This is a genomic window from Paraburkholderia sp. BL27I4N3 (assembly GCF_003386115.1).
In the GTDB taxonomy this organism is placed as follows: domain Bacteria; phylum Pseudomonadota; class Gammaproteobacteria; order Burkholderiales; family Burkholderiaceae; genus Paraburkholderia.
This window is the reverse complement of record NZ_QREJ01000001.1, coordinates 1669702-1724362: the sequence shown is the minus strand read 5'-3', so window position 1 is coordinate 1724362 and position 54661 is coordinate 1669702. Positions and strand designations below refer to the sequence as shown.

Genomic DNA, 54661 nt, shown 5'->3' with positions numbered 1-54661 from the left:
CAATCAGCTTCGCCGGTGTAAGGAAGTCATATGGCGACAAGATCGTAGTCGACGGATTGTCGTTCAGCGTCGCGCCTGGAGAGTGCTTCGGTCTGCTAGGGCCAAATGGCGCGGGCAAGAGCACGACGCTGCGTATGGTTCTCGGCATGGCGCCGCCCGACGCAGGCAAGATCATCGTGCTCGGGGAGCCGGTGCCGGCGCGCGCTCGCTCGGCACGTATGGGCATCGGCGTGGTGCCGCAATTCGACAACCTCGAGTCCGGGTTCACCGTGCGCGAGAACCTTCTGGTATTTGGGCGCTACTTCGGCATGAGTACACGTGAAATTGAAACGGTCGTGCCGTCGCTGCTCGAATTCGCCCGCCTCGAAAGCAAGGTCGATGCGCGCGTCACCGAACTATCCGGTGGCATGAAGCGGCGGCTGATGCTGGCACGCGCGCTGATCAACGATCCACAGTTGTTGGTCATGGACGAGCCTACAACGGGTCTCGACCCGCATGCGCGCCACCTGATCTGGGAACGCCTGCGTTCCCTGTTGGCGCGCGGCAAGACGATCCTCTTGACCACCCATTTCATGGAAGAGGCCGAGCGGTTGTGCGACCGACTGTGTGTGCTGGAGGAGGGTCGAAAGATCGCCGAAGGCGGGCCTCGCGCGCTGATCGCAGAACAGATCGGGAGCCACGTGGTCGAGATCCACGGCGGCAATCCGCATGAGCTGCGCACGTTGATCGCGCCGCACGCGCAGCGTATCGAGGTCAGTGGTGGGACCCTCTTCTGCTATGTGTCCGATCCGGAACGGGTGTGTGTACAGTTGCGCGGGCGCGCGGCGCTGCGCCTTTTACAGCGTCCAGCAAATCTCGAGGATGTCTTTTTGCAGTTAACCGGGCGCGGGATGAAGGAGTGAACGATGAGAGAGTTTTATGCAGCGGCCCTGCCCGCGAACGTGTGGAACTGGGTTGCAGTGTGGCGCCACAACTATCTGGCATGGAAAAAAGTCGCGTTTGCCTCGATTCTCGGTAACCTTGCCGATCCTATGATCTATCTGTTCGGCCTCGGCTTTGGTTTCGGGATAATGGCAGGTCGCGTCGATGGCGCATCTTATACCGAGTTTCTCGCAGCGGGTATGGTCGCGACGAGCGCGATGACCGCCGCGACCTTCGAAACGATTTACGCAGCTTTCTCTCGCATGCATGTTCAGCGCATGTGGGACGCGATCCTGTGCACACGGCTCACGCTCGGCGATATCGTTCTTGGTGAACTGGCATGGGCCGCCACCAAGGCCTTTTTTGCCGGCATCGCCGTCATGGTGGTAGCCACCGTGCTGGGTTATGCAGCGTGGTCATCCATTCTCTACGCGTCGCCTGCCATCGCCCTGACTGGCCTCGCCTTCGCGAGTCTGGCGATGATCCTCGCGGCGCTTGCACCCAGTCACGATTACTTCGTGTTCTATCAAACGCTCGTTCTCACGCCCATGGTGCTCCTGAGCGGCGTGATCTTCCCGATCAGTAAGTTACCTGCCGTTTTTTGCGACGTAGCGCGCTTCTTACCGCTGGCGCATTCCGTCGACCTTATCCGTCCCCCGATGCTCGGACACCCGGTGGTCTCTGTTGCCCTGCATATTGGTGCTCTCTGCATTTGCACGGTGTTGCCGTTCTTCCTGTCGGTGGCACTGTTACGTCGACGCCTCATGTCTTAATGCCTGCTATGGCCAGTACGAGTGAGTAGGAACAACACCATGTCGTACAACGCGAACGCTTCGTGTATCCGCGCACGCGCCTCATCCGCCGACGGTATCCCCGCACCCGATATAGCACCGGAAACGAGTCGCGATGTGGGCAAACAGCAGCGTCAGCGCGCTGCTGATCGCGTACGACCTGTAGTGATGGTCGGCGAGCCACACCTCGTGGTAGCCGAACGTTTGGGCGGCCGGCGCATTACGCACGGTTTGCGTCAGCGCATCGCGCGTCGCCGTCGGGGTTCTCGACGTTGAGGAAAAGGCCGTAGCGTTGTGCGGAATCCGACATGGCCGGCCCTCTCGTGGAAAGACCACGTCAAAGGCAATTTTGCGCCCACATCTCGCGCTATGTAAAGTCATGACGACGTCAGCCATGCCTCAGGCAGAAGCGCGACGCTGCGACCACGCCGCGCGGCTGGGCAGGCCGAGCCCGCAACACGCCCGCAATGAAGCTCGTCACGCTCGACGAACGCAAAGCAGACCACGGCGCGCGGTGACGCGCGCACAACCGCCGCAGCGCGACCAGCGAGTCCGGGTCGATCAGATCCAATGGGCACAGCACCCGGTAGGCGCCTGACAGCAAAGCCGCGAAGCCTTCGGCACGGCCATCGTCGTCGATGGTCCCGGTGTGATGAACGAACTCGCCTCCGGCCGCTTCCACCAGCGCACGCAGCACGGCGTTGATGCTTGGCCGCCCGCCTACATAAACCCATCGACGCCCGCTCAATGCGCGCGTCAATACGCGGTCGTCAAGCAGCGCCTGCTCAACCGCGAACAACTCGTGCTGCAGGCTCGCGACATGTGCCCGCGCGCGCTCCAGCGACAGGCTCGCACTGCTGTCGGGAAGGCATGTGCCGCGGTTCTGATTCATGACGGGCTGCGCTTCGGATCGCACCGTTACGGCAACGGCAGACGGCATGGGTCTCATGGCGAGCGCCTCGTGGCATGGCCCGTAAGCCGTTCGCCCGCTGCCGGAGTGAGAAACCAGCTACGCTCCGTGTCGTACGTGTAGCGCGTCCGACCGGCATGACGCGCGTGCGGCGCCAGCCGATGCTCGGACAGCGGCTTTGCCCGGCCCCAGGAGTCGGCGCGCAGCGCGGGCGGGAAACCGACGTCGTCGAACGCGTAGCAAAGTTGAACCAGCCAGGGTTCGCGGCCCTCTTCGTCAAGCAGCAACGGCGGCCTGGTGCCCGCCTGCAGATGCGCATGCCATTCGCCGTAATACAGCAGCTCGCCGCAGGACTCGACCACGAAGTCGGCCACCCGCGACGCGACACAATCGAAGCGGTGACCGACGCGTGCAAAAAGCAGCATAAGTCTGAGCCGCTGCAAGTAGCACAGCGCCAGATCGCGCAACCCCGCTTCGTCGCTGATCGCGAGTAGCCGGCGCGGCGGTTGCGGCAGGGCGGGCACGCAGGCGGGCGTCAATGCCCGGGCGCACGGCCCCTGCTGCTGCGACTCCGCAACGGGCCATTGCAGCGTCAGGTAGCAGGCCCGGGTGCAGGGTGTACAGCGAGGGCGGCGCCCCGGGGACGCAGCAGATTGGAACGAATCCATAGGTGCGTAAGGTTTGTGGTGCGATTTCTCGGTTAGATGCCAGAATAGATAACGATGAGCATGCTTGAGCAAGTCCGGCTCCTTCTCACTGTGGATCTACCGAAGAAGCCTGGCAAAGCGGACCGGCGACGCACCTGCTCAACGGGGGCGCGGGCCGGCCATTTTTGCCTACTCCGCGCCAAAGCAAAGCGCGTGGTCCGAACAGACGTCACAACTCGGTGCCTTGCAGATGAACAGGCCCTCGCGCTCGCAGAGTTGCTTGTAGAAGAACTTCTTCCACTTCATGTCATGCGTATTCTTCGCGGCCAGTCGCGGAAACCAGTGGCTGATCAACGCGGACAACTCGCGCCGCGACGGCAGAAGCAGGTCTTGCCAAAGGTGGTTTTGCCCGAGGCTCGCGCAGGCCAATGCATGGGCGACGCAGTTCGCCTCGTCTGCCGGCCCGGCGGGCGGATCGGCATGGTGATTGAGCAACGCCACCAGGTCTTCCAGTTCGTCGTCACGCGGCATCGTGGCGGGCGGCAACGCACACGTAAGACCGAGCGCCGGCCCGGCACCCGGGAACCAGCGCGCGAGCATCCGGCGCGTCTGGTCGGCGTCCAGTCCGCGCATCGGTAGCACATGGAGGCCGTGGTGCTCGAACCCGCTCGACAGCACGCCGGCCAGTGCCAGCACGGTGGGATCGCCCGCATCCACCGCGCACGCCATCAGGGTTGCATAGGCGTTCATCGCGTCATCGCTCAGAGAACGGCCGCCGTGTGCGTGTAGCACTTTTTCGGGCAGATCTTCGCGCATGCGGTGCAGCCGACGCACAGTTCCCGATGCACGACAGTCATCACCTTCTTCTCGTACTCGTCGTCTTCATCGTCGCCGTCCAGTGCGATGTGCGCGCCGTCCTCGTCAAGCCCGACGAGTTGCAGCACGCCACGCGGACAGACACGGAAACAACGTCCGCAACCAATGCATTTTTCTTCGTCGAGCCTGTTGACGAAGGTCGGCGTCCAGGTGGCGCCGCTCGGCAGCGTAACGCTGAAGATATCGCTCATGGTGTGGCTCCGTGGCTTCGCTGGTTCAGGCCGCTGCCGCAGCGGCAGCCTTGCGGGCTGCCATCAGCGCGGCGTGGGCGTCATGGCAGCGCCGGGCGACAGCGAGAATGTTCTCCCAGTTGGTCGGGAGTTCCTCTGAGAGGTCGTGCAGGTCCAATTTCGCCCGGGTCGCTTGCGCGTTGAGTTTCTTCAGGTGCGCCTTGAGTTCATCGGCATCGGTGCTCATCGTCTCGGCCCCCTCACAATTCCTTCAGGCACTGTACTGTGCGACGGCGGGGTACGTCCGCATCAGCTCGACCGCTTCGCCGAGTAGCTTTGCGCCAGCCTCGCCGAGCTTCTCCAGCGAAGCGAAGCCGAACCGGTGTACGTCGCGCAACTGCTTGTTGACGACAACGAGCCGCCCCGCGAGCAAAACCATGCGGCCGAAGCCCTCGTGGCTCATCTTCATCATCGGCGAAACCATTTGGCCGGTCTCACGCTCGATCGCCACCGCAATCGCGCTATAGAAAAGCTCGAGCCGCCACAGCGTTTCGGGGTCGGGGTCGCCCATGATCGGAATCGCGCGGCGTTCCTCGGGCGTGTGGATGTACGGCTTGAGCAGTTGCAGGTCGGTCTTTCCGTCCCACACGCCGTGGGCATCCTGCGCGCGCAATTGCCTGACGAGCTGCTGCACGAACGGTGCGCGCAGCAACATTTCGTCGCTGGCCTCGGACGGAATTGCGGATGATTCAGTCATGGGATACCTCATCGTCTTCAAAGTCGTATACTCGTTCGCCATCCTTCGCCAGCGCCTTGCGCAGCCACGGCGGCGGCGTGCCCTTCAGCACCTGTTGCAACTTGCCGAGAATCTCCTCGATGGACTCGGGCCGCGGCACCTTGATCGGGTGAATCTTCAGCGCAACCACTCGCGCCGCGGCCGAGCCGCCGATTGCGGCGACGTACAGGATCGCGCAATCCTTTACGGCTTCGAGCTTGGGCGCGAGCTTGTCCTCGTCGCCGTCCTCTTCGAGCTTGCCACCAAAGTCGAACGCCTTGACGAACCGATAGCCGTCCGGTGTGACGTTGTAGGTGACGATGCTTCTCGCCCAGCCAAAATGCGCATCGACGAACTGCCTGTCCTGGGTGGCGAACGCGATCTTCATGCTGTGTGCTCCTTTAGGTGGGTCAGGCACCGGCCGCGACGACAGGAATGTTCGCTTCCCGCGCCGGATCGCGCGCGGCCAGATCGATAGCGGCCTGCGGCAGCGGCCAGTCGCCCGGATCGTGATGCGGAATCTGCTCGATCATCAGGTTGGCGATCTCAAAGATCAGGTTCATCGTGCCGCGGTAGCCGACGTAGCGTCGATGTGCGTTTCCAATCCGGTCGAAGACCGGAAAACCGATCCGGAAGAGCGGCTTTTGCAGGTGCTCGGCCATCTGCCTGCCGTGCGAATGGGTGATCAGCAGGTCGCAGTCCGCCGCGGCGCGCTCCATATCTTCGAGATCGCCGATCACGACCTGATCAGCGGGCAGCAACGCGTGCGCGGGCGATCGCGTCGTGCTGATGCAGCAGCGCAACTGCGCGCCCATCTCATGCAGCATGCTGCCCACCGCGAACAGCAGATCGGGCTCTGCGCCGATCGCGACCTTGATGCCTCCAGTGTAGAAATGGCCGTCTAGCATCGCATCGAGCAATTGGCTGCGCTGACGCCGGTATTTCGCGGGAACGGGTCGTCCTGCGCGCTGCGCGAGCAAGTGCAACAGACGGTCGTTGGGTTCCAGTCCGGTGAGCCGCCCGAACACTTCGAACGGTGTGCCGGCGATAGCATGCAATGCCTCCGCACCGTCGCGCGTCTGCTCGCCCACACCGATCGTAAATGCCGATGCACCCGCGGCCCGGATCTCCGCGAGCGTGGTACCGCCCAGTGTGGTGCCGCGCCAGTCCGGCGCGATATGGCCGTCGAGCGAGCCGGAAATGTCGGGCAGCACAATGACATCAAAGCCGAACGCTTCGATGATCTCGCGCAGTTCGTCGATGTCGCCAGGCGACAGATGGCTGCCGGGCAGCAGCGTCACCTGATTGGCCACCGTTGGCAACGCCTTGACCAGCGCGTTGACGATGCCGGTAATCGCATGCCGGTAGCCGTCTTCGAATGCGCCGACATAGTCGGGGGTCGACACATAGACGATCTCAGTGTCCTTGAGTTCGGGCTTGCGTTTGCGCACGGTAACGAGATAGCCGGCCACGTCGTCGCCCTCGGTCTCGGTGAGACCTGTTGAACAGATCGCGATGACCTTCGGCGCAACGCGCTTGCGGATGTTGAGCAGCGCGGCCTCGATGTTCTCGTAGCCGCCGAGCACCGCGGTGACTTCCTCCATGGCCGTCGTCTGCAGCGGGATCGCCTCCCTGAAGTGGCGCACCAGCAGCACGAGGCCGAACGACGTGCAGCCCTGCGAGCCGTGCATCACGGGCATGCAGGCATCGAGCCCAAGGAACGCGAGGCTCGCGCCCAGCGGCTGGCTCATCTTGAGCGGGTTGACCGCACAGGCTTTCATAGATTCGACGACATCGGCCATGGCATGTTCTCGAGTTCAGGGGGCGTCAGGTCGGTATACCGGGTTCGAGGCTCATCGCCCACGCCGCGACGCTCGACAGTGGGCGCGCGGCTTGCGTTTGGACCACACCGAGCGCTCCCCCGTCTTCACCCCACGGAGCAGCGATGCGCACCTGTTGCCACACCGGGTTGTAGATCGCGCGGTCGATCTCGTACACCAGCTCGACCATCCCCTCGTAGCCGCCATAAGGGTGGTGGCGTTCCTGGTTCATGTCGAGCCACGGTATGCGGGCCTTCAGTGCGACGAACTGTGAGCGGCCACCGGACAGCATGATGTCGGCCCGCGCGTCCCGGAGCATCGCGTACATCTCGCGCGGCGCCATGCCGTCGATCATGTGGGCGTCGTCGCCCATGATCTCCCTGATCTTGTCCTTGTCTTCCTTAGTGCTCTTCTTGACGCTGGTGCCGACGATTTCGAGCCCTGCTTCCTGCAGCGCGGAAACCACCGACCAAGACTTCACGCCACCTGTGATAAGCAACACCCGCTTGCCGGTAAGGCGCGCTTTGTAGTGTGCGATGCGCTCCCACGCGCGCGCTTCCTCGACGGCGATCAGGCGCTCGGTCCGCTCGAGCAGATCGTCCGGCGCGCCCTGCCGCACGAGCAGGCTGGCGATATGGCGCAGCGTGTCGCTCATGTCGCCGATCCCATAGAACGAGCCCTCAAAGTAAGGGATGCCGTAGCGCCGCTGCATCTTTGTCGCGATGTTGATCATCGACTTCGAGCAGACCATCATATTGACCTTGGCGCGATGCGAACTTGCGATCTCGTTGTAGCGCCCGTCGCCGGAGATGCACGAGAGGATACGGATGCCTAGCGCGTCGAGCAGCGGCTTGGTCTGCCAGAGTTCGCCCGACAGGTTGTATTCGCCAATGACGTTGATGTCATACGGCGTCGTGTACTCGGGCTCGCGCGTGCCGATCACATAGTTGAGGATCGCCTCGCCGCCAAGCTTGTTGCCCAGATTCTTCGGCCCGGCGAAACCGGGGGAAAGGACCGGAATCACCGGCTTGCCAAATTGTTCGGTGGCGCGCTTGCAGACTGCCTCGATGTCGTCGCCGATCAGCGCAGTGACGCAGGTCTGGTAGACGAACACTGCGGGCGGATCGTATTTCTCGATGATTTCGCGCACGCTCCTGAACAGGCGCTTCTCGCCGCCGTACACCACGTCGAGTTCGTTGATATCGGTGGTGAAGCCGATGCGATAGAGTTGCGAACCGGATGAAGCGGCGTGCCGGTTGTCCCACGAGTTACCTTCACAGGCAATCGGCCCGTGCACGAGGTGTGCGACGTCCACCACCGGCTGCAAAGCGATCTTCGCGCCGTCGAACGCGCACCCGCCTGCGGCCGAACCCGGCGAAAGCTGCTTCGTGCAGCCCCTTTTGCGTTCCTTCTCGCTCTTGCCTTGATTCTTGTCGCAACCCGGCTCGTCGAAAACTTCGGCGATTTGGGCATTGAGCGAAACAGACATGACATGCTCCTGATGGATGGACGTTTCTCTAGTGGCAAGTTCCATACCACCGGGAAACGCCTTGAAAACGTGCCAATTGGCGCTGAAGCGCGTCGCTCGCGCGCATCGCCATGGCGGGTTTGAACGGTTTGCGACAGACGGTTCGCGACACAGAAAACGACAACACACGTTCACTGCCTGCCTTGCCGTTCCGTATGGAGCAGGACCCGTGCGATCGCATTCGCGCGCGCCTCCAGCAACGCATCCGGCCCCAAGGGTTCGCGAACCGCCAGGTAAGCAGTCAGCACGCGGCGCATCCGTGGAGCTTTCGCGTAGTCCGTCTACCATGACCGGGATACGCCGCGAAGTCGCAGAGACAGACTTCCAGCAAGCGCTCGAAGCGCTCAGGCCTGATCTCGGCCGGTACGCGTTCGAGCAATGCACCGAGCGCGCCTGCGCGCATATCCCATGCGCTATTTCAGTGTGCATGCGCCATTCGGGCTCCTGCCCCGCTGGGCGGCTCAGTCGTCGTCGGCCAGCACTTCGAGCGCCGCCAGTTGCTCATACTCGTCGCCCACCGCGCAGATCGACAGGTACTCTGCCCGTCCGTTCGCATCGGAAACGTCGTTGACCAGCGCGAGCAGTTCGTGCGCCGTTACCTCGTCATTGATCTCCGCGAGGCTCAACGGGTCGAACGCCGCCACCTCGCGCTCAAAGTCGTCGTAAGCGAACCACGCACGCAGCGCACTGAGTCACACTGCTCGACTACATAAATCATGCCCCGCTCCCTCGCTGAGGTTCGTCACGCAGGCTAGCTACATGCAGCGCAGCAATTTCGTTTTCAGCGGTGCCCCGCTACTCGACACCCTCCGCCGCAATCTTCGCCCACACCGCTCGAGGTAACCACGGCGCGATGCCCGCCGGGCTCGCGCCGAACTGCCGCCGAGCCGCCGACATCGCGCTCTGTGCAATCGCAATCTCCTCGTGCGTCAACGGCAACCGGCGGCCACATGCGCGGCCTCCCGGCAGCACCTGGGCGATCACCTGCCGGTTCGGGTGTTCGAGCAGCGGGACGAGGTGGTCGGCCTCGCCCACACCGGCCAGGCAAACCTAGCCGCTGATGACCTCGACGTTACGGCCGTCCTGCGTCATCTTGACCAGAACTTCATCTGCCACGCCCGATGTATCTGCTGTGTCTGCCATCGCCGCGCTCTCCTCGTCAGCGAATGATGTCGTAGCTGTAGTCGGTCTTCGCCACGTCGATCGTGTTGGCGTCGAGCGCTTCGAAGAACTCGTCCAGCAGCGTGACCAGCACCCGCAACGCACCTTCATAGCCCCAGGTCGGAAAGCGATGGTAATGGTGGCGATCGAAGATCGGGAACACCATGCGTATCAGCGGCGTTTTGGTATCGCGCTCGAGATATTTGCCGTAGGTGTTGCCGATCAGGAAATCCACCGGCTCGGTAAACAGCAGTGAGCGCATGTGCCACAGATCGCGTTTCGGATACACCTTGCAGCCGGCGCCGTAGGGCGACGCGTCGAACACCGCCTGCACCTTCGCAGCCCAGGTTTCGTTGCCGTTGGTCGCCAGAACGTGCGCCGGCTCGGCGCCGAGTTCCAGCAGGAACTGCGTGTAGCCCAGCATCTGGTCCGGGTCGCCGTAGAGCGCAAAACGCTTGCCGTGCAGGTGAGCCTGGCTGTCGGCCATCGCATCGACGAGCTGGCCTCGCTCCTTCTCCAGTTGCACCGGAATCGGCTTGCCGATCACGCGCGAGATTTCCATCAGGAACCGGTCGGTGCCCGCGACGCCAACCGGCGAGTTCAGCACCACCACTTCCTGGCCATGCTCGCCAATGAACTTGCTGGTCCTCTCGCAGCAGTATTCCTGGAACACGAAGGTCGCCTTCGCGTTCAACGCGCGCTCGACCTCCTCCTTGGTCGTGCCGCCTTCGTACATCCGGAACTCGCCGTCGGTCGGCGTATTCCACGTTTCGGATGGGTCGCAGATGATGTTCACCGTCACGCCGAACAGATCGAAGATGCGGCGAATTTCCTTCATGTTGCCGACCACGTAGCCGTCGAAGCCACCGATGAAGTTGACGCTGTCGTCGGGCACGCGCTCAAGCGGCGTCGCTGTGCCGGCCTTGCCGTCCCAGAAGTGCTTGAGGATGCCGAGGAGCGCGTTGTCGTAGCCGGTCACGTGGCTGCCGACGAAGGCCGGCGTGTGCGCGAACGGCACGTCATAGTCTTCCGGCACGCTGCCCTTCTGCTTGCTGTTCTTGATGAGCGCGTCGAGGTCATCGCCGATCACTTCCGCCATGCAGGTAGTGGAGACCGCGATCATGTCGGGCTTGTACAGGTTGTACGCATTTGCGAGGCCGTCGATCATGTTGTTCATGCCGCCGAACACCGCCGCGTCTTCGGTCATCGACGAGCTGACGCACGAGGTTGGCTCCTTGAAGTGACGCGAGAAGTGCGAGCGGTAAAACGCTACACAGCCCTGCGAGCCATGCACAAAACTGAGCGTCTTGTGAAAGCCGATGGCCACGTACACTGCGCCGAGCGGCTGGCAGGCCTTGGCCGGGTTGATGGTGAGCGAGTCGCGTGCAAAGTTCTTTTGCCGGTAGTCTTCGCTCTTGGTCCACTCGACGATTTGCTTGACCTGCTCGTCTGAATGGTTGAACTCGAAATTTTCCTTTTTCGCCTGGAAAATTTTCTGGTACTCGGGCTCACGGAACAGGAATTCCTGGTCGAGAATGTGGTCTGCGGATTGGGGCACGGGATGCTCCTGATATTCAATTCAATGGCCTGCCGGCCGCTGATCAGTCCGGTGATCGGTGCGGTGGCCGGCGCTTAGGGGGTTTTCTTCCAGGGCGCCTTGGCGAGCCCCCACACCGGGCTGGAAATAGCCATGTCCATGTCGCGCGCGAAAATGGCGTAGCCGTCGTAGCCGTGATATGGACCGGAATAGTCCCAGCTGTGCATCTGGCGAAACGGCACGCCCATCTTCTGGAACACGTACTTTTCCTTGATGCCGGAGCCGACCAGATCGGGCTGGACCTGTTCGACGAACCTCTCAAACTCGTAGCCGGTCACGTCGTCGTAAATCAGTGTGCCGTCCTTCACGTAGTGCGTGGTGCGCTGATAGTCGTCGTTGTGGCCGAATTCGTAGCCGGTGCCGACCACGTTCATGCCGAGGTCTTCGTAGGCGCCGATCACGTGGCGCGGACGCAGGCCGCCAACGAACAGCATTACGGTCTTGTCCTGCAGGCGCGCTCTGAACTTCGCGTTCACCGCATCGACCAGGGGACGATACTTGGCGATCACCCTCTCCGCGTTGGCTTTGATGGTGTCGTCGAAGTGGCTGGCGATCTCGCGCAGGCTCTTCTCGATCATCGACGGGCCGAAGAAGTTGTATTCCGTCCATGGAATGCCGTACTTCTCTTCCATGTGCCGGCTGATATAGTTCATCGAGCGGTAGCAATGCAGCAAATTGAGCTTGGCCTTGGGTGTATTCTCGAGCTCGGCGATCGAGCCGTCGCCCGACCATTGTGCGATCACACGCAGGCCGATCTCTTCGAGCAGAATCCGGCTCGACCAGGCATCGCCGCCGATGTTGTAATCGCCGATGATCGCAACATCATAAGGCGTCGAAACAAATTCGGGCCGCTTGTCCGGATCGGCCTTGTCGAATATCCAGTCTCGAATCGCATCGTTAGCCAGATGGTGGCCCAACGACTGGCTGACGCCGCGAAAACCTTCGCAGCGCACCGGCAAAATGGTGTGCCCTTCATACTGTGCACTCTTCTTCTTCGAGACGGCCTCGATGTCGTCGCCGATCAGGCCGATCGGGCATTCACTCTGGATCGAGATGCCCTTGTTCAGCGGAAACAGTTCCTGAATCTCGTCTATGATCTTGTCGAGCTTCTTGTCGCCGCCGAAGACGATGTCCTTTTCCTGGAAGTCCGACGTGAACTGCATCGTCACGAAGGTGTCGATACCGGTAGTGCCGATGTAGTAGTTGCGACGCGCGCCCCACGAGTACTGGCCGCAACCGACCGGACCATGACTGATGTGGATCATGTCCTTGATGGGCCCCCAGACCACGCCCTTTGAGCCGGCGTACGCGCAACCGCGAATCGTCATCACGCCCGGCAATGACTTGATGTTTGATTTCACGCCACAGTCGGGCTTGCCGTCCTCGAAGGTGCCCAAATGCTTGGCGCGCCGTTTGGCCATTTTCTCCGGATAGGCCGTCAGCACTTCATCGATCAAGGCCTTGTTCGCGGCCTTGCGCTCTTCAACTGTGACGCTCATGGGAATGCTCCATAGTGTGGGTATCAAGCCTGGCAGCGGGTAGCCGGCACGGCCCGGTTCATCGCGTGAAGAAGAACACCGTGCCGCGCGCAGCGGCGCTCGCTTAGGCGGTCAGTTCCGCTGCAGGCTTGCCTACTTGCGATTCGTCGATGGACGTCATGATTCCGTGCTCCATTAACAGGTCTTCCAGTTGATCCATTGTGATCGGCGTCGGGATCGTGCCGTTGCCCGCGTTGTTGTGCACCTTGGTGGCGAGCTGCCGATACTCTTCCGCCTGTTTGGATTCGGGCGCGAACTCGATCACCGTCATGCGCCGCAGCTCGGCGTGCTGCACGATGTTATCGCGCGGCACGAAGTGGATCAGCTTCGAGCCGAGCATCTTCGCCAGCGCTTCGGCGAGTTCGAGTTCCTTGTCGGTCTGACGCTCGTTGCACACGAGCCCGCCGATCCGCACACCGCCGCTGTTCGCGTACTTCAGAATGCCCTTTGAAATGTTGTTGGCCGCATACATGGCCATCATTTCGCCGGACATCACAATGTAGATTTCCTGCGCCTTGTTCTCACGAATCGGCATTGCGAAACCGCCGCACACCACGTCGCCGAGCACGTCGTACGACACGTAGTCCACGCCGTCATAGGCGCCGTTTTCTTCGAGGAAGTTGATCGACGTGATGACGCCACGGCCCGCGCAGCCGACGCCCGGTTCCGGGCCGCCGGACTCCACGCAACGGATGTTGCGGTAACCGATCTTCATCACGTCCTCGAGTTCGAGGTCCTCCACCGAGCCGGCTTCGGCCGCTAGCGACAGGATGGTGTCCTGCGCCTTTGCATGCAGGATCAGGCGGGTAGAGTCCGCCTTGGGATCGCAGCCGACGATCAGGATCTTCTGCCCGAGCTCAGTCAGGGCTGCCAGGGTGTTCTGCGAGGTGGTCGACTTGCCGATACCGCCTTTGCCGTAGAACGCGATTTGCCGAAGTTTAGACATTGCATTTCTCCATTCAGGAAGAAGGGTTGAAACCAGGGTTGCGTAACCGCGACCATGTCAGCCTGTCGTGCCTGTATGGGTCTTCTTATATCGAGTCACGCATCGGCCGGACCTGTGTCCGCGCTGGACTCCAAATGCAGCTTCTGTGCCACATCACCAGCGGTACTGCGTCGCGTCCGCCCCGCCGCGCTGCGGCGGTTGGTTCGGGACTTTTGCGGACTCCTCCTGTGTCTTGTCGATTTCGCGACAAACCACGTGAACTTCGTCGCCAATGAAACCATTCGGCGCGTTTGTCGTGCGATTTCTGTCGCATTGGCCTGCGTGCAGCCGGACAATCGCCGGGTTGCCGCCTGGTTCGGTTATTGCTTTGATGGCATCATGGACACACCAACCACCCAACCTTCGCGACCCGTGCCGCGCGAGACGCACTTCGACCGTCTAGGCGGCGAGACCGACGTCAACCGCCTGGTCGACGCGTTCTATCGGCACATGGATACGCGGGCCGACGCGCAGCGCATTCGCGCGATGCATCACCCCGACCTGTCTTCGACGAAGGCCGTGCTGGTGCTGTATCTGTGCGAATGGCTCGGTGCCGACAAGCGATACTCGGCACAGCATGGCCAACCACGGCTGCGCACGCGTCATGCCGCATTCGCGATCGGCACCGCCGAACGGGATGCGTGGCTAGCTTGCATGCGCGCCGCGTTCGACGAGACAGGTGTCGATCCGGCGCTGCGCGACGAACTGATGCAGGCTTTTTTCAAAATCGCCGACCGGATGCGCAACACGCAGACGTGCCCCCCCTTCAACTCTGTTCAACCCGAGGATCTGTGATGACCGAAACGCTCGCCCACAAGGATATCGACGACACCGCGTTCGCCCGTCTCGAACATGAAGGCCGTCTGCTCAACCCGGTACTCAAGGGGCTGACGAACAAGTTCGGCCGGGTCGGCTTCCGCGGCGAACTCGCGCTGCGCTTTGCCCCGAAGCTCGCCGACGAAGCGCGGCCGCCGGAGCTGACCTGCGATCAGGTGATGGCATGTGCGACGATCGGCCATAAGCACTTGCCGTTCTTCGTCGGGTATCTGCTGAGCTTCGAGCATCTGAAGGACGTGGCCGAGGTGCTCAGCGACACGCTCTCGGCGGGTGGCAAGTACTTTCTTTTTTGCGACAACGTCGACCTGAGCAAGCGATATCAGGTGCCATACAAGGGCGCGATGTTCTATGTTCTGCCGATTATCGAGTCCACCGTCTACAACGAGATGCTCGAACTGCTGTACCTCGAAAAGAACGAATTGAAGAAGAAGGACTTAGGCGGCAAGCTGGATGCGGTAGCGGACGCGGCCATCAAGTTCGACGTGACCTTCGACATGATCACCTACAGCGAAGGACTTGAATTGATGGGGCCGGTGCGCAACCCCAACGAGAACCGGCCCGTCTGAAGCGCGGATCCCAACGGCTGCCGCCCGTGCCGCTGCGCCAACCGATGTTCCCTTGCACCCGAAGGCGACCATGATCATGCATACCGACACTGCTTTCGTCGTCCGCGAACGCCTGGCCTCGCGCGTTGTCCGGAACGCCGATGCACAACTCGAAACGAACGTGCCTGCCGCACTTTCCACCTGGCTGGCGTACCACGGCTTCCCTGATCCGCATTCGCGCTGCGTGAACGGCGAAACCCCGTTGATGCGCGCCGCGCAGCATGGCGAGGACGCGGTGGTCGAAGCGTTGCTCGCATTCGGCGCACGCGCCGACGCGCTCGATGACGACGGCAACCATGCGCTCTGGTTCGCGTGCCTGCACGGCGGCCCCGCGACCATCCTGCGGCTGATCGACGCCGGCGCGCCGATCGACCATGTGAACGACGACGACATCACATGCCTGATGCATGCAGCCGCGAGCGGTCGCCTCGACGTCCTGCAGATGCTGCTTGCGCATGGGGCGAACGCAGAACTGTGCGCACCGGATGGCCGCAGCGCGCTCGACATGGCAGCCGACCTCGGGTTGCAACTGCTGCGCACGGCCCGACAGATGGAAGGAGCGGGCACGCAACGTATCACTACAGCACCGGTCCTCCTCTGAGATGTGAGCCGTCGGTCGACGAGCCCATCGGCAGCGAACCCGGTACGGCCGGCATCGTCGACAGGAGATCACAAGATGAATGGCCAACGCGTGTTTCCTCGCGACCGCGCCAGCATCGCCGCATGCAGGCGAGCCCGCACGCCATCGTCCTGCCATTCCCGCAACCTTCGCGAGCAGGTCATACCGCTACCGAAGTCCATCTCCGGCGGCAAGTCTTTCCACGGTATGCCGGTGAACAGCACGAACAGGATGCCATTCAATGCAGCAGCGCGTTCATCAACGCGCGGGCGTCCGCCCCGGGGCGATACCCGTCGCTTTGGCAGCAAGGCTTCGAGCGTTGGCCATAACTCTTCGCCGATTCTTTGTCTTGTCATCCAACCTCAAACGTATACCCCTTGCTTTCGGATGATAGGCTTTGTTAGCGAGCCTTAAGAGGGACGTGCGTCGCGCGACCAGCGAAATCGGTCCACAGATCAGTCGAAAAATCGTATAGTTTGCAGCCTCGTGCGGTGTCGAAGTACCAACGTCACGAAAACCGCTGCACGACGATCCGTTCCGGAAGCATCGCTTCGAGCATTCGCTGAGCACCGACGAGCCCGTATAGAGGGAGACTCATGTCGACGTGATGCGCGGTGTGCTCCATGATGTGATGAAACAGCGCGCCAAAACGCCAGCGAAAGGTCAAGTGCACCGTCGTGGATACGAACGGATCCGAACGCCCCCATTTCGCGCGATCATCGTACCAGTGGATTTGCGGATGCGTGTGGTGCGCGTACACGACGAAACCGACCATCGCGCACCAGAACAGGAACGGCACCCCGAACCCGCATGCGATTGACGGGATCACCCCCCGCTGCGTCGCGCGAGCGATCCACGCGAGCGCGCCGATCCATAGCAGTGCGAACACCGATACCAGCGTGCAGTCACAGAAGAATACCGGGCGCCGCGTCGGCATTGCGGCACGCGACGGGAAAAACATCTTCGTCCACCAAATTTCGATCATGTAGTAGAGACCAGGCGCGCAGCCGCTGCGATAGATCCGTTCCAGTGCGCGCCGTGGCCCACTCAAGGCGCGATATTCTTGGATCGTCAGCGGTGCCCACACAAAATCGACGCCTTTCAGGTTCGTGTAGCCATGATGCACCACGTTGTGACCCACTTGCCACAGGCTATACGGCGTGAGCGACGGCAGGAAGGCGATCCGGCCCAGCCAGCGGTGGAGCGTGCGGTGCCGGGTCAGGCTCTCATGACATGCGTCGTGACCGATGACGAAGAGCCGTCCGATGACGAAGCCCGCCATGCATCCGAATACGGTCTTCAACACGAACCCGTGCGCGAACACGCTCGCGGCGAGCGCACACAATAGTAAAACGTAGTCGAACACGAGCAGCAGAAGCGCGTAGGCGGTGCGGCGTTCGGCGAACGGCGTCAGCCACGAGCGGATGGCCTTGCGATGGGGCAATGGCTCATTGGCGGGAACAGGGTGATTCGGGCTGTTCATGAAGAAAGACCGGTAGAACGGTGCAGCACAACACTACGCATGCGGTCGACGGCTGCATGGCGTGTCCGCGATGATGTGACCAGACCGTTTCGCGCTGGCGGGGAGTCAGCGCGACATCATGTTCATGCTGACATTGTGCATCACCCAGATCGTGCCGAAGATCAGGAACAGCGCGGCGAGCGCGGTGTAGCATAACGCCAGCACGTTCCAGCGCTGGCCGCGCGACAGGTCGAGATGCAGGAACGTCACCAGTTGCACGACGATCTGCACGAACGCCAGCAACGCGAGCGCCATAATCGCGGAGCCGGACGGCAGCAACCGTTGCGCGACGATCGAGAATGAGCCAGCCGTCAGCAGCACGGCGAGCACGAAACCGGTGATATAACCGGCGACGTCACCACGCGAGGCGATCGTGGACGTCGAGTGTGAATGGACCATTTAGAGCATGCTCCCGAGATAGACAAACGAAAACACGCAGATCCACACGATGTCGAGGAAGTGCCAGAAGAGGCTCAAGCATGTCAGACTCGTGAGGTCGCGACCGGACAGTTCAGGCGAGCGGACGACCTGCACGACGAGCACGGCCATCCAGACGAGGCCGGCTGTCACGTGCAGGCCGTGGGTGCCAACCAGCGTGAAGAACGACGACAGGAAGGCGCTGCGACTGGGCCCAGCACCGTTGGCGACCAGGTGCGAGAACTCGCGCAGCTCGAACGCGAGGAACAGCGCGCCAAGCACGAACGTCACGAGGAGCCAGCCGATCACGGCACCACGCCCCTGGCGCTGCGCGCCGAGCACCGCGAAGCCGTAGGTGGTGCTGCTCAGCAGCAGCGCGCCGGTTTCAAGTGCGACACCCGGGATGTCGAACAGGTCCCGTCCGGACGCGCCACCCGCGAACTGGTGCGCCATTACGGCGAACACGGCGAACAGCGACGCGAACAGCATGCAGTCGGTCATCAGGTACAGCCAGAAGCCGAACACGGTGGGCGTTGGGCCGTGGTCAGCGCTCGACCTGCCGTGATGGACGAGTAATGCAGATTGCGTCATGGATCAGGTCTCCGCAGATTCGGGCAATTCAAAGTCGGCCGGGGTGGGTGCGCTGCCGCGTCGTGCTTCGATTTCGCGCACGCGCGAGGCCGGAATCACGTAGCCATGGTCGTCGCGGAAGCTACGCGCGATCAGCGCGGCGACGATCGCGACGAAGGCCAGCACGGCGAGCCACGTGATGTGCCAGACGCCGGCGAAGCCGAGCACGAGGCTGAATGCGCCGATCAGGAACCCGTCCGCGGTGTTCGACGGTAGGTGGATGTCCTCGTAATGCGCCAGTGCGGCATTTGCTGCGCCGCTCTCCTTCATGTGCGCGAACGCGTCGAGCTGGTGGACGACCGGTATGCGCGCGAAGTTGTAGACAGCGGGCGGCGACGCGGTGGCCCATTCGAGCGTGCGGCCGTTCCACGGGTCGCCCGTCAGGTCGCCGTATTCCGGCTCGTTGCGATGGATCACGCTCACGACGACCTGGGCGATCTGGTGCACGACACCGAGTGCGATCAGCACCACGCCGCATGCCGCGACGAACAGCCAGGGATGCCAGGTCGGATTGTCGTAGTGATTCAGGCGCCGGGTCATGCCCATGAAGCCGAGCACGTAGAGCGGCACGAACGACACGTAGAAGCCGACGAACCAGCACCAGAACGCCCGCTTGCCGAGCTTCTCGTTAAGCTTGAAGCCGAACGCCTTCGGGAACCAGTAATGGAAGCCTGCGAGATAGCCGAACACGACGCCGCCTATGATCGCGTTGTGAAAGTGCGCGATCAGGAACAGGCTGTTGTGCAGCACGAAGTCCACGCCCGGGATCGCCATCATCACGCCCGTCATGCCGCCGATCGTGAACGTGACCATGAAGCCGATCGTCCACAGCACGGGTGCGGTGAACTCGATGCGACCGCGGTACATCGTGAACAGCCAGTTGAAGATTTTCACGCCCGTGGGGATCGCGATGACCATCGTCATAATGCCGAAGAACGCGTTAACGTCCGCGCCGGAACCCATCGTGAAGAAGTGGTGCGCCCACACGAGGAATGCGAGCACCGTGATCGCGCACGACGCGTAGACCATCGTTCTGTAGCCAAACAGCGGTTTCTTCGCAAACGTCGCGATCACTTCCGAGTAGATGCCGAACGCGGGCAGCACGAGGATGTACACCTCCGGGTGGCCCCACGCCCAGATCAGGTTCAGGTACACCATCGCGTTGCCGCCGAGCTCATTTGTGAAAAAGTGCATGCCTGCGTAGCGGTCGAGGCCGAGCAGTGCGAGCGTCACGGTTAGGATCGGGAACGTTGCCATGATCAGCACGTTCGAGCACAGCGCGGTCCACGTGAACACCGGCATCTTCATCAGCGTCATGCCGGGCGCGCGCAGCGTGACGATCGTAACGAAGAAGTTGATCGCGGTAATCAGCGTGCCGACGCCGGAGAGCTGCAGACTCCAGATGTAGTAGTCGACCCCGACGCCGGGACTGAACTGCAGCTCCGACAGCGGTGGATACGCGAGCCAGCCTACCTGCGCGAACTCGCCGATCACGAGCGACAGATTGATCAGGATCGCGCTGATCGCCGTCATCCAGAAGCTCAGCGAATTCAGGAACGGGAAGGCGACGTCGCGCGCGCCGATCTGCAGCGGCACGACAAGATTGAAGAGGCCGACCATCAGCGCCATAGCCATGAAGAAAATCATGATGACACCGTGCGCGGTGAATATCTGGTCGTAGTGGTGCGGCGGCAGGTAACCGGGGCCGTGAAACGCGATCGCGAGCTGAAGCCGCATCATTACGGCGTCGACAAAACCGCGCATGAGCATCAGCACCGCGACGATGATGTACATGATGCCGATCTTCTTGTGATCGACGCTTGTCAGCCACTCGGTCCAGAGCCACTTCCAGCGGCAGAGCTTCGTGAGCGTGGCGATGACCGCCAGCACGATGAGCGCCATGAACGCGGCCGCGCCCATGATGATCGGCTGATCGAACGGAATCGCGCCGGGCGTGAGTTTTCCAAACATGGCTTACTCCGTGGTCTGTGTGCGACATGCGGCGTCGCGGAAGGCCGTGACGTTGCCGTTGTTGTATCGGGCAACGATGTTGCGGAACAGGTGCTGGTCGATCGATGAGAAGTAGCGTACCGACTGCTTCTCGCTCGGCTTCGCGACTTCGGCGTATTCGTCCATGCTCAGGCGGTCCGGCGAAGCCTTGACCTTCCGCACCCATGCGTCGAAGTCGGTGGGGCTCGTCGCAAGCGTGCGGAATTTCATGTCGGCGAATCCCTTGCCGCTGAAGTTGGCGGACATGCCTTCGAAATTTCCCGGTGCATCCGCGATCAGGTGCAGACGGGTCTGCATGCCGACCATTGCATACACCTGGGTGCCGAGTTGCGGGATGAAGAATGAGTTCATCACCGAGTCCGACGTGATCCGGAAATTCACCGGCGTATCGACTGGCACGGCGAGCTGGTTCACCGACGCAATGCCGAGGTCCGGGTAGATGAAGAGCCACTTCCAGTCGAGCGCGACCACCTCGACATCGATCGGCTTCACGCTCGACTGCAGCGGCCGGTACGGGTCGAGCTCATGCGTGGTGCGCCACGTCAGGATACCGAGGTACAGGATGATCAGGGTGGGGATCGTCCAGACGGCGATCTCGATCGCCGTCGAGTGCGCCCATTTGGGTGCATAGACCGCGTGACGGTTCGACGCACGGTAGCGCCACGCGAAGAACAACGTCAGCAGGATCACCGGGATCACGACGATCAGCATCGCCCACGTGGCGGTGGCGATCAGCGACTTCTCGGCCGCGCCCACGCTCCCTTTTGGATCAAGCACAGTCAGATCACATCCCGATAGACAGGCGCTCAATGTTGTGACGATGGCTATCGACCGTTTCCTTAAGGCTTTTCTGTCTATCATGGTAGTTAATCTGGGTTGTGGCAGCTTTGACCTGAAGCTCGCTTGACGCATGCGGCATCACACTCGCAGCGTCATGGTCCAACAACCTGCCAGCTTTGTGATTGATGCCGATCAAGGATGAACAAAGCGGCGGGGTGCGGTGCACTGACGCAGTGCGCGGGCTAAATCAGGCGATTGCCCATGTCTTCATGGCTGAACTGAAGCAGAGCCAGGCTGCGAGGGATGGCCTCGATCTGGCAATCGAGGGTCGCAACGGGGCACGTGGCGCGGAACGAAGGACAGACTTTACGGCGTCCGTGTGAACAGGGGAACACCTTGCTGACGGTGCGGTTTGCGGGTAATGCAACGCTCGCAGCATTCTCGATGCGCGGGACAATCTGATCCGGATCAGCGAATACGCACCCTGGCGTTGCTATTTCGGAGTTCGACGAACACGCCCCGTCGCGTTGTTTGCGCCAGCCACCGCCGTCGTGCCGCTAGATCAGTTTTGACCAGGACGCGCTCGAGGGTCGCTCCAGATAACCGTCGAACACCATGGCCACTGCGCGCACGAAGAACCGGCCTTTTGGGGCAATCGAGATGCCGTTTCCATCGATGCTCACCAGTCCCGCCTCCCGGTATGGTTCCAGGGCAGTAAGCTCACTTGAGAAATAGCGGACGAAGTCGATCTGATGCGCTAGCGAGATCGCCGCGAAATTCAGCGGCACGCTGCACATGAGCGTCATGATCACCTCCCGACGCAACGCATCGTCAGGCGATAGGGCAATTCCGCGTTCGACCGGCAGCCGGCTGGGTACCGGTCAATGCGGGTGAAGGCCAATAGTCCGGCCTCAAGGCTCCCGCTATCTCGACATTCCGACGCGTGACCCGATGTCGCATCTTGACTTCGGGCTCGGGACCGGTTGATCCTGCGCAAGGGCCACCCTGATTTGCGCGTCGACAATTCCCCGCATACGTCAACAAGGGCAAAGCGATGAAGCACATGATTAACGCCGTGATGATCGTGGCAAGCCTGTGCGCTACCGGTTTGTTCGAAGTACGGGCATACGCGAATGACGTAAGCGCGAACGGAAGCACGATGGCAGGCGCGGTGCCGGCGGACGGGACCCACGCCGGTGACTTACTCGTGCGTTTGCGTGCCATCTCGATCGAGCCGGAAGTACACGCGAGCGGCACGTTGTCGTCGCTCGGCATGGGTGTCAATAACGCACTCGTGCCGGAGTTGAACCTGATCTATATGATCCGCGATGCGAACGGCGTCGAGCTGATTCTCGGTACCTCGCGGCAACACGTGACGTCTGGTCTTTGCGATCTGGGTGGCGTGAACGTGCTACCACCGACACTGCTGCAATATCACCTCAACCATGCTGGCATGATCCGACCGTATGTCGGCGCGGGGGTCAACTACACGTACTTCTACAACGACGGCCTGAGCGCGGGCCCAGAAGGCACCCGAGGTGTCACGCAGCAGCTTCGGTCCGGCGGTGCATGCTGGCGCCGACGTGCAGATCACGAAGACCGTCTTTCTCAACGCGGATATCAAGAAGATCTGAATGCACACGGATGCCTCGGTCGGCGGCAGTTCGTTGGGCCGACTGGACATCGACCCGCTAGTACTGGGGCCAGGCGTTGGGATGAAGTTCTAGCGAGCGCAGTGAGTGTTCCGTTCCGTTGTTAAGTGCGCACGCTGCTCGGACTGGGCGCCGATCCGGCTGTGCATTACCAGGACGACTTCACTGCCATCGACATGGCGGCCAGCCTCGACTGCCTGCAACTGCTGCGTCAAACCTGAGAACCCCGGCAATGGGCCCACATCACCATCTACAAAAACCCGGCTGCTCCGGCAATGCGCGCCAGAAAGCCCTGCTGCGCATGGCCGGCCACACGCTCGACGTGTGCAACCTACTGAGCTGGCCTTGGACCGCCGCACGCTGCAGGGCCTTCATGGCGCCGCGGCCGATCAGCGAGTGGTTCAAACGCGCGGCACCGCGCATCAAGTCGAGCGAAGTGGTGCCGGAAACGATCGACGCCAATGTAGCGCTGACGCTGTTGCTGGCCGAGCCGCTGCTGTTCCGCCGGTCGCTGATGCAATGCGACGAGCGCCGCATGGTCGGCTCCAATGCGGCCCTGGTGTACACCTGGATCGGGCTCGGCGCGCACGCACCGGCCCCGGACATGCTGCTCGAAGACTGCGCCGCAATGACAGACCACAGCTCGCACCAACGCGCGATCCGCTGCGCCCCATCCACCTGAAACGGAGATCGGATCACCATGCCCCTGTACGACTACCGCTGCGCGGCCTGCGGCCACGCATTCGAAACGCTGGTGCGCGCCGGCCACACGCCCGTCTGCCCGCAATGCGGCGGCACCGCGCTGGACAAGCAGGTCAGCGCGCCGGCCTCGCCCGGCAAGAGCCGCGCGATCATCTCCTTCGCGCGGCGTCAGGCGGCCCGCGAAGGGCACCTCAGCAACTATTCGCCGGCCGAGCGCTGCAAGCTGCTGCGCTAAGCCGAACGGGGAATCGCGCAGCAGGTCAGCGCGCCGGCCTCGCCCGGCAAGAGCCGCGCGATCATCTCCTTCGCGCGGCGTCAGGCGGCCCGCGAAGGGCACCTCAGCAACTATTCGCCGGCCGAGCGCTGCAAGCTGCTGCGCTAAGCCGAACGGGGAATCGCGCTGTCGATGCATGTGAACTTCGAGGGGCGCCTACCCGATGGCACTCAGACTCACCGTCGTCATGTGGCCGGCACGCTGGAACAGGCCACCGCCGACTGCCTGCCGGAACGCGCGAAGGGCATCTGCCGTATCTCGACGCTACCCGGATCCACGCCTTCGGTCAGGATCATCGCGGCCGTGCCGGCCTGCTCGATGATCGTCAGCCGCGCGCTGGTTTCGATAGCGGCGCTGCGGGTCGTGCCGGCACCGCCGCAGGATCGATGTCCGGACAGGCATGCATGAGACGCGAGTTCAATTCGAGCGCGATCGCACGTAGCAGCGCCGCGTCCGGCTGGTGCTCGTCAGGGAAGTTCTGACAACGCGCACGACGTGTTGTTGAACGCCAGCTCCGCGCTCAGCAGGGTCGGTGTGGCCGCGAGCGCGTCAGCAAGCAGCGCGGGCAGCGGCGGATCGAACCTGACATGCTCCGCCCCCAGCCGCTGCAGCAACGCGAGTACCGCCCGGCGGCCACGCAGCACGCGTGTCGCAGCGCTACTTCGTGTTTGCAGTTCAAGCCAGGCGCCGCGGTCACGCAGCATCAGTAACGCGCTGCTGGTCCGCACGCAGGCTGCCGGCAGCGCAGCACGACCAGACGCGCCGTCCCGCCTGCGATGCGGCGCGCCCCGGCATGCGTCTCAAGCGGCCCCTCGCGCCGCTGCGGTTCGCGGTTCGGGTCGGTGAGCCAAAGTGCATCGCCGGGGTCGTGCTGCCGCACGCTCGGCATACCCAGTTCGAGTTCGTCGAGCAGCGCGCCGATGCGCGGCTCGGCATCAGGCCAGAACCAGGCCGGACCTAGACCCAGCGTCTGACCGGTGGCTTAGCAATGTTGCGTCAGCACGGCCGCCCACGCGCTCGCGCGCTTCGATGACAACGACGGAAACGTCCTGAGCGTGCAGTGCGCGCGCCAGCGCGACGCCGCATAGACCCGCGCCGACGATGGCCACGTCGACCACCAGCGATTCGACCGCGGTCATCTCGCCGCTCAGACGAAGTCAGCAGTTCGATGGTCACCGGCTCTTCGGCCAGCACGACTTGACAGGCGAGGCGCGACTTGGAGCCGATGCCGACGAGCGTATCGAGCTTGTCGTTTTCGAGCCGCTGGATCTTCGGCAGGCTCTTGCGCCCTTCCTGTACGAACAGGCGGCACGATCCGCAGTCGGCCTTGCCGTTGCACTTGTGCTCGATGCTCTCGCCTGCGGCGAGCAGTGCCTGCAGCAGGGTCGCGCCGACGGCAACGTCGTAGGTCTTGCCCGAAGGCAGTACGGTCAATGTGGTCATGATGGCGATCTTGATAGAAGGCTACGGATAAAGAACGCTGGCTAGCGGCCACGCTTCACGCGGCCAGTGTGGGTTGCAAGGCATCCACCAACGCTTCGGCGAACCCGCCCAGCGGCATCGCGATGCACGTGATGCCCTGCTCTTCGAGAAAGCGCGCCTCCATACGCGTCGGTTCGTCGGGCAGCACGGCCCAGTGCATGTCGGAGGAGCGCTTCATGATCTGGCGCGCGAAGCTGCGTGTGAGCTGGTCGTCAAAACGGCAGCCCAGAAACAAAAAACTTCGACCGCGGCGCCACGCCTGCACGGCGGGCGGAATGGGCGTCTGGATATCGATCTCGGTCATGACTTCGACGAAGTCGCTGTCAGAGACCAGGTAGTTAGAGGCCGGCGCATGGCCGCCAATCGGCTTGTAGAGCAGCGCGCCCGAGGCCGGCACGGCATCCAGCAACGCGCCGTCTGCGCTATAGGCCGCGAACCAATGGCCGAAATGCTCGGCCTGCGACAGCCCCTGCAACTGCGCCCAGCCGCCCTGCGGCCGCGACTGCGCCAGCGCGCAGGCGAAGGTGTCGTCGTACCAGCTGTCGACAACCAGCCCGGCGCCCATCGCCGCCAGCGCGCAATGCAGTGCCGACGGCGTCGACGTCATGGCGAAGGCCTCATTCATGACGCTCACCAGCGACTTGCGATGCTTGAAGTTTTCGATGAACTGCGCCGCCTGGGTCAGCCGGGTGCGGATCTTGTACAGCACGCTGACCTTGGCCGTGATGATTTCGGCGAGCGCGAGCGGCGTGGCAGGGGCGGCCGTATCGGGGCACAGCGCGAGCAGCGCCGGTCCCAGGTACGGAATGACGCCGCCCGCACACAGGCGTTCGGCGATGGTCTGGACTGAAACGGTCATGGAGTGCGGCTCACAGATAAATGGCAGCGCCGGCGCCCACGTTGGTCGCGGTGTCTTTCAGCGTCTTGACGATGTACTTGACCTGGTCGGTGTCGAGTAGCGTGTGCAGCGGCAGCGCCAGCGCGCGATCGCCGATGCGCTCGGTGTCGGGCAACAGGCCGCTCTTGCGGCCGATCGCATCGCCCGCGTTCAAGTAGTGGAACTGCTGATGCAGCGGATGGCTGTAGGCCACCGTCTCAATGCCGCAAGATTTCATGTCGTCGATCATCTGGGCGCGCGCGCTCTGCGTAAAACGTTTGCCCAAATGCACAACATAGAGCATCCTGTGCACTTCTTCGACGTCCTCTGCCAGGTAGGCTGGCTTGATCCCTTCGAAGCTTTGCATCTCTTCGTGATACCAGGTCTCGACCTGCTTTCGCTGCGCGAGGCGCGTGTCGAGTTCGGCCAGTTGCGCGAGACCGAGCGCGGCGGTCAGATCACTGATGCCCGCCTGCAGCGGCACCCACGAGCCGACCGAGACGGACGCGCGGTCCGTGACGCGCCGCTCGCGCAGATAGCGCAGTTCATGGACGAGTTCGTCATCGTCGGTGACGAGCATGCCGCCCGCTCCTGTGCACAGCGCGGACGGGCTGGAGAAGTCGAACACTGATACGTCGCCGAAACAGCCGACGTTGCGGCCCCGGTAGCGCGAGCCCAACGCCTCGGTACTGTCTTCGATCAGCCGCAAGCGCTGCGCGTCGGCCAGTTCGCGCAGCAGCGCCCACGCGGCCGGGTGGCCGTTGGTATTGCCGGCGAGGATCGCGCGCGTGCGAGGGCCGATCTTCTGCGCGGCTTTTTCGGCGCTCAGACAACCGCTCCAGTAGTCGATGTCGGCGAACACCGGCATGGCTCCCGCCAGCGTGATCGCCTGCGCCACCTGATGCCAGGTGTGCGACGCGCAGACCACCTCGTCTCCCGGGCCGATCCCCATCGCGCGCAACGCAATCCAGGTCGCGAGCGTGCCGCTCGCGACCGCGACCGCATACTCCCGGCCAACCCAGCCCGCAAACGCGCGCTCGAACGAATCAAGCATCGGCCCGTCGCTCCAACGCGAAGATTGCAGCACAGCGTTGACGAAATCGATCTCGCGCGCCGCGCAAGCCGGTTCGCTCAGCGCGATCTCATCGATTTCCATGCGCCCCGTCCTCGGTCAGGATCAACGCATCGGCCTCTTCAGGCCGCTGCGTGATGGACCTGCAATGCCCGGCCGACATCGCGAAATAGATACTGCGCACACCGAACCGAAGCGCTGCTATATCGTCGCGCATCACCGCTGCGCTGACATGCATTGTGAGCACCTCGGGATAACGTTCGTGCCATTGCGTGGCGGCGTCGCGTAGCGTCGGTGCCGTGCGGAGCAGGTCCGCCGCGAAGTCCAATTGCTCGGCGTTCAGGGTCATCTCACTCCTCCACGCCCGCAATGCGCCGCGCTTCGACCGTGATGGGCAGCGGCGTATCGTCGGCCATCGCGGGCAATTCGAGTTGCCAGCCGTTCGCGAGCGTGACGAGACCGCCCCACATCCCGGGCTGCGCCATCGCGACAATGGGCTCCTCCAGGTCCTTCTTTGGCACGTAGGCGCTCAGCGCGCCCTTGCTGTCCTTGCGGATCATGACTTTCATGGTTTCGGACTCCGGAGATTGATGACAGGTTCAAACCACGTTCAAGCGGGATGCGCTGCTTCCTCCAGCAGTGGACGAAGCAACGGCGGCAGATAGGCGAGCACGTACTCAATGTCCTGCGCCGTAGTGGTTTCGCGAGCGACAGACGCACCGCCGCCAGCGTCTCATCGCGCGGCACATCCATCGCGGCAAGCACGTGCGACGGCTCGCTGCCGCCAGACGAGCATGCCGAGCCTGACGACGCGGCAACGCCCGGCAGCTCGATGCGCTGCAACACGACCTCGGCAGGAACCTCGCCGAAACGCAGGTAGCTGGTGCCGGGCAGACGCGATGCCTGCGCCGAAAACACGTGGACGGCCGGCAGTGCGCACCGCAGCCCCTGCTCCAGTGCGTCACGCAGCGCGGCCACGCGCGCCGCTTCGCTCGCTACGTCGCTGATACGCTCGAGCGCCGCTGCAAAGCCGGCGATGGCCGGCAGGTTCTCGGTGCCGCCGCGTCGATGCCGTTCCTTGCTGCCCTGCACCTGCGGCACCAGCGTCACGCCGTGGCGCACGAGGAGCGTACCGATGCCCTTCGGCCCGCGCAGCTTGTGCGCCGACAGCGACACCGCATCGACCCCGCTCTGCGCGAAATGGAACGGCAGCCTGCCGGTGAACTGCGTCGCATCGACATGGAGGCGCGCGCCGGCCGAATGCACGAGATCGCGTACTTCGGCGACCGGCATCAATACGCCCGTCTCGTTGTTGGCCGCCATCAGCGATTCCACCCCGACGTCAGGTCCAATCAGCGCGGCGACACTGTCGAGGTCCAGCGTCCCGTCGGGCCGCACGGCGATGTAGTCGACCGCAACGCCGCGTGCAGCCAGCGCTCGCGCCAGCTTCAGGTGCGCTGCATGTTCGATCGCGCTGAATACGCCACAGTGCCGCCCCCCCGGCGGCGCCGCGTGCAGCCAGCACACGGCCAGGTGATTGGCTTCGGTGGCGCCGCTGGTGAAGATCAACTCTGCGGGCTTGCAACCGAGCGCTCGCGCGATCGTCGCGCGGGCCGCAGCGAGCGCGCCCTTCGCCTGCTGCCCGACGGCATGCTGCGACGACGCGTTGCCCCACGCATCCGTCAGGATGGACAGCATCGCCTGCGCCACGGCGGAGGCTGGCGGCATGGTCGCGTTGTGGTCGAGATAGATCATCGCCGGGCTCCGTTAGTTTGCTTCACGGCCAGAACACGCATTCGCGATCGATGCACAGCGTGTCCAGCAGCTCGGCCAGACCGGTGCTCTCATGCTGGGGCATCCATCGGTGCGACGCATGATCGCGCGCGCTCAGGTGCCACATACCGTCTTCATCGCGCGTGAGCCAGGCTATGTCGATCAGCCCGCCATTCGCGTCGACATTGCGGGAGCAGCACGGGCTCTCGACACGGAACCCCTGCCCATCGCGCAGCACGCGCGGCAGCACATAGTGGTAGCGGGTACGCTCGCGCAACGCTTGCTCGATCTGGCGCTGGGTCAGGTCGAACGGGCGGCTCGCGCGCAAACCGTCGCGCGGCGCCGCCGCTTCTGGCGCACTCGCCTGAACCGTCATGACATGGCTCCTTCTTCAGGTAGCAGGCCGGCGGGCGCGGGCGCAATTTCATTCCCCTTGCATCCGACGACACAGTTGCCGAAATCCACCAGATAGACTGGCTCGCCGCTCTCAACCACCTGGCCGACGTTGACGATTTCGCCGACCGTACCCGCCTCGGCCAGACAATCGTCCTGGCCGCGCTCCGGAAAGCTGCCGTCGTTGCACAGGTCATCCAGCGCGATCACGCGCATGCCCCACTGATAAGCAGGCTGAACCGGTTCGATACTCATGCTGACGGCTCCTGCGGTTGCGACGTTTCCGGCTGGACCCGCGTGCCGATCTTGTGCAGCGCTTCGGCCCGCTCGCCCAGGCCTTGCAGCACGTCGTCCGGCAGGTTGTCGAGCGTACATAGCTCTTTCGCGCGCATGCCGACACGGTGGCCGCTCTCGACGAAATCCACCGCGTAGATATAGAACTGCTGAAGGAAGGTGTCGATGCTGGTGACGTAGCCGATCTCGCCCTTGTTCACCAGCACTTCGCCGATGTCCTTGCCGTTGTACGTACCGTCGTTGCGGATAACCGAGCGTGCGATCACGCGCTCGCCGTAGTTGAAGCGCGGGGGAAACGCGACCTCAATCAGGTCGTCGTCGCGGTTGATGTCAGCCATGCTTCGCTCCTGCTGATCGTTGCGTTTGTCCGGTGGTCATCAGGTTCGCGACCTCGCCCGACTGCCGGCGCCGCCGCGCGAGCGCGCGCACCTCTTCGTCCGCGTCATTCACCAGCGACGCCACGATTTCGCCAGCGGCGCGCCGCGCGACTTCCCAGCGCACTCGCCAATCGGGATCGAACGCGAGGCGCGATAGCAGCGTCGCGGGCAGACGCTCAGCGACGATGCGGCGTACCTCGGCCTCGCTGTCGTCGGCAATACGCAGCAGCGCGGGCATCTCAAGACGCTCGGCCAGTCGCATCCGGACTACGCGATCAGGGTCGCCGATCATCTGCGGCAGCAGCGCGAGCGGCAGACGCTGCGCCACCCACTCGCGCACGCCGTAGTCGGAATCGCCCCGCATGCCGACCAATGCAGCAGGCGACACGCGCTGCGCCACGCGAATCCGCACCTCGCGATGCGGATCGTGGATCAGGCGCGCCAGTTGCGCCTGCGGCAATCGCAACGCGAGCTGCAGCCGGACCATCTCGTCCGGATCGCCGAGCAATGCAGGCAGACAAAACACATCGGCGTGACTCGCGGCGATTGCGCGCACCTCGAAGTACGGATGCGCAAGCTGCTCGTTGGCCAGTTCAGGATGCCAGTGAAAGAAGCGCTCGACGCGGCGCGCGTACGCATCCTGCATGCACGCGTGCCCTGGCCCGCAACCGTGCTCCGCCGGCAACTCGCGGAACCGCACGTAGCCGCAGCCGGTGCAGTCGAGCGGGCCGCCCTGCCAGTGGCGCGGTACAATGTCGCCGACTGGTACGCGCACGTTCTGTACGCTCATGGTTGCGTCCCCGTCCAGCCGCGCGTCGGATACGCACTCAGCGCATCCATTGCATCGTCGGACCCGGCGCCGGTCTCATGACGATCCAAGACATGCGAAAGCAGCGCGCCCCCCACCCGGTCTTCGGGATCGAGCCGGCGCAATTCGCGCAGTAGCATGCGCGCTTCTTCAAAGTCGCCGAGACGCATGTTGAGGTACACGAGGCCCTTCAGTGTGAACAGATAAAAACGCGCGGCCGCGTCATAACGCGTGGTCACGTTCGCGGCCGCAAGCGGTTCCTCGCCGAAATCTGAGCCCAGCGCGGTGCGGGCGACCGCCAGCGCGTCTTCGCCGATCGCACGCGCCTGCGCCAATTTATGGCCGTAGAAGTAAAAGCGGTACAGCGCGATCAACGGCACCGGATGGCGCGGCGCGGCGGCGCGGGCGCGTTGCAACAGCGCGAGCGCCTCATCGGGGCGCTCGCGCAACCGACCCGCCTCGGCGATCAATGCATTGACGCCTGACGGCAAGCCGCCGCCAATCGCGCTCTGCGCAAACGCGGTCATTGCGTCGTCGAGGGCACGGTCGCCGGACTCCATCGCCATCGCTCCTCTTCAGGAAATCTGACGCGGCAGCGGCGGCCGTCCGCGGCCAATCGCGCTGACATCGATGGTCGCCACGCCTGGCGGCGCCGAATCCGCACTGCTGCTGCAACCACAAGCGGCCTGGTTCGGATTGAAGAAGATCAAGCCGGACTGGGTTGGCGTGTCGGCGAAATCTATCGTTATGCCTTCGAGCATCAGCCGGCTCTCAGCCGGCAGGAATACGCGCAAGCCGTTGATGTCGAGTTCCTGTTCGCCTGGTTGTAGCGCCGGCTCGGCGGTGAATTCCGCGGTATGGCCGGAACAGCCGCCGGCGCTCACCACCAGACGAAAGCCGGCGCCAGCCGGCAGGCCCGAAAAGCCCACGATACGACGCATGAACTTCTCGGCGGCGCTCGTAACAGTTACGCTGGACAGCATGATGCGTAGTCTCCTGTTGGATGAATGGCCGGCCCGGCCACGAGCCAGACTCAAACCTGAACGATGCAGCCGTCCACGGGACACACCGCGACGCACTGCGGGTCGTCGAAGTGGCCTTCGCATTCGGTGCATTTCTTGGGGTCGATCGCGAACACGCCGCCTTTCTCGCTGATCGCGACATTGGGGCATTCCGGTTCGCAGGCCGAGCATCCCGTACAGGTGGACGCAATAATCTTCAGAGGCATGGAGGCTCTCCTGTTGTCCTGTCTGGAAGGGTGTGGGATATCACGCCGCTGAGGCTGACGAGGTGTAAGCGCCCTGGCGGATTGAAGCATCGCCGCGGTCCCGATGCACGATGGCGCCGCTGGCGATGCGACTGCGGTAGTCGTTGAACCAAGCAAGCAGCGCTTTTTCGATGAATTCGCCGACGTACTGATCGACCGGCTCGATGCCCGCTTGCGCCAGTTCGTCTTTCGGGCAGGCGCCGATCTTCGCGACCAGCACCGCGTGGCAGTCGTGGAGCGCGCGCACGACCGACGGTAGTTGCTCGTCGTCGCCATAACCGCCCCGGCAATACAGGTCCACCCGGCGATGGCCGCCGAACAGCGCTTCGGCTGCCGAGACCTCGAAGATCTGAAACTCCGCGACGTGGCCGAAGTGCTCGTTGACCCGGCCGCCGCCCTTCGTTGCGACCGCGACCAGCACCTTCATGTCGTCGGCGACGTCGATCTCGCGAGAGACAGCCAGCGCTTCTTGCTTCGCGTCGTGCTGCGCCTGACGCTCGGCTTCGACGCGCTGCTGGTATTCACGGCGGCGGTCGAGGTCGTAGACCACTTCCATCTGCTCGATCTTGTCGAGCGTGAATTCCTCGCTGCGGTCCTCGCCGAGCAGGCCAACCGCATCCGCGCGGCACTGGCGGCAATGACGCATCAGGTTGGCGCCGCCCATGCAGGCGTCCTGCACGGCCTTGAGTTCCTGCGCAGTCGGCCCGCGCTGGCCGCTCAGGCCAAAGTGAGTGCCGTGTTCGGGCTCCGAGATCAGCGGCATGATGTTATGCAGGAACGCGCCGCGTTTCTTCACCTCGCGGTTGACCTCGATCAGGTGCTCGTCGTTGATGCCGGGAATCAGCACCGAGTTGATCTTGGTCAGCACGCCGCGTGCGGTGAGCATCTCGAGACCCTTCATCTGCCGGTCATAAAGGATGCGGGCTGCTTCGTAACCGGTCACGCGCTTGTGCTCCCAGAAAATCCACGGATAGATTTGCTCGCCCACCGCCGGGTCGACCATGTTGATGGTAATTGTCACGTGGTCGATGTTGTACTTGCAGATTTCGTCCACAAGGTCGGGCAATGCCAAGCCATTGGTCGACAGGCACAGCTTGATGTCCGGCGCCTGTTCCTGCAGCATCCGGACCGTCTCGAAGGTCTTCTTCGGGCTCGCCAGCGAATCACCAGGACCGGCAATGCCAAGTACCGTCATCTGCGGAATCTCGCTTGCGATGGCCACGACCTTCTTCACTGCCTGTTGCGGCGTTAGCTTCTGAGAGACCACGCCGGGACGCGACTCGTTCGAGCAGTCGTATTTGCGGTTGCAGTAGTTGCACTGGACGTTGCAAGCCGGCGCCACCGCCACATGCATGCGCGCAAAGTGATGATGGGCTTCTTCCGAGTAGCACGGGTGATTCTTGACCTTCTCCCAGATGTCCGGCGGCAAGTCGTCGAGACTGCCCGACGCGCCGCAACTGGCCTTACCCTCGCCACCGTGCGCGCCGCAGCCGCCACCGGTGGACGGGTCTTCGATCTTCACGCCGAGAGGTTTAATCTGCCCGATGCCGATATAAGCCGCTGCGGGCAAGTCGCTCGCATTTGAACTCGCTTGCATGGATATCTCCTCGCAACCGACGGCGGCCGCGCGCAAGCCATAAAGCCAGATCCATGCCACTCGACAAGAAAGCCAAGGATCAACGTGTTAGGGGATATTTCGCAGTTCTGTATGATCCCGGCGCGCGACGTATCCCTCCAATTTCGTTGCGTCGTGTCGGTGTTGCGACAAATCTCACACGACCTGGAACGCATGTGCCGAACCAGCGAGATGGACCCGCACAAGCTGGGTAGGCGAAGCATTCTCTATCCTGGTCAGAACCGGTGAACCTCAATAGAGGATGTATGCAGCGCATAGCCTATCTGCCGGGGCGTGATCCCCAGGAAGCGCGCCGCCTTCGCCTGGGCCGAGCCGCTGCGCTCCGTCGACCAGATCAATCGTTCGCGTTAACCCTCCGGCTTCCCCGGCTTGCGATGTCGTGAACGTTCAGTCGTCCGCCGCCGGATCCAGATCAGTGGCAGCCTCAGCGGCCGGGCTGCCCACCAGACAGCCGGTGCCGACGCCATATCCGGATCATGATGCCCGTACGGCGGCTGCGACGACGGCACTTCAGCGATCGGCATTTCGCCCAGAGGCGCGGGACGAACCGCATCCTCGCGCTCGATGTAGTGCAGCACCTTCGTCAGATAATGGTCCTCCTGACACAGGAACTTGAAACGGTCGATCACGCCGTCACGCGTCATGGTCGCCTTGCATTCGACACAGTTCTCCAGTTCACGAACTTTGCCCGGCCAGTAGCATCTCATCAGCACCCGCATCGCTTCCGCGTCGAGGCGAATGGACTGCGCGTTTTCACGGTTGAAACGGGCAAGAAGCTGTGCCTTGGCCGGAATATCTTCTCGCCGCTCACGCAGGGGCGGCAACTCGATACTGACCACGTTGATACAGTAGTACAGATCCGAGCGCAACTCGCCGGCCGTCGCCATCCGTTCAAGGTTGCGATTGGTCGCGAGAATCAGACGCACATCCACCTTCACCGGCGTCATGCCGCCGACACGCTCGAACTCGCGCTCCTGCAGCACGCGCAACAGCTAGGCCGGAAACGACGGCGCGATATCGCCGATCTCGTCAAGGCACAGCGTACCGCCGCCAGTTCGAAGCGGCCCTTACTTGTGGCCCCTGCGCGCCGGTGAAGGCGCCTTTCCCGTCGCCGAACAGCTCGCTTTCCCGCAAGGACTCCATCAACGCCGCGCAATTGCCCGGACGAACGACTCGCTGCCACGCGGCGACAAGTCGTGGATCGCACGCGCGATGAATTCCTTGCCAGTGCCACTCTCGCCGTGCAGCAGCACGATGGTACGCGCGGGGGCGAGCTGGTGAATCTGTGCGAACACTGCCTGGATCGCCGCCGAGACACCGACTACCTGGTCGATCTGTTAAGCGGGCTTGATCACCTTCCGCATGCGCCTGACGTCATCCTGCATGCTATCGTGCGCCGCGCATACGCTGCGCTGGAGCAGCAACGTCTACCCCCATCAGGGTCGCGACAATCATCACCAGATGCAGGTCATCGACAAACAGCCGGCTTGCACCGGGGTTCACGCAATCGACAGCGAGCACGCCGAGAGTGCGCCGGTCGGTGTGGATCGGCGTCGCTAGCATGGCGATGCACGCCCCCGGTATCTGGTCCGCGCCACCCATGCGAACAGGAGCGACGGTTCATCATTCACGTTGGACACGATCACCCCGATGCCGCTCTTTCACGCGCGGCCGACGGTGCCTTCGCCGGGACGGAACTGAAGACGCTGCTGCTCGTCACGCGAAAGACCCGTAGCGCTCAGGCCGCCCAGTTGCCGGTCCGGTTCGGCCAGCACCACAAAGGCGCGCCGCCACTCCATGGTGCGCACAAGATAGTTCAGGGACTCGGGAAGGCTTTTGCCACATCGAGCGACGAAACCAGCGTCTTGCTCGCCTCGTAGACACCGTCCAGCGCTTGCCGGGCAACGGCCGCCTGCATGTTCACATTGACTTCCTCTTCGTGCGCTGCGCGCTTTCGATGTACCAGCGCAAAGCGCAAGATCAACGCAAAGACACAGCGTCTAAGGTAAGCCCATTTCTACGCCTGATGATTGAGCCATCGCGCATGTCAATCCCGCGTGCGCAACGACAAATCCGACAAAAAGGACGACGAAAATCCGGGCTCGTCGCGCGCATCGACACAAAAACAACAGCGAAACAACACCGGACCGGCTGAACGAGGCCACTAGAGCGTGAAAATCCACTGGCATGGAAGTTGCAATGAAGGTCGCACTACCCCCGCTTTCAGGAGCCTGCAATGTCGGATTTCCAACGCGTCAGCACCGGCCTTCATCCACGCGGCGCCGACCCCGTGTATCGGGATCATGCCACCACCACGCCGGTCGATCCGCGCGTGATCAGACGCATGCTGCCTTACCTGATCGACATGTACGGCAATCCTGCCAGCCGTTCGCATGCCTATGGCTGGGTCGCCGAAGAAGCGGTTGAACTGGCCCTCGAACAGGCCAGTTCGCTCGTGAACGCGGACCCGCGCGAGATTGTCTGGACCTCCGAAGCGACGGAATCGAACAACCTCGCGATCAAGGGTGCCGCGCACTTTCATCGCGCCAAAGGCAATCCCCTGGTGACGCTCACGACCGAGCACCAGTCGGTGCTTGGCGCGATGCCCGAACTTGATCGCGAAGGCTTCGAGGTCACAGTGTTGCCGGTGCAGGAAAGCGGCCACGTGGACATCGCTGCAAACGGCGCGCTCTGCCGCGCCCGGGGCATCCTGCTGCACGTGGATGCCCCGGGCGCCGGCAAGTGCCGGTCGATCTGATGTCTTTCCCGGCTCACAAGATCTACGGCCCCAACGGCATCGGCGCGCTATATGTGGGGCTCCGGCCGCGCGTGCGGATCGCGTGCCAAATGCACAGCGGCGTCCACGAGCGCGGCATGCGCTCCGGGACGTTGTGCACGCATCAGTTCGTCGAGGAACTGGCATCGCCGCCGACCGCGATCCACTGCTCGATTCTCGCCGAGGACGCGATCAAGGCGGCCGTGTCCGACTTTCGCCCGCGCCAGACGCTTCGAGGCGCAGTAGCCAACGACCTGCAACTCGCCGAGCAACCGACCTGCTCATCCAACCCGAAGTGAGTCCATTCAAGCCTGAGAGGAACCTCCATGGAAACGCTCGCCCAACCGGCTTCCGCCACACCCGGCGTCATGCCGGGCCTGCTCGAATTCACGCCTCAGGCCGCTGCGAAAGTGGCCTCGCTGATCGAGGAAGAAGGCAATCCCAACCTGAAGCTGCGGTTGTACGTGTCCGGCGGCGGCTGCTCGGGCTTCCAGTACGGCTTCGCGTTCGACGACCAGGTGGTGGACGACGACATGCAGACCGTCACGGACGGCGTCACGCTGCTGGTCGATTCGATGAGCCAGCAATACCTGTTCGGCGCGCGCGTCGACTACGAAGACGGCCTGGAAGGTTCGCGCTTCGTCATTCACAACCCCAATGCGCAGAGCAACTGTGGCTGCGGCAGTTCGTTTTCCGTGTAAGACAATCATGACAATCTCACTGACTGGCGCCTCCTGACGACGAGGAGAACAACCAGTTCGACAGTGCATGGGGTCTTGACGTGCAATCGCGTCTCGCGTGCTGCGTGAAGCTGCGCGACGCCGACCTGACGATCGAACCGCCGTGACATACGCGCGACCTCGCGCGTGAGCACTGGGGGGCAAGCGTCCTTAGCGCTGTGCGGCCTCTTCAAGCGCCATGGCGGTCATCGCCGCGAGCGCATAGCCGCGCTGATAGCCGCTGCCTCTGTTTATCTTCCGGCATCGTCGTTCCTATGGATAGCCAATCCCTACAGCGTTTGCATCGCACCGATGGCGTCCGCACGTCCTGGCTGACCACGCACATCGCGTCGTCCATCGCTTTTTGCAGCGCCGTGTTCCTCGCTACACCTAGCTGTTCGAAACAGGACATTCGCGACAGGTCTTCGTTGGGACCGCTTCATCACAGCGCCAGCGAACGCCGGGAAGCCCCGCGGCAAGCGGCTATTCGCAGTAACCGTGCATGGCACAGTACTTGCGATGGGTATGATCAAATGCCTAAAGGACCACTTCCCGTGTCGAATCCGATCATCAACGACACCACACTGCGCGACGGCGAACAGACCGCTGGCGTCGCATTCACGGTTGCCGAAAAATGCGCGATTGCCGAGGCGCTGTCAAGCGCCGGGGTACCCGAACTGGAAATCGGTATCCCCGCAATGGGTGCCGAGGAAATCGATTGCATCCGGACCATCGTCGCGCTGAATCTCGACGCCGATCTGATGGTCTGGGGCCGTCTCACCGACGCGGACCTGGCGTCGGCCTTGTGCTGCAATCCCGACATCATTCACCTGTCGATTCCCGTCTCCGATATCCACCTTCAACACAAGTTGCGCCAGCCGCGCTCATGGGTGCTCGCGCAGGTGAATCGCGTGATCAGCGCCGCCGTCAAAAGCGGCCGCAAGGTTTCGCTGGGCGCGGAGGATGCCTCGCGCGCGGACCCCTCGTTCCTCGACGACGTGGCGCGGCACGCGCAACAGTGCGGTGCGCAACGCATCCGCTTTGCGGACACGCTCGGCGTCCTCGATCCTTTTTCGACCTATGAAGCGATTGCGCGATTGCACGACGCGGTCGATCTGGAAATCGAAATCCACGCGCACAACGACCTCGGGCTCGCGACCGCGAACACCCTTGCCGCACTGCGCGCCGGCGCAACCCACTCCAACACCACCGTCAATGGTCTCGGCGAACGCGCCGGAAATGCCGCGCTGGAGGAGATCGTGATGGGCGTGCGCCATATCATGGGTCGCAATACCGGCGTCGACACGACCGCGCTATTGAGCATCTCTCGGCTTGTCGAACGGGCTTCAGGACGCCCGGTCGCGCTGAACAAAAGCATTGTCGGCGCCAGCGTATTCACGCACGAGTCCGGCATCCACACAGACGGGCTCGCGAAGAATGCATCGACCTACGAGAGCTTCGATCCCGCCGAACTCGGTCGCGAACGCTCGGTCGTGCTCGGCAAGCATTCGGGTTCGCAAAGCGTGCGCCAGGCTTATGACGCGCTCGGCCTGCCCGTCAGTGAAAAGCTGCTCGTGCTGCTGCTGCCCCGTATCCGCCACCATGCCACCCAGCACAAGCAAGCGCCCAGCGCCGCCGACCTGTATCGCTTCCTGATCGAGTTGCGCTACACCGTCGGAGAATTGTCATGAACGGCGCTGTGGTCCGCTTCACGAAGTGCGTCGCGCAACCCGATCAGTCTGGCACGACGCCGCCGTGCGCCACCAGCGACGCCTGCGACAAGTACTTCGCCGAGCCGACGTTCTGTCCGCATCTATCCTCATCCGCTTGCAAGGAGTAAACGCTATGAAAAGCTTTGTCCAGCAACTCAAGGCGCTGTCCTCAGCCGAGGACTTCCTGCAGTTCTTCGGCATTCCGTTCGACCAGAAGATCGTCAACGTGAGTCGGCTACACATCCTCAAGCGCTTCTTTCAGTACATCCAGCAACAGGACGCGCTGCCGGAAAGCGACGAAGGCGCGCTGTTCGCGTCATATCACGCGCTGCTGCTCAAGGCTTACGGCGACTTCGTCACCTCCACGCCGGCGCAGGAAAAAGTGTTCAAGGTGTTCCGGGACACAAATGGGCGGCAGCACGTTTCACTCGACAGTCTGCGCGCGTCGCTGCCCGCGCGCACCCTTGCCTGACAGGTGGAGCAAGACCATGCACATCGTTAAGACCATGCACATTGTCGTCTGCATCAAGCAGGTCCCGGACTCCACGCAGATCCGCGTTCATCCGGTCACCAACACGATCATGCGCCAAGGTGTTCCGGCGATCGTCAACCCGTATGACCTGTTTTCACTCGAAGAGGCGCTGCGGCTGAAGGACCGCTTCGGCGGCAAGGTCACGTTACTTTGCATGGGCCCGCCGCAGGCCGAGGAAGCGCTGCGCAAGTGCATCAGCTTCGGCGCGGACGACGCCGTGCTGCTCACCGACCGCGCATTCGCTGGCGCGGATACGCTCGCTACGTCGTACGCGCTGGCAGCGGGTATCCAGCAGATCGCGAAGGAGCAGGCGGTGGACATCGTGTTCACTGGCAAGCAGACGATCGACGGCGACACCGCGCAAGTCGGCCCCGGTATCGCCAAACGCCTCGGGCTGCAATTGCTGACCTACGTGTCGCGCATCGTCGAGACCGCTCTCGATGCGCGCACGATCACCGTCGAGCGCCGCGCCGAGGGCGGCGTGCACGTGCTCAGGACCGCGCTGCCGTGCCTGATCACAATGCTGGAGAACACCAACGAACTGCGTTTTGCGACGCTGCCCGCGATGATTCATGCGGCCGGCTATCCGGTGCACAAATGGAACTGCGAACAGGCCGGCATCGAAGACCTCAGCAAGATCGGTCTGAAGGGCTCGCCGACAGTGGTCAGCAAAGTCTTTGGACCGACGCCGCGCAGCGAGAAAGCGGAGATGCTCGACCTCGACGCATCGAGTCTTTGCGACGTGTTGGTGAACCTGCTGCAAAAGATCTTCACGCGCCATCCTACTTTGGAAGCTGACCTGCTGATGAAGGAGGGGTCATGAACGCACCCGCCGCCCCCGCGAAGAAACCCGCCGGCCGCGCAGGACGCATCCTCGAACTGCCGGAACACCTGAAGGCCTACAAAGGCGTCTGGGTCTTTATCGAGCACGACCGTGGACACGTGCACAGCGTCTCGTGGGAACTGCTCGGTGAAGCGCGCAAACTGGCCGACACGCTCGGCAGCCGAGTGGGCATCGCGGTGCTCGGCGGCGCGAATGAACCGCTCGAACAGTTTGCCGCAGAAGCCTTCACTTACGGCGCGGACGATGCGTACATCGTCCACGACCCGGTCTTGCAAGGCTATCGCAACGAGCCGTTCACGAAAGGGCTCACCGACCTCGTCCACCAGCATCAGCCCGAGATCCTGCTGCTGGGCGCGACGTCGATGGGCCGTGACCTTGCCGGCTCCGTAGCAACGACCCTGCTGACCGGGCTGACCGCCGATTGCACTGAACTCAACATCGATCCTGCGTCGCGGGCGCTGGCGGCGACGCGCCCCACCTTCGGCGGCTCGCTGCTGTGCACGATCATGACGCTCGCGTACCGTCCACAGATGGCGACGGTGCGCCCGCGCGTGATGCCGATGCCGCTGCGCGACGCCGAACGCACCGGCAACATCGTCCCGGGAACGCTGGGGATGATCGAGACGGATATCGTCACGAGGCTGCTCGACTTTATCCCGGATGCGAGCAGCAACCGGATCAACCTGCCCTATGCCGATGTGATTGTGAGCGGCGGCAAGGGGTTGAAGAGCCCGGAGAACTTCCAGCTGGCGTTCGAACTGGCGAACGTGCTCGGCGGCGAAGTGGGTGCGACCCGGCCATGTGTGCAGGCCGGCTGGGTCGAGGGGGAGCGCCAGGTGGGACAGACCGGCAAGACGGTACGGCCCAAGCTCTACATTGCCGCCGGCATATCCGGCGCGATCCAGCACCGCGTGGGCATGGAAAGCGCAGACGTGATCGTGGCGATCAACACCGACCCGAACGCACCCATCTTCGATTTCGCACACTACGGGATTGTCGGCAATGCGTTGCAAGTGTTGCCCGCGCTGAAGCAGGCTTTTGTGGAGCATTTGACCCGGCGCCGCAAGCAGGCTGCCTGAGGAGAATCACGATGAGAAAACCATCACAGTTCGATGTGATCGTGGTCGGCGCCGGTCCGTCCGGCAACGCTGCCGCTTACACGATGGCCAAGGCAGGTCTGGAAGTGCTGCAGATCGAGCGCGGCGAATATCCGGGCAGCAAGAATGTTCAGGGCGCGATCCTGTACGCCAAAGCGCTCGAAGAGATCATCCCGGACTTCCGCGACGATGCGCCGCTGGAGCGCCACATCATCGAGCAGCGAATGTGGATGCTCGACGACACGTCGTTTGTCGGTACACATGTGCGCAGCGAGGATTACAACAAGCCGCCCTATAACCGCTACACGATCATCCGCGCGCAGTTCGACAAGTGGTTTTCATCGAAAGTGCGCGAAGCCGGCGCACTGCTGCTCTGCGAGACCACGGTGAAGGAACTGATCATGGACGGCGACCTGGTGGTCGGCGTGCAGTGCGACCGCGAGCACGGCGATGTCTATGCCGACGTGGTGGTGCTCGCCGACGGCGTGAATTCGACGCTCGCGCGCAAGGCGGGCTTTCATGGAGAGATCGGGGCCGGCAACGTTGCGCTCGCCGTCAAGGAGATTCTCTTCATGCCCGAGGAGACGATCCGCCAGCGCTTCAACGTCGGCGAGGACGACGGCGTCGTGATCGAGATGGTCGGCAGGATCACCGACGGCATGATGGGCACTGGCTTCCTCTATACCAACAAGGAATCGCTCACCATAGGCGTGGGCTGTATGCTGAGCGACTTCAAGAAAAACCCCAACCGCACGAGCCCCTATGTGCTCCTCGAAAAGATGAAGCGGCACCCGTCGATCGCACCGCTGATTGCGGGCGGCGAGATGAAGGAGTATTGCGCGCATCTGATTCCCGAAGGCGGTTTTCACGCAATCCCGCAGGTCTACGGCCACGGCTGGATGATCGTTGGCGATTCAGGCGGTTTCGTGAACGCCGCGCACCGAGAAGGATCGAATCTTGCCATGACCTCAGGACGCCTCGCCGCCGAAACGGTGATCCACGCGAAAGCCGCGGGCCAAGGCTACCGCGCCGGCACGCTCAAGGCCTACAAGGCCGCGCTCGATCAGAGCTTCGTGATGAAAGACCTGCACAAGTACCGCGACATGCCGGCCGTGCTGCACCAGAATCCGCAGTTCTTCACGACCTACCCCGACCTCATGGCGCGCGCCGCGCGCACGATGCTCACGGTCGACGGTAAGGACAAGAAAAGCAAGGAGCGCGAGATTTTTTCGAGCTTCCGCAAAGCCCGTTCGCTTTCCGGCATCGTGGGTGACGCCTACAAACTCCTGAGGGCCTTCCGATGAGCACCCTACCCGTCAACGTAGAGGAAAAGCTGTTCCAGAACCGTTACCGCGTCGATGCAGGACGGCCGCACGTCCACATCAAGGATGCCGACGTCTGCCGGAGCGAATGCAGCGAGAAGAGTTGCACCTTCGTCTGCCCGGCCTCGTGCTACAAGGCCGAAGGCAACGGCGCGGTGACGCTGATCACCGACGGCTGCCTCGAATGCGGCAGTTGCCGCATCCTCTGTACCGACCACCAGAATATCGAGTGGGACTACCCGCGCGGTGGTCACGGCATCCTGTTCAAGTTCGGTTGACGAACATCGTCATGGCCAGACCAGAACGACATGTGTTTGCTTGCACCCAGAACCGGCCGCCGCAGCATCCGCGCGTCGTCTGCGCAGGCCGCAAGGGCTCGACCGCGCTGCTGAAGGCATTCTGGGCGGAACAGCAGAAACGCCAGGCGCCCGATACCGTCGCGATCACGTATTCGGGCTGTCTCGGCCCGTGCGATCAGGGCACGAACGTGCTCATCTATCCCGACGCGGTGCTCTACAGCGGCGTGACGATGGCCGACGTGGAGAAAATCTTCACGCGTCAACTCGAAGGCCGCGAACCGGTGCGGCGCCTCATCGAAGGCCTGCATGGCGCGCCGGCCGAGCAGATCGACGCAGTCCTGTGGAGCGTCACACTGACCTCTCCGCGAAGCCTTGCCGCCTACTATCTGCTCAACAAATTCCATGCCGGACGCCGCGAACTCGATGAGGCAGAGCACGCGGCCCATCTGGGACTAAAAGCAGCTGCGCATGCCGCCGGGTTGAATGAGGATTGGCAGATGGTACAAGCCGGCGACGCGAACTTCCACGCGCCCGATCCCGCCCGGTCCCGCCCGCTTCTGGCTGTTCACGCTAAAGGCGCTCGCCTTCATCGGCCTGCGGCGCGGCGAACGCGAAACCGCAACACAGTTGATCACACAACTACGACAGCTCGATCCGGCGGGCCACCTCGGCTTCGGCGTAGTGGAAGCGTTGCTGCAACGGTCCGTCTGAGGAGAAGCACGATGTCCAAACAGCCCGCCATCGCATCGTTGGCCGACGACAATCTGGCAGCCGGCGGCGTGGCAGCAGTCGACCGTGCGCTGACCCTGCTGGCTGCCTTCGGCAACGGCACGCACGTGCTGTCATTGAGCGCGCTCGCGGAACGCACGCGTCTGTACAAGAGCACCGTGCTGCGCCTGCTCGCGTCGCTGGAACATGCGCATCTCGTGGTGCGCCGCGCCGATGGCTGCTACGTGCTGGGGTCCGGCGTCGCAAGGCTGCATGCCGTCTATGCGCAATCGTCCTCCAGCGAGTCGCTGGTGATACCCGTGCTGCAGGAACTGGTGGCCGCAACCCGTGAAAGCGCCGCGTTTCACGTACGTCAAGGTGCGCAACGGCTATGCCTGTATCGCGTCGACTCGCCACAGCCTGTGCGAGATCACATCCGCGCGGGCGAGCTACTGCCGCTGGATCGTGGCACAGGAGGCCGGGTGTTGCAAGCCTACTGCCACGAGGGCGACGAGGCACTCGGTCAGCAGATCCGCCGCCAGCAGGTCATCGCGCTAGCAGGAGACCGCGATCCGCAATTGGCAGGTATCGCCGCGCCGGTGTTCGGCCCGTCCGGGCAACTCGCCGGTGTCATTACGCTGACCATGCCCCGCGAGAGACTGGACTCCGCTTGGGCGGAGATAGTGAGGAATTCTGGGCGAACTCTCACACGATACCTTGGCGGAATCAAGCCGGGCGAGGCAGACGGGTAGTGATGCGTGAGGAACGAACTTGGGTTGTTACTCGCTTTTACTGAATGTCTTAATGTTGGCCATTGCGGCCAGCCGCGCTCGATCCCAACTTCGACTCAACGAATGTCAGTACATGGACACCCTCAGTTTGCCAAGTTTTCAATCGGTGATGATGGGTAGGTAGATTGCAACCATAGATTCGGACTTTCAATGTGGCTGTGCCGCTGTGCCTGACGGGTTTCGCTTGATCGGTTCCCCGTCGCTTTCGCACACTCGACGGTGCTCGGACATTCCCGGGCCTTGCCGACCACGCTCTAACCTGTCGTGCCATCACGTCATGATTACCTAAGCAATCGGTCGACTCTTCTCGTGTTGTCAGCGTTTTGTCCTTCTATTAGCCGGGCTGACTACGCAACCGCAGCGGCAGATGTATCTTCTGCCCGGAACTCCCGGTCATCTGCCCACAGCGCCCAGACGGCGCGCGATCTTGTTGGCGTGCGACAGAGTCGCCTCGCTGATATGACCCCGGGCGCGCCTCCAGAAATTCAACGCGATCGAACACCACCGCTTGCGTCGCTGACCGCATCCGGTGTGAGCTGATGGTCGAGCGCGACATGGCCGACGCACCGGCGATGACAGCGCAGCGTTCGCACCACCTTAGTCGAGATACCGACCGCCCCTGAGGTCGGCCGGGCTGTTCTCGACGATTACCGAATTGGAGCCGACTGGGCCGCTTCCGATCGTGATCATGCCAAGGTCCGCGCCAAACCCTGGCTTGACTTGTCTGAGCTATTCGCATCAGTCCCGATGTCGCGGCCCCGATACGCCGCAAGTCCGACAGTGCTTTCAGAAACGCTTGATCTCGACACCGTATTTCCTCAGCGCGTAGCCAATCTGGCGAGGCGTCAGTCCAAGCAGCCGCGCCGCCCTTGCCTGCACCCAGCCGGATCTTTCCATGGCGGCGATGAGACGCTCGCGGTTGGTCATCTTCGCACCACTTCCGAGAGCTGCACCGCCAGGCACTAGCGGAGCCCGCTCGCTGCCGACAGGCGGGACCGCAACTGCGCCCGGCGTAGCAGCCTCAGCCGGGGGCGTACCCGGCTTCACTTGCACTGGTACGATCGGCCCGGGCTGCAGCGCCATCTCGTCCGATCCGCTCTTCCACAGCATCGCGGACAGACACTGGCCGTGGCAGCAGGCAAAGTCGTTTCTCACGATCGCTGGTCCCGGCGCCAGGGTCGCGCTCCGCTGCACGCAATTCTCGAGCTCGCGGACATTGCCGGGAAAACCGCAGTTCATCAACACTTCAATCGCGCTCGCATCGAAGGTCAGCGTACGGCCGTTCTCGCTGTTGAAATTCTTGAGAAACTCAACGGCGAGGAGAGGAATATCACTGCGCCTTTCACGCAACGGCGGCAGCAGCAAGGGAACCACGCTGAGGCGATAATAAAGGTCGGCGCGGAACTCGTTCCTTGCCACCGCGTCTTCCAGGTTCTTATTCGTGGCGGCAACCACGCGAACATCGACCTTGATGGTCTGGTTGCTGCCGACGCGCTCGAATTCTTGCTCCTGCAGGACGCGCAGCAGCTTTGCCTGGAACGAGGCCGAAATCTCGCCGATCTCGTCCAGAAACAGCGTCCCCTTGTCGGCGAGCTCGAAGCGCCCCTTGCGCGAATTGAAGGCGCTGGTAAAGGCACCCTTCTCATGACCGAACAATTCGGATTCCAGCACCGTCTCAGGGAGCGCCGCGCAATTGAGCTTGATGAAGGCCCGCTTGGCTCGCGGCGACAGCTCGTGAAGGGCCTTGGCGACCAGCTCCTTCCCGGTACCGGATTCGCCGCGCAACAGAACTGTGCTGTTCGATTTGGCTACCACCGCGATCTTCTCAAGCAGGCCGCGCAGCGCCGGACTGTCGCCAATGATCCCCTCGACCTGAAACTTCTTACGCTCCTGCGCAGGGTACTTGAGCTCGGACAATTGTTTTTGCAGCCCGTCCCTCCCCGCCATCAGTCGCTCGCGGTCGCTCTTGAATAAGCGATGCAGCTTCACCGTCTGCCCCACCAGGTTGGCGATCATAGTAAGCAGCCGCACGTCGCAATCGAGCCGGAAGTTCGACCCATTGTCCGGGATGCGGTCGATGGTCAGTGTGCCCACGACCTTCGCGTCGATGCGAATAGGAACGCCGATGAACGACACTCGCATGTTGTCGGAAGCACCGAGCACGCCCATGTCGGCGGCACTGAAGCCCGAATGCCCCACTACGTTCTCGGCGACGAGCGGCCTGTCCGTCGACATGATCTGGTCAATTGCCTTCTGCGGCAGGCGCATCCGGTAGCGCTCATCGCTGCCTTCGCTCCAGCCGGCGCCAACGGTAATGTCCGGTACGCCATCATCGTCGAAGAGAGAGACGATGCCGAGCCGCATCTGCACAAACGATTGCAGGAGATCGACGACGTTGGCCAACATGACTTCGAGCCGGCAGGGGGCGGTAAGTACCTTCGATATCTCCAAGATGCCGGTAAGCGCGCTCTCGTACCACTGCACAATAGGGACCGCGTGGTCCGTCTCGGACTTTGAGCTAGGCCTTTCGCGTACGGAAGCGATATGCAGCATGACGACGTCTCCGTTGTTGTGACCATCCTCTCTGTCACCTTGTTCGGATTTACGAGTATTGTGTTGCATATCATCCTCGATCTCGCGCCCTTCACGGGCTGACTTCAAGAGATAACGCCTTTTCATGGCAGGACGGTGAAACTATAGTGCCTTGATTTACTTATTTTCTCCTTTTGCGATCTCGCCGCGCAGATTCCGCCGGGAACGCGAGTTCCATTGATGTCGCTCAAAACAACTGCGATTTGTCTACTCCGGTGCAGCCGATTACAGGTGTCGTCCATCATTGATTGCTGCCTCAGTCTGATGCGCTATACCGATGACTTTGTGATCACCGGTCACTCGAAAGAGTTGCTGGAAGACGAGCTCAAGCCACTGGTCGAGGTCTTTCTGTAGGAGCGCGGACTGACGCTCTCCCCAGAAAGGACCAGGATCACGTACATCTCGCAAGGGTTCGACTTCCTCGGGCAGAACATTCGAAAATATCAACGGCAAGCTACTCATGAAGTCACCAAAAAGAATGTTCAAGCGTTTCTGACGAAAGTGCGCACAGTCATCAAGGACAATGCATCGGCCAAACAGGTCAATCTAATCGGCCTGCTCAACCCGATCATCGATGACTGGTCGAACTATCGTCGATACGTGGTCTCGAAAGAAGTCTACAGCGCAGTCGACACTGCCATCTGGCAGGCGTTGTGGAAGTGGTGCTGCCGGCGGCATCCGTGCAAGGGCGCACGATGGATCAGAGCGCGATACTTCCATCATGAAGGACGCGGCACTGGGTATTGGACGCGATACTGGTGGACTAACGGCAGAAGGGAACCCAGGACGATTGAGGCTACGCAAAGCATTCGTCGTGTGGACGGAGGATCGAGTGCGCGGGCCAATCTCGTCATGGTCCATCCCGTCTGCCACCAACAGATCCATCGTCGTGGTCTAACAGTAACGAACCTCCTCCCAATCGGGGGCTTTGAAAGGCTTGAGCCGTCTGTATTAAAGGGACATGCACGGTCCTGAGGGGGTCGCTATGCAGCAAATTCGTAGCGGCTACCCGACACGGCGTCAAGAGGTCTCGCGACCACCGCGAAACAAGGACTGATCGTCGGCGCGGGCGTTCGCAGGCAACCCATACGACGGCCACACGCTGGCGGAGCAACTCGAACAGAGCTCCATTCTGTTGCAGGATCTGCCGGGTATGCCGCAACCGAAGGCCGTGCTGGTCGATCTCGGGGTTCGGGGCGTCAATGCCGAAACATCATCAGTATGACTTATTCATCGCGGCAAACGGAAGACCCTGATCAGCACGCAGCGACGTTGGCTCAAGCGACGGCACGCGATCGAACCGGTCATCGGCCATGTGAAGGACGACCACGGCATGCGGCGTTGCTGGCTCTCTTAAGAAACACACCCCAAGTGTCTGATTGGGAATGAGTTTTTCAGACGGGTTGCGGTTGTTCTGTGGCGACGAGCTTCATGCCGAGCTTCTGGGCGCGCTGGGATAACTGCCGAAGAACACGTTCGCGGCAGCGCTCTTCGTAGTAGTCCTGCCCTTGATCGGTGTATTCCTCGCCCTTGGTAAGCATTGTGTAGATGAGTCGCGCGAGCTTGTGGGCGACATCGGTAATGGCCTTCGGTTTGTCCATACGCGAACACATCCGCCTGAAGTACGCGCCCAGTGCCGACTGGCTGGTGCGCAATGCCGTAGCGGCCAGACGCAGGGCCTGGGCCGCGCGGTTAGCGCAGCGCATGGTCTTGCCACTCATCACTTTGCCTCCGGTTATCCGGGTTCCTGGGCACAGCCCCAGCCAGCTCGCGAAGTGTGCCGCCGAGGGAAAGCGTGACATGTCGGCGCCAATCTCCGAGATGACAGCCAGCGCCGTCGTGACGTCGATGCCGTCAATGCGCGTGAGGTCCACGCCGCACATCCTGACCAACTGCGTACGCAGGTCAAACTTCGGCGCGTTGCGTGTCCGGCCGCGCTGCTTGCCCCTGGCAGGTTCACCCTCATGAGTTTGCAGGCGTTGCAACTGTCGCTGGATCTCGCGGTCGCCCTCGGCCAGTTGCGTACCGATGAAGTCGAACGCGTCCACCGCCTGCCTGAGCGCGAACAGGTGCTCGGCACGCCAGGTGCCTTGCAGGCTCTTAGCTATCTCCTCGACGCTGGCAGGGATACGCGCATCCTTCATGCCCGCGAGCGCATGGCCATCCCGCTCGCCGGCCACAATGGCGCGCAGAATCTTCTGGCCCGTCACACCGACTAAGTCGGAGATGACGTTGGCGGGTTGGACGTTCATCTGGGTCAGCGCCTTCTGCATATGCTGGACGTGGCGCGACTGGCTGCGCAACAGCATCCCACGTTGGCGCCACAGCGAGCGCAGCACACAGACCTGGTCGGCCGGGCGAAATGCCCCGCGCAGCAAACCGTACGTCATGAGCTGCTGGATCCATTGAATTGGTAAGGACCTCCCCGATCACCCGGCACCGTCTGGTGCCATCATGGCTGGTGCTACACAACCTTCTGGGAAGGGGGAAGTCATGGACAAGATTACTCGTGTTGGTGTGGATCTGGCGAAGAACATCATGCAGATTCATGCGGTCGACGGCGCCGGCCATGTCGTGGTACGCAAGGCGATTGCGCGCGAGCGATTCATGAGCTGGTTTGCCAATCTGGAACCGTGCCTGGTTGCGATGGAGGCATGCAGCGCGGCGCACTACTGGGCACGCAAGCTGCGCGCGCTCGGGCACGACGTGCGCCTGATTCCACCGCAGTTTGTCGCTCCCTACCGCAAGGGCGGCGTTCACGTAAAGAACGATGCACTCGATGCCGAAGCGACCTGCGAAGCGGCGAGCCGCCCCCACATGCGTTTCGTGCCGGTCAAGTCAGCCGCACAGCAAAGCGTCCTGGTGCTGCATCGCATGCGCACGGGATTTGTGGAGGAGCGCACCGCACTGGTGAACCGGTTGCGCGGCCTGCTGGTCGAGTTCGGCGTGTTCCTGCCGCAAGGTATCAACCAGTTGCGCAAGCATTTCGTCGAGCGCATTGAGGATGGCAACAACGAGCTGGCAGGGCCGGCGCGCCAGGCCCTGATGCGCGGCTGGGCACAATGGCAGTCGCTGGACGACGAAATCGCCTGGTTTGACAGACAGATCGCCGAGCACGCCAGTCACGACCCGCAGGCGCGGCGTTGCATGGACGTATGTGGCGTGGGCCGGCTGACGGCATCGGCCGCGGTGGCGACCATCGTGGACGCGCAGCAATTCAAGAACGGCCGGCAGATGGCCGCATGGCTGGGCATCGTGCCCCGGCAAAAGAGCAGTGGCGGCAAGCAACGGCTCGGGCGCATCACCAAACAGGGAAGCGACTATCTGCGAACCCTGCTGTTTCAGGGCGCACGCTCCGCAGTCCTCACCGCTCACCACCGCCAGGACCGGCTCTCTTGCTGGATCGTCCAGCTTCGGGCTCGCGTGGGCTACAGCAAGACGCTGGTCGCGGTAGCCAACAAGCACGCGCGTATCCTTTGGGCGGTGCTGGCCAAGGGAGAACGATTCGATCCGTCCCACGCGCCCGCTCGCACTGGTGGGGCGGCGGGCGCGTGAAACCCTAAACGACATCACCATAAATTGACTTCGTAGTCGAAGGACGCAACCGACAAGGATAGAGCGACAGGTCAGACCGGCAGCAGGCGAACTCGAAGGATTGTCAGGCGCTACCTCGCATGTATTCGCCGTCCATTGGATGGAGTCCTGCTGCGCGGTTACTACCCGGGCCCGGGCGCGGTTGTGACGGCGCCCAGCAAGGCCGTTTATAGGCATGCAGTCTGTCTCGCCGCCAACCGTTGTCGTTGTAGTCCCTCACTTTGCCGATACAGGAATCAAACACATGAATCACTAAACCCAGCTTGCAAAAACGGGGAGGTCCTTATAGACAATCCAGCACATCGGACTTGCGCCCCGAGACGTTCCTGACGTGACGCGCATTGATCAGCATGACCGTGAAACCACGCGACTCCAGCAGTTCGAACACGGTCCAGTACACGCCGGTCGATTCCATCGCGATGGTGTCGATCCGGCAGGCCTTGAGCCAGTCGGCCATGGCGTTGAGGTCTGCCGTGAAACTGGCAAATTCGCGCACCGGCTCATCGTCCCGATCCGGCGGGACAGCCACAAAGTGGGACGCGCTGCCAATGTCGATGCCGGCGGCATTGGGATGGGTGATCGACAATGCTGCCGCCCGGGACTTGCGCGGCTTCAGGCTGACTGCAGGGTTGCGTTGGGCCAAGGCTTGCTCCATCTTCAGTTGCGGGAATGGCGCTGCATCGGGTACGTCGTTAGCTCACTCTCTTAAACGGGATATCAGCACAGCAGCTTACGCCGTCACGCCGATTCACCAATATCGATGACGTCACCCAGGACCACGCTCAAAGACGGGCATTACGCACCATTGCCTCACCGGTCTTCCGCAGCGCCGCATTCGACTTTGCCACACCGAAGCCACCCTTTGTTTCTTCGGCGCGATTTGCGGCAGCGGGCCGATTATTTCGCTCAAAGGGCAAAGCGGCGATGCGCTACACGCGGTACTGTGCGCTGCCGGTTACAACCTGCGCTGGTTGCTGCGCGCCGTCGTCCGTCTCGGCCGGGGGCCTGGATTTTTTATCCTCGCGGTGCTGCATGGGCTCGCCAATGTCACGCTGCAGCCGAGCGATTGTTCGGCACAACCGCTTTCGATGGGTTGATTCCTGTTCGCCGACAGGCGCACCCTTGGCTTGGCTCGCTACCGCAAACTGAATTTTTTCAGGATCGACTATCTACCCGCACTATGTCTTTGATTCGTGGATAGAGCGATGGCGGCGTCACCGCGCGCAGCAGGGGCCCGGCTTGAGGTGGAGATACTGGCGCACATCAGCGCTCCCGCGAGAGTTATGGGGCCGAACGCCTGCAAGGCACCTCGTAGCGCATGGCTTGCACGTCGGCGTATCCGATAAAGAGACTGCGTCGCAAGCAGGGGGTTGCGTTGCAACCAGAAACGCAAATTCAAGGCAACAACCAGATTGACACATGGCTTGCCGTTCGCGCCGAACCTGCTCGATCAGGCGTTTGCCGTCACCGCGCCGAATCAGGCCTGGTGTGGTGATATCCGTTATGTCGCCACAAAACCCTCGAAACCCCACAGATCCATGCCGCAAAAGCCTTGCTGAAAGATCCCATTTTCTAACCTGGGTGGATTGGTCTTCGCGTGGTCTCACGCGGAGCAACCATGCGTGACGCCTCCTGCAATATTATCTCCCGCATCCAGTTGCTTGCCGGATCACTGCTGTGAAGGGCAGACCATTGGACGGCCTCGGTGAATGCGGGCAGTGGCAGCGGAAGTTCGACGATCCGCAGAGGCATCGTTTTTTCGAAATGCTTGGCCAGCCTGAAGGGCATCGTCCCTATACGGTCAGTGTTTATTAGCATAGGCGGGATCATGCTAAAGCTCTGCACGATGACCTCGTTCCGTCTCTTGAGACCGTGCTCAAGCAAAAACCACTCGTCGATGGAGGGCCGCCGCGTACGTCCGAACCTGACCGAAACGTGCCCCATCGACATGTATCTCTCGAATGTAAGCTGCCCTGATAGCTGCTTGTTCGTGCGGCAGCCTACGCACACGAGTGTCTCCTCGAACAGCTTCGCTTTAGGATGCGCGCTCGACATGAACAATTCCGGCAAGATAAGAAAATCGGCTTCGCCGCGCCGGAGAACCTCATCGGGGTCATCGGCAAGTGGTAGCAATTCGAAGCCGACGGCGGGAGCTTCCCGTGCAATACGCTCCACGATCTTTCGAAAAAATACGACTGCCATGAAATCGGAAAGGATGATCCTGAAGCGGCGATCCGATTTGGCCGGGTTGAAGACGTCCCGGGAAATAACGGAGAGCTGGATGTGCACCAGAGCCTCGCGGATTGGAGCAGCGAGCCCTTCAGCACGCGGTGTGGGGACAAGTTCCCGGCCCCTCATCGTAAACAGTTCATCGCAGAAATAGGCGCGTAGCCGGGCGACGGCCGCGCTCATGGCCGGCTGGCTCAGGTTGATGCTGCGTGCCGCCGCGGTGAGGTTACGCTCGGTCATCAGAGCATCGAGCGCGACGAGGAGATTTAGATCGAGGCCCTTGAAACGCATGATCCCAACTTATCCATAGTGTGGATGTGTTCCATCAAAACAATCGATTTCACGAATTGTACAGTATGGAGGATAGTATTCCTGGTACATCCGACTGGATTTCGCCAACCTGCTGGCGCCTTCGTGGTGCCGGGTAGCGGAAGAAGTGTGTCGTAGAACTGAGCGAAGCCGAGGAAATGACATTGCAGCAGTTGTCGATCAATCACATGCATCGGGGCACGCGAGCGCGGCCCTGTCGCTGCTCGGAGACAGGATCAAGCGCAAGCTTACCGCTGAGCAACTCGGCGTGAGCGGGCAGTCCGTCTGCGACTGGCTCACGCATGGCGCAACAGCGGCGTGGACGGCCCGACGGGCGGCCATATCGGTGGGAACATGAAGCACCACTGACGACGCTTCATCACCTGCACGAAGGAAACGCCGATGCCGAACTCGCTGAACTTTCTCGGCGGATACGGCACCAAATTTCAAGTCAATTTCTCGTGGACGCTCTCATGAATACTGTAGCAAAACGTCGGGCCGGAGAAATGGAATTTAGGCATATCAAAATGGTTGTCGATCTTTGCCCTGACTCCGAGAAAAATCCTCAGGCGTACGCCGAGCATCAACCGAGGCGCATGTCCAATGCGGCCACGGCCTTCGGCGGCATGGACAAGCTGGATCGCGCCGACACGACGCAACAAGCGTCTGGCAGGTCGCGTAGGCGCTTACTACCGGCAAAACTTCGCATAGTTCTCCAAACCCTTTCTATATCGGCCGCTTACCTTCGTACAGTTGAGCCACCGCTCGACTTCGCCTTGACTTCGCGACGAATCGCGAGCAGCCGATTGCAGGTGCCAAATGCATCAGGGACCCGGCCAAATGGATCTCGTGTCAGTCGCAGTCAGATCGTGCGGAAGATGCGGGGGAAGTCTTTGGTAGATCTGGTGCGAAAGGCACGCGCACTCGATGTAATCTCCATCGTGGATGCGGTTCGATCGGCCCGTGAAGCGTTGACGGAAATGCTCTTTTCTTCGGGCTTCATCCCAGAACTGTTCCAGAGTGCAGATGATTTCATGAAATCGAACCGCTTTCTCAGAAAGTCGTTCGCGTGCGTCAGGTCCACCCTCAAAGGCCGGACGGCGCATAGGGGGCAGTCGTGAATTTGGCCGTGTCCACAGCTGAAGGACCTCTCTCCATGCGCTCTCAGGTGCGGTGGAGGCTGGCTTGGGAAAACGAGTTGCGACTCGCCGACCACATCGAACTGTCCGAGTTCTTCCGACAGACCTACGGACCGACAGGGGCGTTTAATGCAAAACCATTCGAAGGCAATCACAGTTGGGCTGGTGCGAGGCCAGAGGTCCGTGCAATCGGCTACGACGCGCGCGGCGTAGCGGCTCATATCGGCGCACTGCGTCGTTTCATCAAGGTCG

The 54661-nt window shown here is 62.3% G+C and carries 58 protein-coding genes and 14 pseudogenes (2 of these 72 running past the window's edge); 29 read left to right on the top strand and 43 right to left on the bottom strand.

Annotation, left to right across the window (positions count from 1 at the left end; translation table 11 throughout):
• Nucleotides 1-902 carry the 3' portion of a nodulation factor ABC transporter ATP-binding protein NodI gene (gene nodI / locus B0G71_RS07925; protein WP_116140856.1) on the top strand. The gene continues 13 nt to the left of window position 1, outside the view, so 902 of the gene's 915 nt are visible here — the last part of the coding sequence; its start codon lies beyond the left edge, outside the window; the stop codon is at nucleotides 900-902.
• A gap of 3 nt (nucleotides 903-905) precedes the next feature.
• Complete coding sequence (locus B0G71_RS07920; protein ID WP_116140854.1) at nucleotides 906-1694, top strand: ABC transporter permease; 789 nt, start codon at nucleotides 906-908, stop codon at nucleotides 1692-1694.
• Nucleotides 1695-1775: 81 nt separating this feature from the next.
• On the opposite strand, the gene B0G71_RS07915 is transcribed toward B0G71_RS07920, so the two are convergent.
• The 15 genes from B0G71_RS07915 to nifH all read right to left on the bottom strand — a co-directional run bounded on the left by B0G71_RS07915 (nucleotide 1776) and on the right by nifH (nucleotide 13680).
• Complete coding sequence (locus B0G71_RS07915) at nucleotides 1776-2108, bottom strand: hypothetical protein (protein WP_258875526.1); 333 nt, start codon at nucleotides 2106-2108, stop codon at nucleotides 1776-1778.
• Nucleotides 2101-2604 carry a DUF2325 domain-containing protein gene (locus tag B0G71_RS07910; RefSeq protein ID WP_258875525.1) on the bottom strand — a complete coding sequence of 168 codons (504 nt, stop codon included), beginning with the start codon at nucleotides 2602-2604 and terminating at the stop codon, nucleotides 2101-2103. The genes B0G71_RS07915 and B0G71_RS07910 overlap by 8 nt, the downstream gene beginning before the upstream one ends.
• A 53-nt stretch (nucleotides 2605-2657) precedes the next feature.
• Nucleotides 2658-3146 carry a hypothetical protein gene (locus tag B0G71_RS07905; RefSeq protein WP_309546254.1) on the bottom strand — a complete coding sequence of 163 codons (489 nt, stop codon included), beginning with the start codon at nucleotides 3144-3146 and terminating at the stop codon, nucleotides 2658-2660.
• A gap of 312 nt (nucleotides 3147-3458) precedes the next feature.
• Complete coding sequence (locus B0G71_RS07900; protein WP_116140850.1) at nucleotides 3459-4019, bottom strand: nitrogen fixation protein NifQ; 561 nt, start codon at nucleotides 4017-4019, stop codon at nucleotides 3459-3461.
• An 11-nt stretch (nucleotides 4020-4030) separates the two neighbouring features.
• Nucleotides 4031-4336, bottom strand: a complete 306-nt coding sequence (fdxB, locus tag B0G71_RS07895; protein WP_116140848.1) for a ferredoxin III, nif-specific — start codon at nucleotides 4334-4336, stop codon at nucleotides 4031-4033.
• A gap of 25 nt (nucleotides 4337-4361) precedes the next feature.
• Nucleotides 4362-4562 (bottom strand): CCE_0567 family metalloprotein, encoded by a 201-nt coding sequence (locus tag B0G71_RS07890; protein ID WP_116140846.1) that lies wholly within the window; start codon nucleotides 4560-4562, stop codon nucleotides 4362-4364.
• A gap of 24 nt (nucleotides 4563-4586) precedes the next feature.
• Nucleotides 4587-5072 carry a NifX-associated nitrogen fixation protein gene (locus B0G71_RS07885; protein ID WP_116140844.1) on the bottom strand — a complete coding sequence of 162 codons (486 nt, stop codon included), beginning with the start codon at nucleotides 5070-5072 and terminating at the stop codon, nucleotides 4587-4589.
• Entirely contained in the window at nucleotides 5065-5478 is a 414-nt protein-coding gene (gene nifX / locus B0G71_RS07880) for a nitrogen fixation protein NifX (RefSeq protein ID WP_116140842.1), read from the bottom strand. Before nifX ends, B0G71_RS07885 begins: the two co-directional genes overlap by 8 nt.
• A 22-nt stretch (nucleotides 5479-5500) precedes the next feature.
• Nucleotides 5501-6892 (bottom strand): nitrogenase iron-molybdenum cofactor biosynthesis protein NifN, encoded by a 1392-nt coding sequence (nifN, locus tag B0G71_RS07875; RefSeq protein ID WP_105512105.1) that lies wholly within the window; start codon nucleotides 6890-6892, stop codon nucleotides 5501-5503.
• Nucleotides 6893-6917: 25 nt separating this feature from the next.
• Nucleotides 6918-8399 carry a nitrogenase iron-molybdenum cofactor biosynthesis protein NifE gene (gene nifE / locus B0G71_RS07870; RefSeq protein WP_116140841.1) on the bottom strand — a complete coding sequence of 494 codons (1482 nt, stop codon included), beginning with the start codon at nucleotides 8397-8399 and terminating at the stop codon, nucleotides 6918-6920.
• A gap of 500 nt (nucleotides 8400-8899) precedes the next feature.
• A complete protein-coding gene (locus B0G71_RS07865) occupies nucleotides 8900-9082 on the bottom strand; it encodes a hypothetical protein (RefSeq protein WP_241975116.1) in 183 nt (60 codons plus the stop codon).
• Nucleotides 9083-9233: 151 nt separating this feature from the next.
• Nucleotides 9234-9422: a hypothetical protein gene (locus tag B0G71_RS42505; RefSeq protein WP_309546253.1), complete on the bottom strand. Its 189-nt coding sequence runs from the start codon at nucleotides 9420-9422 to the stop codon at nucleotides 9234-9236.
• A 175-nt stretch (nucleotides 9423-9597) separates the two neighbouring features.
• On the bottom strand, nucleotides 9598-11157 hold the full coding sequence (gene nifK, locus B0G71_RS07855; RefSeq protein WP_105512107.1) for a nitrogenase molybdenum-iron protein subunit beta: 1560 nt from the start codon (nucleotides 11155-11157) through the stop codon (nucleotides 9598-9600).
• 74 nt (nucleotides 11158-11231) lie between these two features.
• Nucleotides 11232-12695 (bottom strand): nitrogenase molybdenum-iron protein alpha chain, encoded by a 1464-nt coding sequence (gene nifD / locus B0G71_RS07850; protein WP_105512108.1) that lies wholly within the window; start codon nucleotides 12693-12695, stop codon nucleotides 11232-11234.
• A 103-nt stretch (nucleotides 12696-12798) separates the two neighbouring features.
• Nucleotides 12799-13680, bottom strand: a complete 882-nt coding sequence (gene nifH / locus B0G71_RS07845; protein WP_018423167.1) for a nitrogenase iron protein — start codon at nucleotides 13678-13680, stop codon at nucleotides 12799-12801.
• Between the two features lie 378 nt (nucleotides 13681-14058).
• Between nifH and B0G71_RS07840 the strand changes: the two genes are divergently transcribed.
• From B0G71_RS07840 to B0G71_RS07830, 3 genes are all read left to right on the top strand, one after another.
• Complete coding sequence (locus B0G71_RS07840; protein WP_105512109.1) at nucleotides 14059-14514, top strand: group II truncated hemoglobin; 456 nt, start codon at nucleotides 14059-14061, stop codon at nucleotides 14512-14514.
• Entirely contained in the window at nucleotides 14514-15122 is a 609-nt protein-coding gene (locus B0G71_RS07835) for a hypothetical protein (RefSeq protein WP_116140839.1), read from the top strand. Before B0G71_RS07840 ends, B0G71_RS07835 begins: the two co-directional genes overlap by 1 nt.
• Before the next feature lie 76 nt (nucleotides 15123-15198).
• Nucleotides 15199-15762 (top strand): ankyrin repeat domain-containing protein, encoded by a 564-nt coding sequence (locus B0G71_RS07830; protein WP_116148395.1) that lies wholly within the window; start codon nucleotides 15199-15201, stop codon nucleotides 15760-15762.
• Between the two features lie 98 nt (nucleotides 15763-15860).
• Here B0G71_RS07830 and B0G71_RS07825 read toward each other — a convergent pair.
• The 7 genes and pseudogenes from B0G71_RS07825 to B0G71_RS07790 form a co-directional block, all read right to left on the bottom strand.
• Nucleotides 15861-16136, bottom strand: a pseudogene (locus B0G71_RS07825) (transposase); the annotation flags it as partial.
• 44 nt (nucleotides 16137-16180) lie between these two features.
• Nucleotides 16181-17263 (bottom strand): annotated as a pseudogene (locus B0G71_RS07820) (fatty acid desaturase).
• Nucleotides 17264-17368: 105 nt separating this feature from the next.
• Nucleotides 17369-17701: a cytochrome o ubiquinol oxidase subunit IV gene (cyoD, locus tag B0G71_RS07815; protein ID WP_116140835.1), complete on the bottom strand. Its 333-nt coding sequence runs from the start codon at nucleotides 17699-17701 to the stop codon at nucleotides 17369-17371.
• Entirely contained in the window at nucleotides 17702-18310 is a 609-nt protein-coding gene (gene cyoC / locus B0G71_RS07810; protein WP_116117454.1) for a cytochrome o ubiquinol oxidase subunit III, read from the bottom strand. It lies immediately after the preceding gene.
• 3 nt (nucleotides 18311-18313) lie between these two features.
• The gene (gene cyoB, locus B0G71_RS07805) at nucleotides 18314-20320 is read right to left on the bottom strand and encodes a cytochrome o ubiquinol oxidase subunit I (protein WP_116140833.1); all 2007 of its coding nucleotides are present in this window, start codon (nucleotides 20318-20320) and stop codon (nucleotides 18314-18316) included.
• Nucleotides 20321-20323: 3 nt separating this feature from the next.
• Nucleotides 20324-21220, bottom strand: a complete 897-nt coding sequence (gene cyoA, locus B0G71_RS07800) for a ubiquinol oxidase subunit II (RefSeq protein WP_164862356.1) — start codon at nucleotides 21218-21220, stop codon at nucleotides 20324-20326.
• Nucleotides 21221-21696: 476 nt separating this feature from the next.
• A pseudogene (locus B0G71_RS07790) lies at nucleotides 21697-22008 on the bottom strand (oxygen-independent coproporphyrinogen III oxidase); the annotation flags it as partial.
• Between the two features lie 185 nt (nucleotides 22009-22193).
• Between B0G71_RS07790 and B0G71_RS07785 the strand changes: the two are divergent.
• The 5 genes and pseudogenes from B0G71_RS07785 to B0G71_RS07765 all read left to right on the top strand — a co-directional run bounded on the left by B0G71_RS07785 (nucleotide 22194) and on the right by B0G71_RS07765 (nucleotide 24175).
• Nucleotides 22194-22866: pseudogene (locus tag B0G71_RS07785) on the top strand (OmpW/AlkL family protein).
• Between the two features lie 157 nt (nucleotides 22867-23023).
• Nucleotides 23024-23473: a hypothetical protein gene (locus B0G71_RS07780; protein ID WP_116140829.1), complete on the top strand. Its 450-nt coding sequence runs from the start codon at nucleotides 23024-23026 to the stop codon at nucleotides 23471-23473.
• Between the two features lie 18 nt (nucleotides 23474-23491).
• Complete coding sequence (locus B0G71_RS07775; RefSeq protein WP_105512117.1) at nucleotides 23492-23728, top strand: zinc ribbon domain-containing protein; 237 nt, start codon at nucleotides 23492-23494, stop codon at nucleotides 23726-23728.
• A gap of 21 nt (nucleotides 23729-23749) precedes the next feature.
• Nucleotides 23750-23875 (top strand): annotated as a pseudogene (locus B0G71_RS41915) (zinc ribbon domain-containing protein); the annotation flags it as partial.
• A 24-nt stretch (nucleotides 23876-23899) separates the two neighbouring features.
• Nucleotides 23900-24175, top strand: coding sequence for a hypothetical protein (locus B0G71_RS07765; RefSeq protein WP_147308663.1), 276 nt, complete (start codon nucleotides 23900-23902; stop codon nucleotides 24173-24175).
• A gap of 59 nt (nucleotides 24176-24234) precedes the next feature.
• On the opposite strand, the gene B0G71_RS07760 is transcribed toward B0G71_RS07765, so the two are convergent.
• The 17 genes and pseudogenes from B0G71_RS07760 to B0G71_RS07675 all read right to left on the bottom strand — a co-directional run bounded on the left by B0G71_RS07760 (nucleotide 24235) and on the right by B0G71_RS07675 (nucleotide 35664).
• Nucleotides 24235-24471: a hypothetical protein gene (locus B0G71_RS07760; protein WP_116140825.1), complete on the bottom strand. Its 237-nt coding sequence runs from the start codon at nucleotides 24469-24471 to the stop codon at nucleotides 24235-24237.
• A gap of 231 nt (nucleotides 24472-24702) precedes the next feature.
• Nucleotides 24703-24906 (bottom strand): FAD-dependent oxidoreductase, encoded by a 204-nt coding sequence (locus B0G71_RS41910; RefSeq protein ID WP_116117460.1) that lies wholly within the window; start codon nucleotides 24904-24906, stop codon nucleotides 24703-24705.
• 16 nt (nucleotides 24907-24922) lie between these two features.
• Nucleotides 24923-25210, bottom strand: a pseudogene (locus B0G71_RS07745) (2Fe-2S iron-sulfur cluster-binding protein); the annotation flags it as partial.
• Nucleotides 25211-25265: 55 nt separating this feature from the next.
• On the bottom strand, nucleotides 25266-26108 hold the full coding sequence (locus B0G71_RS07740; RefSeq protein WP_116140821.1) for an SIR2 family protein: 843 nt from the start codon (nucleotides 26106-26108) through the stop codon (nucleotides 25266-25268).
• 10 nt (nucleotides 26109-26118) lie between these two features.
• Entirely contained in the window at nucleotides 26119-27282 is a 1164-nt protein-coding gene (locus B0G71_RS07735) for a DegT/DnrJ/EryC1/StrS aminotransferase family protein (protein WP_116140819.1), read from the bottom strand.
• Nucleotides 27269-27547: a hypothetical protein gene (locus B0G71_RS07730; protein ID WP_116140817.1), complete on the bottom strand. Its 279-nt coding sequence runs from the start codon at nucleotides 27545-27547 to the stop codon at nucleotides 27269-27271. The genes B0G71_RS07735 and B0G71_RS07730 overlap by 14 nt, the downstream gene beginning before the upstream one ends.
• 1 nt (nucleotide 27548) lies before the next feature.
• Nucleotides 27549-27767 carry a putative nitrogen fixation protein NifT gene (gene nifT, locus B0G71_RS07725; RefSeq protein WP_007177241.1) on the bottom strand — a complete coding sequence of 73 codons (219 nt, stop codon included), beginning with the start codon at nucleotides 27765-27767 and terminating at the stop codon, nucleotides 27549-27551.
• A gap of 41 nt (nucleotides 27768-27808) precedes the next feature.
• Nucleotides 27809-28953: pseudogene (locus tag B0G71_RS07720) on the bottom strand (cysteine desulfurase family protein).
• Nucleotides 28954-28975: 22 nt separating this feature from the next.
• Nucleotides 28976-29347, bottom strand: a complete 372-nt coding sequence (locus B0G71_RS07715; protein ID WP_116140815.1) for a hypothetical protein — start codon at nucleotides 29345-29347, stop codon at nucleotides 28976-28978.
• The gene (locus B0G71_RS07710) at nucleotides 29344-29619 is read right to left on the bottom strand and encodes a nitrogen fixation protein NifZ (protein ID WP_116140813.1); all 276 of its coding nucleotides are present in this window, start codon (nucleotides 29617-29619) and stop codon (nucleotides 29344-29346) included. Before B0G71_RS07710 ends, B0G71_RS07715 begins: the two co-directional genes overlap by 4 nt.
• On the bottom strand, nucleotides 29616-29996 hold the full coding sequence (locus tag B0G71_RS07705) for a nitrogen fixation protein NifZ (protein WP_027193760.1): 381 nt from the start codon (nucleotides 29994-29996) through the stop codon (nucleotides 29616-29618). The genes B0G71_RS07710 and B0G71_RS07705 overlap by 4 nt, the downstream gene beginning before the upstream one ends.
• The gene (locus B0G71_RS07700) at nucleotides 29989-30825 is read right to left on the bottom strand and encodes a 4Fe4S-binding leucine-rich repeat protein (protein ID WP_116140811.1); all 837 of its coding nucleotides are present in this window, start codon (nucleotides 30823-30825) and stop codon (nucleotides 29989-29991) included. Before B0G71_RS07700 ends, B0G71_RS07705 begins: the two co-directional genes overlap by 8 nt.
• A complete protein-coding gene (locus B0G71_RS07695; protein ID WP_116140809.1) occupies nucleotides 30822-31403 on the bottom strand; it encodes a hypothetical protein in 582 nt (193 codons plus the stop codon). The genes B0G71_RS07700 and B0G71_RS07695 overlap by 4 nt, the downstream gene beginning before the upstream one ends.
• Before the next feature lie 15 nt (nucleotides 31404-31418).
• Nucleotides 31419-31826: an iron-sulfur cluster assembly accessory protein gene (locus B0G71_RS07690; RefSeq protein ID WP_116140807.1), complete on the bottom strand. Its 408-nt coding sequence runs from the start codon at nucleotides 31824-31826 to the stop codon at nucleotides 31419-31421.
• A 50-nt stretch (nucleotides 31827-31876) separates the two neighbouring features.
• Nucleotides 31877-32071, bottom strand: coding sequence for a 4Fe-4S binding protein (locus B0G71_RS07685; protein WP_026226294.1), 195 nt, complete (start codon nucleotides 32069-32071; stop codon nucleotides 31877-31879).
• Nucleotides 32072-32111: 40 nt separating this feature from the next.
• Entirely contained in the window at nucleotides 32112-33707 is a 1596-nt protein-coding gene (gene nifB, locus B0G71_RS07680) for a nitrogenase cofactor biosynthesis protein NifB (protein ID WP_116140806.1), read from the bottom strand.
• Between the two features lie 254 nt (nucleotides 33708-33961).
• Nucleotides 33962-35664 (bottom strand): annotated as a pseudogene (locus tag B0G71_RS07675) (sigma 54-interacting transcriptional regulator).
• A gap of 318 nt (nucleotides 35665-35982) precedes the next feature.
• On the opposite strand from B0G71_RS07675, the pseudogene B0G71_RS07670 reads away from it, so the two are divergent.
• From B0G71_RS07670 to B0G71_RS42615, 11 genes and pseudogenes are all read left to right on the top strand, one after another.
• A pseudogene (locus B0G71_RS07670) lies at nucleotides 35983-36656 on the top strand (aminotransferase class V-fold PLP-dependent enzyme); the annotation flags it as partial.
• Nucleotides 36636-36821, top strand: a complete 186-nt coding sequence (locus tag B0G71_RS42620; RefSeq protein WP_258875753.1) for an iron-sulfur cluster assembly scaffold protein — start codon at nucleotides 36636-36638, stop codon at nucleotides 36819-36821. The pseudogene B0G71_RS07670 and the gene B0G71_RS42620, both read left to right, overlap by 21 nt.
• 27 nt (nucleotides 36822-36848) lie before the next feature.
• Nucleotides 36849-37223, top strand: a complete 375-nt coding sequence (erpA, locus tag B0G71_RS07665) for an iron-sulfur cluster insertion protein ErpA (RefSeq protein ID WP_116140804.1) — start codon at nucleotides 36849-36851, stop codon at nucleotides 37221-37223.
• 23 nt (nucleotides 37224-37246) lie between these two features.
• Nucleotides 37247-37369 (top strand): annotated as a pseudogene (locus tag B0G71_RS41905) (2Fe-2S ferredoxin); the annotation flags it as partial.
• A 426-nt stretch (nucleotides 37370-37795) separates the two neighbouring features.
• Nucleotides 37796-38932, top strand: coding sequence for a homocitrate synthase (gene nifV / locus B0G71_RS07655; protein ID WP_105512129.1), 1137 nt, complete (start codon nucleotides 37796-37798; stop codon nucleotides 38930-38932).
• Between the two features lie 154 nt (nucleotides 38933-39086).
• A complete protein-coding gene (gene nifW / locus B0G71_RS07650; protein WP_105512130.1) occupies nucleotides 39087-39425 on the top strand; it encodes a nitrogenase stabilizing/protective protein NifW in 339 nt (112 codons plus the stop codon).
• Between the two features lie 34 nt (nucleotides 39426-39459).
• The gene (locus tag B0G71_RS07645) at nucleotides 39460-40308 is read left to right on the top strand and encodes an electron transfer flavoprotein subunit beta/FixA family protein (RefSeq protein WP_105512141.1); all 849 of its coding nucleotides are present in this window, start codon (nucleotides 39460-39462) and stop codon (nucleotides 40306-40308) included.
• Nucleotides 40305-41408, top strand: a complete 1104-nt coding sequence (locus tag B0G71_RS07640; protein WP_116140802.1) for an electron transfer flavoprotein subunit alpha/FixB family protein — start codon at nucleotides 40305-40307, stop codon at nucleotides 41406-41408. Before B0G71_RS07645 ends, B0G71_RS07640 begins: the two co-directional genes overlap by 4 nt.
• Nucleotides 41409-41419: 11 nt before the next feature.
• Entirely contained in the window at nucleotides 41420-42730 is a 1311-nt protein-coding gene (locus tag B0G71_RS07635) for an FAD-dependent oxidoreductase (protein WP_105512132.1), read from the top strand.
• Entirely contained in the window at nucleotides 42727-43026 is a 300-nt protein-coding gene (locus B0G71_RS07630) for a ferredoxin family protein (protein WP_105512133.1), read from the top strand. Before B0G71_RS07635 ends, B0G71_RS07630 begins: the two co-directional genes overlap by 4 nt.
• On the top strand, nucleotides 42942-44507 hold the full coding sequence (locus B0G71_RS42615) for a helix-turn-helix domain-containing protein (protein WP_404935325.1): 1566 nt from the start codon (nucleotides 42942-42944) through the stop codon (nucleotides 44505-44507). Before B0G71_RS07630 ends, B0G71_RS42615 begins: the two co-directional genes overlap by 85 nt.
• Before the next feature lie 825 nt (nucleotides 44508-45332).
• Here B0G71_RS42615 and nifA read toward each other — a convergent pair.
• A complete protein-coding gene (nifA, locus tag B0G71_RS07615) occupies nucleotides 45333-47207 on the bottom strand; it encodes a nif-specific transcriptional activator NifA (RefSeq protein ID WP_258875523.1) in 1875 nt (624 codons plus the stop codon).
• Between the two features lie 162 nt (nucleotides 47208-47369).
• On the opposite strand from nifA, the gene B0G71_RS41900 reads away from it, so the two are divergent.
• From B0G71_RS41900 to B0G71_RS41895, 3 genes and pseudogenes are all read left to right on the top strand, one after another.
• Nucleotides 47370-47492 (top strand): hypothetical protein, encoded by a 123-nt coding sequence (locus tag B0G71_RS41900; RefSeq protein WP_258875522.1) that lies wholly within the window; start codon nucleotides 47370-47372, stop codon nucleotides 47490-47492.
• A gap of 9 nt (nucleotides 47493-47501) precedes the next feature.
• Entirely contained in the window at nucleotides 47502-48113 is a 612-nt protein-coding gene (locus B0G71_RS42610) for a group II intron maturase-specific domain-containing protein (RefSeq protein WP_116140800.1), read from the top strand.
• A 54-nt stretch (nucleotides 48114-48167) separates the two neighbouring features.
• Nucleotides 48168-48489: pseudogene (locus B0G71_RS41895) on the top strand (IS5/IS1182 family transposase); the annotation flags it as partial.
• A 43-nt stretch (nucleotides 48490-48532) separates the two neighbouring features.
• On the opposite strand, the gene B0G71_RS07605 reads toward B0G71_RS41895, so the two are convergent.
• Nucleotides 48533-49540: an IS110 family transposase gene (locus B0G71_RS07605; protein ID WP_258875752.1), complete on the bottom strand. Its 1008-nt coding sequence runs from the start codon at nucleotides 49538-49540 to the stop codon at nucleotides 48533-48535.
• 91 nt (nucleotides 49541-49631) lie between these two features.
• Here B0G71_RS07605 and B0G71_RS07600 point away from each other — a divergent pair, with 91 nt between their 5' ends.
• Complete coding sequence (locus B0G71_RS07600; protein ID WP_116140796.1) at nucleotides 49632-50693, top strand: IS110 family transposase; 1062 nt, start codon at nucleotides 49632-49634, stop codon at nucleotides 50691-50693.
• Nucleotides 50694-51021: 328 nt separating this feature from the next.
• Here B0G71_RS07600 and B0G71_RS07595 read toward each other — a convergent pair.
• A pseudogene (locus B0G71_RS07595) lies at nucleotides 51022-51348 on the bottom strand (transposase); the annotation flags it as partial.
• Nucleotides 51349-51637: 289 nt separating this feature from the next.
• Between B0G71_RS07595 and B0G71_RS41890 the strand changes: the two are divergent.
• Nucleotides 51638-51829: pseudogene (locus tag B0G71_RS41890) on the top strand (hypothetical protein); the annotation flags it as partial.
• Between the two features lie 161 nt (nucleotides 51830-51990).
• Nucleotides 51991-52246 (top strand): annotated as a pseudogene (locus B0G71_RS41885) (IS3 family transposase); the annotation flags it as partial.
• Nucleotides 52247-52304: 58 nt separating this feature from the next.
• On the opposite strand, the gene B0G71_RS07590 reads toward B0G71_RS41885, so the two are convergent.
• Nucleotides 52305-53252, bottom strand: coding sequence for a LysR family transcriptional regulator (locus B0G71_RS07590; RefSeq protein ID WP_116140779.1), 948 nt, complete (start codon nucleotides 53250-53252; stop codon nucleotides 52305-52307).
• A gap of 491 nt (nucleotides 53253-53743) precedes the next feature.
• On the opposite strand from B0G71_RS07590, the gene B0G71_RS07585 reads away from it, so the two are divergent.
• Complete coding sequence (locus tag B0G71_RS07585; RefSeq protein WP_120291347.1) at nucleotides 53744-54391, top strand: hypothetical protein; 648 nt, start codon at nucleotides 53744-53746, stop codon at nucleotides 54389-54391.
• Between the two features lie 35 nt (nucleotides 54392-54426).
• On the top strand, nucleotides 54427-54661 hold the 5' portion of the coding sequence (locus B0G71_RS07580; RefSeq protein WP_105512354.1) for a NodA family N-acyltransferase. It continues 359 nt past the right edge of the window; the window shows 235 of its 594 coding nt (coding positions 1-235); it begins with the start codon at nucleotides 54427-54429; the stop codon falls past the right edge of the window.

Excerpts from the sequence above, each read along its gene's own strand:
- B0G71_RS07920 (WP_116140854.1), top strand. The coding sequence starts at position 906 with ATGAGAGAGTTTTATGCAGCGGCCCTGCCCGCGAACGTGTGGAACTGG.
- B0G71_RS07915 (WP_258875526.1), bottom strand. The coding sequence starts at position 2,108 with ATGGCTGACGTCGTCATGACTTTACATAGCGCGAGATGTGGGCGCAAA.
- B0G71_RS07910 (WP_258875525.1), bottom strand. The coding sequence starts at position 2,604 with ATGAATCAGAACCGCGGCACATGCCTTCCCGACAGCAGTGCGAGCCTG.
- B0G71_RS07900 (WP_116140850.1), bottom strand. The coding sequence starts at position 4,019 with ATGAACGCCTATGCAACCCTGATGGCGTGCGCGGTGGATGCGGGCGAT.
- fdxB (WP_116140848.1), bottom strand. The coding sequence starts at position 4,336 with ATGAGCGATATCTTCAGCGTTACGCTGCCGAGCGGCGCCACCTGGACG.
- B0G71_RS07890 (WP_116140846.1), bottom strand. The coding sequence starts at position 4,562 with ATGAGCACCGATGCCGATGAACTCAAGGCGCACCTGAAGAAACTCAAC.
- B0G71_RS07885 (WP_116140844.1), bottom strand. The coding sequence starts at position 5,072 with ATGACTGAATCATCCGCAATTCCGTCCGAGGCCAGCGACGAAATGTTG.
- nifX (WP_116140842.1), bottom strand. The coding sequence starts at position 5,478 with ATGAAGATCGCGTTCGCCACCCAGGACAGGCAGTTCGTCGATGCGCAT.
- nifN (WP_105512105.1), bottom strand. The coding sequence starts at position 6,892 with ATGGCCGATGTCGTCGAATCTATGAAAGCCTGTGCGGTCAACCCGCTC.
- nifE (WP_116140841.1), bottom strand. The coding sequence starts at position 8,399 with ATGTCTGTTTCGCTCAATGCCCAAATCGCCGAAGTTTTCGACGAGCCG.
- nifD (WP_105512108.1), bottom strand. The coding sequence starts at position 12,695 with ATGAGCGTCACAGTTGAAGAGCGCAAGGCCGCGAACAAGGCCTTGATC.
- nifH (WP_018423167.1), bottom strand. The coding sequence starts at position 13,680 with ATGTCTAAACTTCGGCAAATCGCGTTCTACGGCAAAGGCGGTATCGGC.
- B0G71_RS07840 (WP_105512109.1), top strand. The coding sequence starts at position 14,059 with ATGGACACACCAACCACCCAACCTTCGCGACCCGTGCCGCGCGAGACG.
- B0G71_RS07835 (WP_116140839.1), top strand. The coding sequence starts at position 14,514 with ATGACCGAAACGCTCGCCCACAAGGATATCGACGACACCGCGTTCGCC.
- B0G71_RS07830 (WP_116148395.1), top strand. The coding sequence starts at position 15,199 with ATGCATACCGACACTGCTTTCGTCGTCCGCGAACGCCTGGCCTCGCGC.
- cyoD (WP_116140835.1), bottom strand. The coding sequence starts at position 17,701 with ATGGTCCATTCACACTCGACGTCCACGATCGCCTCGCGTGGTGACGTC.
- cyoC (WP_116117454.1), bottom strand. The coding sequence starts at position 18,310 with ATGACGCAATCTGCATTACTCGTCCATCACGGCAGGTCGAGCGCTGAC.
- cyoB (WP_116140833.1), bottom strand. The coding sequence starts at position 20,320 with ATGTTTGGAAAACTCACGCCCGGCGCGATTCCGTTCGATCAGCCGATC.
- cyoA (WP_164862356.1), bottom strand. The coding sequence starts at position 21,220 with ATGATAGACAGAAAAGCCTTAAGGAAACGGTCGATAGCCATCGTCACA.
- B0G71_RS07780 (WP_116140829.1), top strand. The coding sequence starts at position 23,024 with ATGGGCCCACATCACCATCTACAAAAACCCGGCTGCTCCGGCAATGCG.
- B0G71_RS07775 (WP_105512117.1), top strand. The coding sequence starts at position 23,492 with ATGCCCCTGTACGACTACCGCTGCGCGGCCTGCGGCCACGCATTCGAA.
- B0G71_RS07765 (WP_147308663.1), top strand. The coding sequence starts at position 23,900 with ATGCATGTGAACTTCGAGGGGCGCCTACCCGATGGCACTCAGACTCAC.
- B0G71_RS07760 (WP_116140825.1), bottom strand. The coding sequence starts at position 24,471 with ATGCTGCGTGACCGCGGCGCCTGGCTTGAACTGCAAACACGAAGTAGC.
- B0G71_RS41910 (WP_116117460.1), bottom strand. The coding sequence starts at position 24,906 with ATGACCGCGGTCGAATCGCTGGTGGTCGACGTGGCCATCGTCGGCGCG.
- B0G71_RS07740 (WP_116140821.1), bottom strand. The coding sequence starts at position 26,108 with ATGACCGTTTCAGTCCAGACCATCGCCGAACGCCTGTGTGCGGGCGGC.
- B0G71_RS07735 (WP_116140819.1), bottom strand. The coding sequence starts at position 27,282 with ATGGAAATCGATGAGATCGCGCTGAGCGAACCGGCTTGCGCGGCGCGC.
- B0G71_RS07730 (WP_116140817.1), bottom strand. The coding sequence starts at position 27,547 with ATGACCCTGAACGCCGAGCAATTGGACTTCGCGGCGGACCTGCTCCGC.
- nifT (WP_007177241.1), bottom strand. The coding sequence starts at position 27,767 with ATGAAAGTCATGATCCGCAAGGACAGCAAGGGCGCGCTGAGCGCCTAC.
- B0G71_RS07715 (WP_116140815.1), bottom strand. The coding sequence starts at position 29,347 with ATGACGGTTCAGGCGAGTGCGCCAGAAGCGGCGGCGCCGCGCGACGGT.
- B0G71_RS07710 (WP_116140813.1), bottom strand. The coding sequence starts at position 29,619 with ATGAGTATCGAACCGGTTCAGCCTGCTTATCAGTGGGGCATGCGCGTG.
- B0G71_RS07705 (WP_027193760.1), bottom strand. The coding sequence starts at position 29,996 with ATGGCTGACATCAACCGCGACGACGACCTGATTGAGGTCGCGTTTCCC.
- B0G71_RS07700 (WP_116140811.1), bottom strand. The coding sequence starts at position 30,825 with ATGAGCGTACAGAACGTGCGCGTACCAGTCGGCGACATTGTACCGCGC.
- B0G71_RS07695 (WP_116140809.1), bottom strand. The coding sequence starts at position 31,403 with ATGGAGTCCGGCGACCGTGCCCTCGACGACGCAATGACCGCGTTTGCG.
- B0G71_RS07690 (WP_116140807.1), bottom strand. The coding sequence starts at position 31,826 with ATGCTGTCCAGCGTAACTGTTACGAGCGCCGCCGAGAAGTTCATGCGT.
- B0G71_RS07685 (WP_026226294.1), bottom strand. The coding sequence starts at position 32,071 with ATGCCTCTGAAGATTATTGCGTCCACCTGTACGGGATGCTCGGCCTGC.
- nifB (WP_116140806.1), bottom strand. The coding sequence starts at position 33,707 with ATGCAAGCGAGTTCAAATGCGAGCGACTTGCCCGCAGCGGCTTATATC.
- erpA (WP_116140804.1), top strand. The coding sequence starts at position 36,849 with ATGGAAACGCTCGCCCAACCGGCTTCCGCCACACCCGGCGTCATGCCG.
- nifW (WP_105512130.1), top strand. The coding sequence starts at position 39,087 with ATGAAAAGCTTTGTCCAGCAACTCAAGGCGCTGTCCTCAGCCGAGGAC.
- B0G71_RS07645 (WP_105512141.1), top strand. The coding sequence starts at position 39,460 with ATGCACATTGTCGTCTGCATCAAGCAGGTCCCGGACTCCACGCAGATC.
- B0G71_RS07640 (WP_116140802.1), top strand. The coding sequence starts at position 40,305 with ATGAACGCACCCGCCGCCCCCGCGAAGAAACCCGCCGGCCGCGCAGGA.
- B0G71_RS07635 (WP_105512132.1), top strand. The coding sequence starts at position 41,420 with ATGAGAAAACCATCACAGTTCGATGTGATCGTGGTCGGCGCCGGTCCG.
- B0G71_RS07630 (WP_105512133.1), top strand. The coding sequence starts at position 42,727 with ATGAGCACCCTACCCGTCAACGTAGAGGAAAAGCTGTTCCAGAACCGT.
- B0G71_RS07600 (WP_116140796.1), top strand. The coding sequence starts at position 49,632 with ATGGACAAGATTACTCGTGTTGGTGTGGATCTGGCGAAGAACATCATG.
- B0G71_RS07590 (WP_116140779.1), bottom strand. The coding sequence starts at position 53,252 with ATGCGTTTCAAGGGCCTCGATCTAAATCTCCTCGTCGCGCTCGATGCT.
- B0G71_RS07585 (WP_120291347.1), top strand. The coding sequence starts at position 53,744 with ATGAATACTGTAGCAAAACGTCGGGCCGGAGAAATGGAATTTAGGCAT.